At 55.3% G+C, this 57,671-nt stretch carries 49 protein-coding genes, 6 tRNA genes and 1 other RNA gene (2 of these 56 running past the window's edge); 27 read left to right on the top strand and 29 right to left on the bottom strand.

Annotated features, from left to right (window positions below):
• The 6 genes from lysS to aqpZ all read right to left on the bottom strand — a co-directional run.
• A protein-coding gene (gene lysS, locus WFN61_RS10415) for a lysine--tRNA ligase (protein WP_337038659.1) crosses the window boundary here: on the bottom strand, window positions 1-1,503 show its 5' portion. The gene continues 15 nt to the left of window position 1, outside the view; the window shows 1,503 of its 1,518 coding nt (coding positions 1-1,503); it begins with the start codon at window positions 1,501-1,503; its stop codon lies beyond the left edge, outside the window.
• 17 nt (window positions 1,504-1,520) lie between these two features.
• A complete protein-coding gene (locus WFN61_RS10410) occupies window positions 1,521-2,990 on the bottom strand; it encodes a POT-type proton-dependent oligopeptide transporter (RefSeq protein WP_337038658.1) in 1,470 nt (489 codons plus the stop codon).
• 86 nt (window positions 2,991-3,076) lie between these two features.
• Window positions 3,077-5,218, bottom strand: coding sequence for a lysine decarboxylase CadA (gene cadA, locus WFN61_RS10405; protein WP_144818240.1), 2,142 nt, complete (start codon window positions 5,216-5,218; stop codon window positions 3,077-3,079).
• Between the two features lie 78 nt (window positions 5,219-5,296).
• Window positions 5,297-6,634 carry a cadaverine/lysine antiporter gene (gene cadB, locus WFN61_RS10400; protein WP_144818239.1) on the bottom strand — a complete coding sequence of 446 codons (1,338 nt, stop codon included), beginning with the start codon at window positions 6,632-6,634 and terminating at the stop codon, window positions 5,297-5,299.
• A 336-nt stretch (window positions 6,635-6,970) separates the two neighbouring features.
• On the bottom strand, window positions 6,971-8,467 hold the full coding sequence (cadC, locus tag WFN61_RS10395) for a lysine decarboxylation/transport transcriptional activator CadC (protein ID WP_144818238.1): 1,497 nt from the start codon (window positions 8,465-8,467) through the stop codon (window positions 6,971-6,973).
• A gap of 220 nt (window positions 8,468-8,687) precedes the next feature.
• Window positions 8,688-9,416 (bottom strand): aquaporin Z, encoded by a 729-nt coding sequence (gene aqpZ / locus WFN61_RS10390; RefSeq protein WP_144818237.1) that lies wholly within the window; start codon window positions 9,414-9,416, stop codon window positions 8,688-8,690.
• Window positions 9,417-10,018: 602 nt separating this feature from the next.
• Between aqpZ and WFN61_RS10385 the strand changes: the two genes are divergently transcribed.
• Entirely contained in the window at window positions 10,019-10,429 is a 411-nt protein-coding gene (locus WFN61_RS10385; protein ID WP_144818236.1) for a Spy/CpxP family protein refolding chaperone, read from the top strand.
• Window positions 10,430-10,839: 410 nt separating this feature from the next.
• The gene (ypdK, locus tag WFN61_RS10380) at window positions 10,840-10,911 is read left to right on the top strand and encodes a membrane protein YpdK (protein WP_099458783.1); all 72 of its coding nucleotides are present in this window, start codon (window positions 10,840-10,842) and stop codon (window positions 10,909-10,911) included.
• A 78-nt stretch (window positions 10,912-10,989) separates the two neighbouring features.
• On the opposite strand, the gene alaC is transcribed toward ypdK, so the two are convergent.
• Window positions 10,990-12,228 carry an alanine transaminase gene (gene alaC / locus WFN61_RS10375; RefSeq protein ID WP_144818235.1) on the bottom strand — a complete coding sequence of 413 codons (1,239 nt, stop codon included), beginning with the start codon at window positions 12,226-12,228 and terminating at the stop codon, window positions 10,990-10,992.
• A 391-nt stretch (window positions 12,229-12,619) separates the two neighbouring features.
• Here alaC and WFN61_RS10370 point away from each other — a divergent pair, with 391 nt between their 5' ends.
• The gene (locus WFN61_RS10370; protein WP_144818234.1) at window positions 12,620-14,317 is read left to right on the top strand and encodes a sensor histidine kinase; all 1,698 of its coding nucleotides are present in this window, start codon (window positions 12,620-12,622) and stop codon (window positions 14,315-14,317) included.
• 14 nt (window positions 14,318-14,331) lie between these two features.
• A complete protein-coding gene (locus tag WFN61_RS10365; RefSeq protein WP_144818233.1) occupies window positions 14,332-15,063 on the top strand; it encodes a LytR/AlgR family response regulator transcription factor in 732 nt (243 codons plus the stop codon).
• Here the strand turns inward: WFN61_RS10365 and glk are convergent, their stop codons facing one another.
• Complete coding sequence (gene glk, locus WFN61_RS10360; protein ID WP_042389469.1) at window positions 15,064-16,029, bottom strand: glucokinase; 966 nt, start codon at window positions 16,027-16,029, stop codon at window positions 15,064-15,066. It abuts the gene before it with no gap.
• A 204-nt stretch (window positions 16,030-16,233) separates the two neighbouring features.
• Here glk and WFN61_RS10355 point away from each other — a divergent pair, with 204 nt between their 5' ends.
• The 3 genes from WFN61_RS10355 (at window position 16,234) to WFN61_RS10345 (ending at window position 19,000) form a co-directional block, all read left to right on the top strand.
• Window positions 16,234-17,469, top strand: a complete 1,236-nt coding sequence (locus WFN61_RS10355) for an ion channel protein (protein ID WP_337038657.1) — start codon at window positions 16,234-16,236, stop codon at window positions 17,467-17,469.
• Window positions 17,470-17,539: 70 nt separating this feature from the next.
• Complete coding sequence (mgrA, locus tag WFN61_RS10350; protein ID WP_337038656.1) at window positions 17,540-18,538, top strand: L-glyceraldehyde 3-phosphate reductase; 999 nt, start codon at window positions 17,540-17,542, stop codon at window positions 18,536-18,538.
• 120 nt (window positions 18,539-18,658) lie between these two features.
• Window positions 18,659-19,000 carry a DUF2502 domain-containing protein gene (locus WFN61_RS10345; protein ID WP_144818230.1) on the top strand — a complete coding sequence of 114 codons (342 nt, stop codon included), beginning with the start codon at window positions 18,659-18,661 and terminating at the stop codon, window positions 18,998-19,000.
• Window positions 19,001-19,062: 62 nt separating this feature from the next.
• Here the strand turns inward: WFN61_RS10345 and WFN61_RS10340 are convergent, their stop codons facing one another.
• A complete protein-coding gene (locus tag WFN61_RS10340) occupies window positions 19,063-20,301 on the bottom strand; it encodes an Nramp family divalent metal transporter (RefSeq protein ID WP_144818229.1) in 1,239 nt (412 codons plus the stop codon).
• A gap of 342 nt (window positions 20,302-20,643) precedes the next feature.
• Here WFN61_RS10340 and WFN61_RS10335 point away from each other — a divergent pair, with 342 nt between their 5' ends.
• Complete coding sequence (locus WFN61_RS10335) at window positions 20,644-21,831, top strand: NupC/NupG family nucleoside CNT transporter (RefSeq protein WP_042389457.1); 1,188 nt, start codon at window positions 20,644-20,646, stop codon at window positions 21,829-21,831.
• Between the two features lie 51 nt (window positions 21,832-21,882).
• Here the strand turns inward: WFN61_RS10335 and WFN61_RS10330 are convergent, their stop codons facing one another.
• From WFN61_RS10330 to WFN61_RS10320, 3 genes are all read right to left on the bottom strand, one after another.
• On the bottom strand, window positions 21,883-24,066 hold the full coding sequence (locus WFN61_RS10330; RefSeq protein WP_144818228.1) for an EAL domain-containing protein: 2,184 nt from the start codon (window positions 24,064-24,066) through the stop codon (window positions 21,883-21,885).
• A 221-nt stretch (window positions 24,067-24,287) separates the two neighbouring features.
• A tRNA-Ala gene (locus tag WFN61_RS10325) sits at window positions 24,288-24,363 on the bottom strand.
• A 40-nt stretch (window positions 24,364-24,403) separates the two neighbouring features.
• Window positions 24,404-24,479 (bottom strand) — tRNA-Ala (locus tag WFN61_RS10320).
• Window positions 24,480-24,698: 219 nt separating this feature from the next.
• Here WFN61_RS10320 and WFN61_RS10315 point away from each other — a divergent pair.
• Window positions 24,699-25,061, top strand: coding sequence for a YfeC-like transcriptional regulator (locus WFN61_RS10315; protein WP_312275286.1), 363 nt, complete (start codon window positions 24,699-24,701; stop codon window positions 25,059-25,061).
• A gap of 1 nt (window position 25,062) precedes the next feature.
• A complete protein-coding gene (locus WFN61_RS10310; RefSeq protein WP_337038655.1) occupies window positions 25,063-25,455 on the top strand; it encodes a YfeC-like transcriptional regulator in 393 nt (130 codons plus the stop codon).
• Window positions 25,456-25,506: 51 nt separating this feature from the next.
• On the opposite strand, the gene gltX is transcribed toward WFN61_RS10310, so the two are convergent.
• Entirely contained in the window at window positions 25,507-26,922 is a 1,416-nt protein-coding gene (gene gltX / locus WFN61_RS10305) for a glutamate--tRNA ligase (RefSeq protein ID WP_312275287.1), read from the bottom strand.
• 257 nt (window positions 26,923-27,179) lie between these two features.
• Between gltX and WFN61_RS10300 the strand changes: the two genes are divergently transcribed.
• From WFN61_RS10300 to WFN61_RS10270, 7 genes are all read left to right on the top strand, one after another.
• Window positions 27,180-27,255, top strand: a tRNA-Val gene (locus WFN61_RS10300).
• A gap of 41 nt (window positions 27,256-27,296) precedes the next feature.
• A tRNA-Val gene (locus WFN61_RS10295) sits at window positions 27,297-27,372 on the top strand.
• A gap of 30 nt (window positions 27,373-27,402) precedes the next feature.
• Window positions 27,403-27,478: transfer RNA gene (locus WFN61_RS10290), tRNA-Val, on the top strand.
• A 4-nt stretch (window positions 27,479-27,482) separates the two neighbouring features.
• Window positions 27,483-27,558 (top strand) — tRNA-Lys (locus WFN61_RS10285).
• Window positions 27,559-27,653: 95 nt separating this feature from the next.
• A non-coding RNA gene (locus WFN61_RS10280) (RtT sRNA) lies at window positions 27,654-27,789 on the top strand.
• Between the two features lie 212 nt (window positions 27,790-28,001).
• Window positions 28,002-28,346 carry a FlxA-like family protein gene (locus WFN61_RS10275; protein ID WP_257758193.1) on the top strand — a complete coding sequence of 115 codons (345 nt, stop codon included), beginning with the start codon at window positions 28,002-28,004 and terminating at the stop codon, window positions 28,344-28,346.
• A 110-nt stretch (window positions 28,347-28,456) separates the two neighbouring features.
• Window positions 28,457-29,449 carry a bile acid:sodium symporter family protein gene (locus tag WFN61_RS10270; protein WP_144818223.1) on the top strand — a complete coding sequence of 331 codons (993 nt, stop codon included), beginning with the start codon at window positions 28,457-28,459 and terminating at the stop codon, window positions 29,447-29,449.
• On the opposite strand, the gene WFN61_RS10265 is transcribed toward WFN61_RS10270, so the two are convergent.
• The 3 genes from WFN61_RS10265 to zipA all read right to left on the bottom strand — a co-directional run bounded on the left by WFN61_RS10265 (window position 29,446) and on the right by zipA (window position 32,779).
• Entirely contained in the window at window positions 29,446-29,661 is a 216-nt protein-coding gene (locus tag WFN61_RS10265) for a DUF3820 family protein (RefSeq protein ID WP_144818222.1), read from the bottom strand. The genes WFN61_RS10270 and WFN61_RS10265 overlap by 4 nt on opposite strands.
• A gap of 1 nt (window position 29,662) precedes the next feature.
• A complete protein-coding gene (gene ligA / locus WFN61_RS10260; RefSeq protein WP_337038654.1) occupies window positions 29,663-31,681 on the bottom strand; it encodes an NAD-dependent DNA ligase LigA in 2,019 nt (672 codons plus the stop codon).
• A 72-nt stretch (window positions 31,682-31,753) separates the two neighbouring features.
• Window positions 31,754-32,779, bottom strand: coding sequence for a cell division protein ZipA (zipA, locus tag WFN61_RS10255; protein ID WP_337038653.1), 1,026 nt, complete (start codon window positions 32,777-32,779; stop codon window positions 31,754-31,756).
• 230 nt (window positions 32,780-33,009) lie between these two features.
• On the opposite strand from zipA, the gene cysZ reads away from it, so the two are divergent.
• The 5 genes from cysZ (at window position 33,010) to crr (ending at window position 37,854) form a co-directional block, all read left to right on the top strand.
• Window positions 33,010-33,771 carry a sulfate transporter CysZ gene (gene cysZ, locus WFN61_RS10250; protein WP_222888451.1) on the top strand — a complete coding sequence of 254 codons (762 nt, stop codon included), beginning with the start codon at window positions 33,010-33,012 and terminating at the stop codon, window positions 33,769-33,771.
• A 152-nt stretch (window positions 33,772-33,923) separates the two neighbouring features.
• Window positions 33,924-34,895, top strand: a complete 972-nt coding sequence (gene cysK, locus WFN61_RS10245; protein WP_042389425.1) for a cysteine synthase A — start codon at window positions 33,924-33,926, stop codon at window positions 34,893-34,895.
• A gap of 379 nt (window positions 34,896-35,274) precedes the next feature.
• Window positions 35,275-35,532, top strand: coding sequence for a phosphocarrier protein Hpr (gene ptsH / locus WFN61_RS10240; protein ID WP_002913505.1), 258 nt, complete (start codon window positions 35,275-35,277; stop codon window positions 35,530-35,532).
• A 44-nt stretch (window positions 35,533-35,576) separates the two neighbouring features.
• Window positions 35,577-37,304 carry a phosphoenolpyruvate-protein phosphotransferase PtsI gene (gene ptsI, locus WFN61_RS10235; protein ID WP_144818218.1) on the top strand — a complete coding sequence of 576 codons (1,728 nt, stop codon included), beginning with the start codon at window positions 35,577-35,579 and terminating at the stop codon, window positions 37,302-37,304.
• A gap of 40 nt (window positions 37,305-37,344) precedes the next feature.
• Entirely contained in the window at window positions 37,345-37,854 is a 510-nt protein-coding gene (crr, locus tag WFN61_RS10230; RefSeq protein WP_042389417.1) for a PTS glucose transporter subunit IIA, read from the top strand.
• A gap of 63 nt (window positions 37,855-37,917) precedes the next feature.
• On the opposite strand, the gene pdxK is transcribed toward crr, so the two are convergent.
• From pdxK to WFN61_RS10180, 10 genes are all read right to left on the bottom strand, one after another.
• Entirely contained in the window at window positions 37,918-38,754 is an 837-nt protein-coding gene (gene pdxK, locus WFN61_RS10225) for a pyridoxine/pyridoxal/pyridoxamine kinase (protein ID WP_144818217.1), read from the bottom strand.
• A gap of 5 nt (window positions 38,755-38,759) precedes the next feature.
• Complete coding sequence (cysM, locus tag WFN61_RS10220) at window positions 38,760-39,671, bottom strand: cysteine synthase CysM (protein WP_337038652.1); 912 nt, start codon at window positions 39,669-39,671, stop codon at window positions 38,760-38,762.
• 113 nt (window positions 39,672-39,784) lie between these two features.
• On the bottom strand, window positions 39,785-40,879 hold the full coding sequence (gene cysA, locus WFN61_RS10215; RefSeq protein WP_042389407.1) for a sulfate/thiosulfate ABC transporter ATP-binding protein CysA: 1,095 nt from the start codon (window positions 40,877-40,879) through the stop codon (window positions 39,785-39,787).
• Window positions 40,869-41,741 carry a sulfate/thiosulfate ABC transporter permease CysW gene (gene cysW / locus WFN61_RS10210; protein WP_238085364.1) on the bottom strand — a complete coding sequence of 291 codons (873 nt, stop codon included), beginning with the start codon at window positions 41,739-41,741 and terminating at the stop codon, window positions 40,869-40,871. Before cysW ends, cysA begins: the two co-directional genes overlap by 11 nt.
• Complete coding sequence (gene cysT / locus WFN61_RS10205; RefSeq protein ID WP_042389399.1) at window positions 41,741-42,574, bottom strand: sulfate/thiosulfate ABC transporter permease CysT; 834 nt, start codon at window positions 42,572-42,574, stop codon at window positions 41,741-41,743. Before cysT ends, cysW begins: the two co-directional genes overlap by 1 nt.
• Window positions 42,574-43,590 carry a sulfate ABC transporter substrate-binding protein gene (locus WFN61_RS10200; protein WP_144818214.1) on the bottom strand — a complete coding sequence of 339 codons (1,017 nt, stop codon included), beginning with the start codon at window positions 43,588-43,590 and terminating at the stop codon, window positions 42,574-42,576. Before WFN61_RS10200 ends, cysT begins: the two co-directional genes overlap by 1 nt.
• A gap of 448 nt (window positions 43,591-44,038) precedes the next feature.
• Window positions 44,039-45,394: an OprD family outer membrane porin gene (locus tag WFN61_RS10195; RefSeq protein ID WP_312235289.1), complete on the bottom strand. Its 1,356-nt coding sequence runs from the start codon at window positions 45,392-45,394 to the stop codon at window positions 44,039-44,041.
• A gap of 197 nt (window positions 45,395-45,591) precedes the next feature.
• Window positions 45,592-46,491, bottom strand: a complete 900-nt coding sequence (locus tag WFN61_RS10190) for a Dyp-type peroxidase (RefSeq protein ID WP_312235288.1) — start codon at window positions 46,489-46,491, stop codon at window positions 45,592-45,594.
• Between the two features lie 91 nt (window positions 46,492-46,582).
• The gene (locus tag WFN61_RS10185; protein ID WP_144818211.1) at window positions 46,583-47,161 is read right to left on the bottom strand and encodes an RpoE-regulated lipoprotein; all 579 of its coding nucleotides are present in this window, start codon (window positions 47,159-47,161) and stop codon (window positions 46,583-46,585) included.
• A 33-nt stretch (window positions 47,162-47,194) separates the two neighbouring features.
• A complete protein-coding gene (locus WFN61_RS10180) occupies window positions 47,195-47,620 on the bottom strand; it encodes a GNAT family acetyltransferase (protein ID WP_144818210.1) in 426 nt (141 codons plus the stop codon).
• A gap of 209 nt (window positions 47,621-47,829) precedes the next feature.
• Here WFN61_RS10180 and amiA point away from each other — a divergent pair, with 209 nt between their 5' ends.
• Both amiA and hemF read left to right on the top strand, forming a co-directional pair.
• Window positions 47,830-48,702: an N-acetylmuramoyl-L-alanine amidase AmiA gene (gene amiA / locus WFN61_RS10175; RefSeq protein WP_144818209.1), complete on the top strand. Its 873-nt coding sequence runs from the start codon at window positions 47,830-47,832 to the stop codon at window positions 48,700-48,702.
• Window positions 48,702-49,604 (top strand): oxygen-dependent coproporphyrinogen oxidase, encoded by a 903-nt coding sequence (gene hemF / locus WFN61_RS10170; RefSeq protein WP_312178023.1) that lies wholly within the window; start codon window positions 48,702-48,704, stop codon window positions 49,602-49,604. The genes amiA and hemF overlap by 1 nt, the downstream gene beginning before the upstream one ends.
• 5 nt (window positions 49,605-49,609) lie before the next feature.
• Here the strand turns inward: hemF and maeB are convergent, their stop codons facing one another.
• Window positions 49,610-51,889 (bottom strand): NADP-dependent oxaloacetate-decarboxylating malate dehydrogenase, encoded by a 2,280-nt coding sequence (gene maeB, locus WFN61_RS10165; protein WP_257758202.1) that lies wholly within the window; start codon window positions 51,887-51,889, stop codon window positions 49,610-49,612.
• A 281-nt stretch (window positions 51,890-52,170) separates the two neighbouring features.
• On the opposite strand from maeB, the gene tal reads away from it, so the two are divergent.
• Together tal and tkt are read left to right on the top strand one after the other, a co-directional pair.
• On the top strand, window positions 52,171-53,121 hold the full coding sequence (gene tal, locus WFN61_RS10160; protein ID WP_144818206.1) for a transaldolase: 951 nt from the start codon (window positions 52,171-52,173) through the stop codon (window positions 53,119-53,121).
• A gap of 20 nt (window positions 53,122-53,141) precedes the next feature.
• On the top strand, window positions 53,142-55,136 hold the full coding sequence (tkt, locus tag WFN61_RS10155) for a transketolase (RefSeq protein WP_337038651.1): 1,995 nt from the start codon (window positions 53,142-53,144) through the stop codon (window positions 55,134-55,136).
• On the opposite strand, the gene WFN61_RS10150 is transcribed toward tkt, so the two are convergent.
• Window positions 55,126-56,169 (bottom strand): DUF1176 domain-containing protein, encoded by a 1,044-nt coding sequence (locus WFN61_RS10150; protein ID WP_144818204.1) that lies wholly within the window; start codon window positions 56,167-56,169, stop codon window positions 55,126-55,128. The genes tkt and WFN61_RS10150 overlap by 11 nt on opposite strands.
• A 128-nt stretch (window positions 56,170-56,297) precedes the next feature.
• Window positions 56,298-56,873: a GDP-mannose pyrophosphatase NudK gene (nudK, locus tag WFN61_RS10145; protein ID WP_337038650.1), complete on the bottom strand. Its 576-nt coding sequence runs from the start codon at window positions 56,871-56,873 to the stop codon at window positions 56,298-56,300.
• 204 nt (window positions 56,874-57,077) lie between these two features.
• Between nudK and acrD the strand changes: the two genes are divergently transcribed.
• On the top strand, window positions 57,078-57,671 hold the beginning of the coding sequence (gene acrD / locus WFN61_RS10140; protein WP_144818202.1) for a multidrug efflux RND transporter permease AcrD. 2,523 nt of this gene lie beyond the right edge of the window; 594 of the gene's 3,117 nt are visible here — the first part of the coding sequence; it begins with the start codon at window positions 57,078-57,080; its stop codon lies off the right edge, out of view.

Raw genomic sequence — 57,671 nt, 5'->3', positions numbered from 1 at the left:
CATTGCCGGGAACAGGATCACGTCGCGGATGGTGTGGCTGTTGGTGAACAGCATCACCATACGGTCGATACCAATGCCCAGACCTGCGGTCGGCGGCAGGCCGTGCTCCAGCGCGGTCACGTAGTCTTCGTCAAAGAACATCGCTTCGTCGTCACCGGCGGCTTTCGCATCCACCTGGTCCTGGAAACGCTGGGCCTGGTCCTCCGCGTCGTTCAGCTCGCTGAAGCCGTTACCGATCTCACGTCCGCCGATAAAGAACTCAAAGCGGTCGGTGATCTCCGGGTTCTCGTCATTACGACGCGCCAGCGGAGAGACTTCGGCCGGGTACTCGGTGATAAAGGTCGGCTGGATCAGATGCGCTTCGGCCACTTCATCAAAGATTTCAGTGACGATACGGCCCAGTCCCCAGCTCTTCTCAACGTGAATACCAATCGACTCGGCCAGCGCTTTCGCCGCGTCGAAGTTGTCCAGATCCGCCATATTGGTCTCCGGACGATACTTCTTGATCGCCTCGCGCATGGTCAGCTTCTCGAATGGCTTACCAAAGTCGAAGGTTTCATCGCCGTAAGGCACCTCGGTGGTACCCAGAATGTCCTGCGCCAGAGTACGGAACAGGGATTCGGTCAGCTCGATCAGATCTTTATAGTCCGCGTAGGCCATATAGAGTTCCATCATGGTGAACTCAGGGTTATGACGAACAGAGATGCCTTCATTACGGAAGTTACGGTTGATCTCAAACACGCGATCAAAACCACCGACCACCAGACGCTTGAGGTACAGCTCCGGGGCGATACGCAGGTACATGTCCAGATCCAGCGCGTTATGATGGGTGATGAACGGACGCGCGGAGGCACCGCCCGGGATCGCCTGCATCATCGGGGTTTCCACTTCCATAAAGTCGCGGTTAACCATGAACTGGCGAATACCGGCCATGATCTGGGAGCGAATTTTAAAGGTCTTGCGGGACTCATCGTTGGAGATGAGATCCAGGTAGCGCTGACGGTAACGCGCCTCCTGATCCTGCAGGCCGTGGAACTTGTCCGGCAGCGGGCGCAGGGCCTTGGTCAGCAGACGCAGCTCGGTGCAGTGGATGGAGAGCTCGCCGGTCTTGGTTTTGAACAGCTTACCTTTCGCGCCGAGGATATCGCCCAGGTCCCACTTCTTGAACTGCTCGTTGTAGATGCCTTCCGGCAGGTCGTCACGGGAGACGTAGAGCTGAATACGGCCGCCAACGTCCTGCAGGGTGATGAAGGATGCCTTGCCCATGATACGGCGGGTCATCATACGACCGGCCACGCTCACGTCGACGTTCAGCGCTTCCAGCTCGTCGTTCTCTTTCGTGTCGAACCCGGCGTGCAGCGCATCGGAGGTGTGGTCGCGGCGGAAGTCGTTCGGGAACGCAACGCCCTGCTCACGCAGCTGCGCCAGCTTCTCGCGGCGGGTTTTTAGTTCACTGTTAAGATCGATTGCCTCATCGGCTTCTTGTACCAGTTGTTCGGACATGCTGTCTCCTTATAGAGTTAATCACGACTGGGATGCTGTACGCAGGGGGCCGGAGACATGAAAATCAACCTTGCACCGGCAAGCAGCGCGACAATCAGCGCTACGCAGCCGAAGGTCCACAGTCCCATCTGCGAAAAAAAGTGTTGGTAAGCCGCAAGCGCGGCGGTGCCGGTCTGCGGCTCAGCGGTCTGCTGTGCCACCACCCCCGCTAACCAGTTAGCAACAGCACCGGTTGCCAGCATATAGATGCCGGTCAGAACCCCGGCCACGCCAGGCATGTTGAAACGTGTAATTTGCGCCATTGCTACCGGGTCGATAAACAGCTCGGCAAAACCCATCATTGCCAGACCGGTAATCATCAGACCCATAGAGGCCTGCCCATCCTGCTGTCCACCGTGGGCGTTAATTGCCAGCAGCATAAAACCCCCGGCCATCAGCCCGAGGCCAAACGCAAACTTCAGCCACATACGCAGTGCAGAATGGACGCTGCCTCCGGGGCCTGCCAGCCATGCCAGCACTACACCCGCAGCCATCACGGCAACGGCATTAACCGACTGGAACAGCGCGGTTGGGATCTCTGCGTGCAAAATGTGGCGATTAACAAAGCGATCGATGAACAGGCTAATAGAGCTGCCGCCCTGCTGCGCCAGGACCCAGAACAGCGTGCCGGTTAGCATCAGCAGGATAATCTGCCACAGCGCACGACGGTGCTCTGGAAACTTCACCATAATGCGCGCCACAATACGGGCAGCGATGACGCAGACGATCGCGAGCAGGTAGCCAGCCCAGTTATTTTTCAGCAGCAGAGAGAAGAAGAACGGAGCCACGCACAGGAGCAGCACCATCCATGCCCAGGCGGGAAGCATAAGCGTCGTCGCGCTGAGAGCGGGTTTGTTAACCCGACGAGCATGACGAAAATGGCGGTGGCCGCTTAAAAAGATTGCCAGGCCGATGAACATGCCGATTCCCGCAAGCGCGAAACCTGCATGCCAGCCGTACCAGTGTGCCACCAGCCCACAGGCTATCGGCGAGGCTATCGAGCCGACGTTGCCAGCCGCATAAAGCAACGCAAACCCACCGTCCCGGCGCGTATCCTCTGACGTATACATTTCGCCAAGCAGGCAGCTAACGTTGGATTTAAACAGGCCGTAGCCGCAGATAATAATGGCCAGCGCGAGATAGAGACTCCTTGTGGAATCTGAACCCAGGCCCAGTACGATGTGGCCGAGGGTCATCAGCAGTGCGCCAGCAACGACCGCCGCGCGGTTGCCAAGCAGGCGGTCGGCAAGCCAGCCGCCGAGAATGGGGGTTATGTAAACTAAAGAGGCGTAGGCGCTGAACAGGCTGATAGCATGCCTGTCATCGAAGCCAAGCTGATGGGTAAGATAGAGGATGAGTAAGGCACGCATGCCGTAAAAGCTGAAGTATTCCCAGATTTGGATCGCGACGATGTAGTAAATCGCACGCGGCTGTGAGGGTGTTTTCATAGGGTCTCCATTAGCGCTGGTTTATGCCCGGCGGCGCTACGCTTACCCGGCCTACGATCCCGCAGGCCAGGTAGACGTTTTATTGTTTATTTATCGTTTTTCAGCACCTTAACGGTGTAGCGACCATCCTTCTGGCGATAGGCACCGTGAATATCGGTTTCAAAGCCCGGATAGTGCGCGCCGATTTCACACAGCATTTGCAGGAACTCCAGCACCGGACGGCTCTCTTCGGTGATCATCTCGCCAGGCATCACCAGCGGCACACCCGGCGGGTACGGGAGGATCATGTTGGCATTAACACGCCCCACCATCTCTTCGAGGTAAATCTCCTCGGTCTGACCGTGCAGCTCTTTCTGGAACGCGGCAAACGGGGTCATTACCATTGACGGCAGCACTTCAAATGCGCGGAACATCAGATCCGGCAGGTCATGCTTCTCAACCAGCTTGTGGATATTCTCCGCCAGCTCCTGAATACGCATGTTTTCATAGAACTCCGGATCCTCACGGTACAGCGACGGCAGCAGGTTTTTGACCCGCAGGTTCAGGTCGAAGCCGCGTTTGAAATCGGTCAGGGCGCGCAGCAGGCTCAGCGCTTTGGTTTTATCGATACCGATGCTGAACAGGAACAGCAGGTTGTAAGGCCCGGTTTTCTCTACCACGATGCCGCGCTCGTCCAGGTACTTCGCCACGATGCTGGCCGGGATCCCAAACTCATCCATCGCGCCGTCTTTGGTCATCCCCGGCGTCAGAATAGTGACCTTGATGGGATCAAGGTACATATGCTCGTTATCGATGTTTTTGAAACCGTGCCAGCTGCTGTCAGAGCGCAGCGGCCAGCATTCGGGTTCATCAATATGCTCCGGCTGCCAGACATCGAAGAACCATCCTTCAGACTCCCCTTTCAGGCGCTTGATCTCTTTACGGAACTTGATGGCACGCTGGATAGAGCCGTCGATCAGGCGCTTACCGGCATTGCCTTTCATCATCGCAGCCGCGGTTTCGGTAGAAGCCACGATGCCGTAGTGCGGCGAGGTGGTGGTGTGCATCATAAAGGCTTCGTTAAAGGTCTCTTCATTAACGTCACCCTTTACGTGGATCATTGATGCCTGGGAGAAGGCCGCCAGCAGCTTGTGCGTTGACTGGGTTTCATAGATCACTTTCCCTTCCACCCGACCGCCGCTCATACCACACTTGCCAGCATAGATAGGCGAGAAGTTGGTATAAGGTACCCAGGCAGAGTCAAAGTGAATTGACTTCACGTCCAGGGTTTTCTTGATGTAATCCGTGTTGTAGAGCAGACCATCGTAGGTAGAGTTGGTGATTACCGCATGTACCGGCCAGGTTGCATTGCGGGTCTCTTTGACGCGCTTAGCGATAGTGGCATGCTGGAACTCACTCTGCGGGATCCCACCGAGAATACCGTAGGCGTTACGGGTCGGACGGAAATAGATCGGCGTAATGTCGCTCATCATCATCAGATGCGTCAGCGATTTGTGGCAGTTACGGTCAATCAGTACGGTACTGCCCGCTGGCGCAGAGTACATGCCGACGATTTTATTGGCGGTCGAGGTACCGTTAGTCACCATATAGCTGCGCTCGGCGTTAAATACGCGTGCGATATACTCTTCCGCTTCTTTATGCGGACCGCTGTGGTCCAGCAGGGAGCCCAGCTCGGAGACCGAAATCGACACATCGGATTTCATGGTGTTCGGACCGAAGAAGTCATAAAAGAGGCTGCCGACCGGGCTTTTCTGGAAAGCCGTGCCCCCCATGTGACCTGGGGTACAGAAGGTGTATTTGCCTTCACGGACATATTTAAACAGCGCTTTGGTTAACGGCGGCAGGATGGCATCGATGTACTCATCGGTGTTCTGCTTGATTTTATGAGCAATGTCTTCAGCAGCGCCCAGCGCATACTCAAAGAAACGTACCTGCATGCGTAGATCGTTGAGGCTGACATCCAGGGTGGAATAGGTATTAGCAAACGCGTACAGCGGCATGTACTCGTTCATTTTGCTGATCTCTTCGCACAGCTCGAGATTGTATTTATCCCAGTCGAAGATAACGCCACACAGACGGGCATTGTTTTCAATTAGCTTCAGCAGATCGTCGCGATCGTTAGGGTAAACAACGCGAAAATCGAGGCGTTCAAGTGCACGATGGAGTTCACGGATGGGCTCTTCTTTGAAGTAAACGCCCATATGATTCATGATAGCAATAACGTTCATAATCTAATCTCCGGGTAGAGCAAGCCCCTCCCGCCGTAGGTGACAGGTGAAAGAAGGGCTACAGGAAAGGGTTAAGGTTTACAGCGCGCTAGCGGTCTCTCTTTCGGCAGCGTCGTTGTTAAGCTGGCGCTGATGCATTTTGCGACCGTAGAACATCAGGATGATCAGGCTAACGATGAAGGTACCGGCCAGTTCAAAGGAGCTGGCACCCATCAGAGCGATAAAGCAGAATCCACAGCCCAGCACGGAGCAGATCAGGCTCACAAAGTTACGGACGTTGATGCCTTCGAAGCGGATCAGATCCACACAGGAGTAGAAGTAAGGCAGCATGGTCAGCAGTACTGCGATACCGGTCAGCTCACCAAACAGGTCGGATGCTTTACCCCCCGCGGAGTTCATCATGGTGATCACCACCATCAGAACGGTCATTTTGACTGCGGCCAGTAGCAGGCCCTTTTTCGGAATGCCGTTGCTATCCATCTCGCCGTAGACTTTCGGGAAGTTACCATCGTTAGCGGCACGGACACCGGCCTGGCCGACCAGCATCATCCAGGAGCCCAGCGACGTCAGGCAGGCAAACGCGGTAAATGCGGAGACAATTGGCGCAGCCCAGCCACCAAGAATGGTGGAAGCACTGACGGCGAACGGCGCACCGGAGGAAGCCATCTGTGCTGCGGGATACATACCGGCGATAACCTGCGTGGCGGCAATATAGACAATCCCGGCCAGCGCTGTGCCCAGCATGGTCGCCAGCGGGACGGTACGTTTCGGATCCTTCACCATGCCGGTGCTGACCGCTGCGGACTCGACGCCCACAAAGGCCCACAGGCAGAGCAGGATACTTTTAATTACCGCGTGGCTGTCTGTGGTGGTGGAGGTGTTCCAGTTTGCCTGGTAGGTTGCCATATCAAACCAGTGCCAGCCTACAACCGCTGTCATCACCACGGGAATAAGGACCAGTACCAGACCGATAGTGGTCAGTCGGCTGACCCAGGTGCCGCCGAGCATATTGACGAAGGTAAAGAGCCACACAATGGCAATACAGGCGATGCCGGCAGGAACAGGGTTATTTAATACCGGGAAAAACGTAGAAAGATAAGAGACGGCGGTAATCCCGATAGCCAGGTTACCAATCCAGTTTGCATGATAGTAAAGGACGCCGGTCTGGAAACCAAAAGCTGGAGAAATCTCTCCTGCATAAGCGATAGGTCCGCCCTGCTGAGGGTTTTTGGTTGCCAGTCGCGCATAGACATAGGCCAGCGACATGGCACCAATAATAGAGATGACCCAACCCCAGATTGAAATAGCACCAATGCTGGCGAGGTTCGCAGGTAATAGGGCGATACCGCTCCCCATCATATTCCCGGCAACTACACCGGTACAGGCAAACAGCCCGATCTTTTTGGCAGTACTCATGTTTCGTTGTCTCCTGAGAGTTATTTGGAGGTACGGATCATGAGTTAAAACGCGTTATTGATCCGACCAACTGCCAACGAGGTTACGGATCTGCACTAACAAAGTCCTAAGGATAAAGTGAAATAAAAACAAACTGCAAAAAAGTGACACCCTGACCTTTCTGCGTTAAATATCAGGATAACATTTAAAGGTCAGGGAAAGATAAACATCATTAAATTACAGTGGGTTACAAAGATAAAATCGTACTAAGTAAGTTCTCATTCAAGATATAAGAAGACATTTAAATAACAAAACAAACCATTATTTAAACATTCATTTAACCTTATAATAAGTTATTTATTCTTGTGAGAGAAAATTATCGAGATAGGGAACCACACGATTTACCGATGTCTGGAATACGCTGTTTTCAATCCAGTAGAGCGTGTTCTCACCCGGGCGTAAATTAAAGGCGGTAATATAGGCATCTGCCGCCAGGCGGTTCTGCCCTTTCATTTCATAAACCTTGCCCAACAGCACATAGCTCATCCATGACATCTCAAGTTCGATAGAGGTATTAATATTTCTATAGGCTTCATCAACGTTGCCCTTACTGAGCATATTGACAGCGTTAACCTGATAGAGAATGGCCATCTCTTTCATGCCAGGCGCATCGCTGACCTGCGTAATTTCGTTATTCAGCACGGCGAGCTGCTTATCTTTCAGAGGCTGCTGGGAGTGACGTAAGATATCTACCAGCGCTTTTTCCGCTCGTGCATAGGTAAAATCCGGAGACGCTTTAAGCACCTCGTCAAGCAGTTCGCTGGCTTTATCAAGGGAGTCGACATCGCCATTCATGAGCAGTTGATGAGCCTGGTAAAAAGTGACTAGAGATGAGCTTTGCGCCGGCTGATAGTGACTCAGCATCGCCTGAAGACGATCCGGCCACGGCTGGGTCAGCGCGTCAGACAGGCTATTCATCAGATCTTTTTGGATCGACAGCTGGTTGTCATTGGTAACGAAATAACGTTTATCCAACATGGTCGAACCATCCGCGTTATCTACCAGTTTAATTGACATGAAACACTGCTGAGCGCGGTAGTGGCGCTGATTGACAAACTCAATGGTCAGCGTTTTACCGGAGCTGCTGGGTTCACTAATGTTGTAGTTAGTTTTATCGTGCACCATAAAGGTTGAGAAGGTGTTCAGGGAGGTGGTGATCAGGCTGCCCAGTCCCACGGCGTAGGCGTGCTGTGCGTTGCGGTTGGTACAGCCGCTACCACTGACAAGATGGATGTCTATATCTCGTGGGTTTAGCAACAGGCGGGTTTTGGTGACCGGTGGATGGGCATCGATGGTCGCCAGCGCAACCAGTGCCACACATGAACCCAGCGCCAACAGAAATAACCCCCACACAATAAAAGCATTAAGCCGACTGCGTAGCGTAGTGCTTGCAGGCGGCGGCTCAGCCGTTGCTTCAGGCAGTGTACCTGACGCAGGGGGTAGCGTATCCCCTGCTTCTTGATCTTCTTCACTAAGCCATGTTACCGGCACCGTGAGCTTATAGCCCCGTTTTGGTACCGTGACGATATATTCAGGCGCGTTAGTATCGCCATCTTTTAATGACTTACGCAGCTCGGAGATGCTCTGGGTAACGACATGCCCAGTCACTACGCTGCGTGTCCAGACGTTATCAATCAGTTCATCTCGCGTCAGAACCTGTCCAGGATGACGAGCAAAGAAGACCAGAAGATCGATTAATCGCGGCTCAAGGGTAAGCTGACGTCCTTGCTGGCTGATTTGGTTAATAGAGGGTGTAACCATCCATTTACCTACATACACAACGGGCTGTTGCATATAAAAGTGCCCCAAAGCGAAAAGAGAAATGAGGGGCAGGATTATATCACGATTAAATTGATTATTAATGATGGCAATGGCCAACAGAAATGAGTCATACAGCGCGACGCGTAATATTTTATATCAGATTCATCTCTATTAGACAGAATGCCATTCTCCCTTGCCGGACGATAAGTAGCCATTCGTACCACCTGACAGGGCGATACGAATGGCACTATAGCTACTCTTTTGCTGTCTGCGCCTGCTTCGGCAGGGAGACGGTATCGCTAAGCAGCACCCGATAGATCAGCCCGCCGATCAGGCCACCGACGAGCGGTGTTACCCAGAATAACCACAGTTGCTGCAGTGCCCACGTTCCCTGGAAGATTGCTACGGCAGTGCTGCGTGCAGGGTTAACAGAGGTGTTGGTAACAGGAATAGTGATAAGGTGGATAAGCGTCAGCGCCAGGCCAATCGCCAGCGGCGCAAACCCCGCTGACGCATACCTGTCCGTTGCGCCGAGAATAACCAGCAGGAAAAACGCCGTCAGTACAACTTCGGCTACGGCGCAGGCAGTTAAGGAGAAACCACCCGGCGAGTGGTCGCCAAAGCCATTGGAAGCAAAGCCGCCAAGGGTCGCATCAAAGCCGGTTTTACCGCTGGCGATAAAATAGAGCACCGCCGCCCCGGCGATACCGCCAATAACCTGCGCCACAATATAGGGGATAACGTTACGGGCAGGAATACGACCGGCAACCCACAGTCCCAGCGTAACCGCCGGATTAAAGTGGGCTCCGGAGATATGGCCAACCGCGTATGCCATCGTCAGTACGGTCAGGCCAAACGCCAGCGCCACGCCGACAAACCCAATTCCAAGCGCTGGAAACGCCGCCGCCAGCACGGCGCTGCCACAGCCGCCCAGCACCAGCCAGAACGTGCCGAAAAATTCAGCCGATAATATTCTAAACATAAAAACCACCTTGACAGAGTGTTAAGTAACTTCCTGCAAGCGCAGGCGTAAATAGTCATTCCTTTAATAACAAACGAGTAGCTTGCCAGGCCTGACTGTTGTCGGCCAATATTGAAGCAATTAGCCGCATCCTCAACAAATAAAAAGAAAGAAGGGTCCCGTACGGAAGTATAATTTCCGGGGAAGAGTATTCCCCTCATACAAAGCTATCAATCTGAAAAAATGTAATAAACCGTAATTCATTAACGCAGCACCCCCACAAGGCGCGCCAGGACTGGCTTTATCTGCTTTCAATAAAAAGATTCATCTCAAATAAAAGTAATTACCTATGTAATTCATTCACTCTATAAATACAAAAGAATTATCAATTGATATATTAGATAATTGATAGCGGATCACAGAAATTCGCATAACCCACTATTATTTTCACTCCGTTACCATTAGAAAACAAATTCGCGTGGCTATCTGCTTTTAAGTGCGTATTCTATTTTTAGCCAGACGAGAAGTATTATCGTGCTTCACGCCGGTGCACCGTTACAGCAGACAGTGACGACAGGAAGTGCGCGTCAGTCTGTTTTCATCTTTGCTTGTTGGATTAAAATATGAACAAAATTTTGCGTTCCGCTTTACTGGTGTCTGCTCTGGCGCTCTCTTCAGGTGCGGCTTTTGCAGCAAATGTCTCTACGGCACCGGCCCCGTCTCAGGATCCTATTGTGCAGCACCTGAAGCTGAGCCAGGATCAGGTAACAAAAATTCAGCAGTTGCACCAGCAGCTCAAAACCAATATTCAGCAAATTAAAATCACCGGCGCGAAAGATGGCGCGATCATCGATATGATCCGTTCCGGCAAATGGAGTGATAACACGGTAAAAACGCAGCTTACCGCGTTCGGCAATGCCGAACAGCAGGCGCGTTACTACAAGGTGAAGTACTACTTCGATCTTAACCAGGTTCTGACCCCGGCACAGCGCCAGCAGGTGCAGGACGATCTGGCTAAAGCGGCAATGGAATAACCTTTTGCCCGCCCTCCCGGCGGGCTTCTTTCTTCCTGCAAACAGGCTATAAAAAGCGATCTGCCGCACACTTTTTCGTCATATATTCCTTAGGAATCAAGCGTCAAAAAGTCGTCTGCCGTCAGGTTAATCTCGTCGCTGAATGGCAAATAATTGCAGTCAGGAATTAAAGTGTCGCTGTTCAACGACACCGCTAAGTCATTAAAAGTATTTAAAAAAAAGCCTCTTGCACCCTGTAAAAATTAAGCGTACATTAGCGCCGTCTGGCGTAAGGTACGCCCGAAATTTCGGGGTGATGCCGCCATCTTAAGCGAGAAAATTCTCAATTTCGCTTTGGGGTAGCCTCATCTCTCTATAATCAGTCCTGATGTTCATTAATGCGTACCCTGACGTATGCGGAGTGATGAAACGTGAAATATTTTTTTATGGGCATTTCAGTGATGGTCATCGTTTGGGCCGGCACCTTCGCCCTGATGATCTGAGCAGCTGTCACGCATAAAAAAACAGGAGCCATTTGGCTCCTGTTTCTCTTCTATCTACCGTTTATCTCTCGTACAGCGCTACTCGCCCTCTTCCGCAGGGGTTTTTGCGGTCACGGGAAGCAGGCCATCGGCGCGGAACATCGCTTTGATTCCGCGCACCGCCTGACGAATGCGGTCCCGGTTCTCAATCAGTGCAAAACGCACGTGGGTATCGCCATATTCGCCAAATCCAACCCCTGGCGACACGCACACTTTCGCGTCGTTGAGCAGCTTCTTAGCGAACTCCAGCGAGCCCATCTCCGCGTAGGCATCCGGGATCTTTGCCCACACGTACATAGAAGCTTTGGGCATCTCTACCATCCAGCCCGCCTCGTGCAAACCTTTAACCAGCACGTCGCGACGACGCTTGTACTGGTCGGCAATATCACGCACGCACTGCTGATCGCCTTCAAGGGCAGCAATAGCCGCCACCTGTAGTGGCGTAAAGGTTCCGTAGTCGTGGTAGCTTTTAATTCGCGCCAGGGCGTTCACCAGCTCGGCGTTGCCGACCATAAAGCCGATCCGCCAGCCTGCCATGTTGTAACTTTTTGACAGGGTAAAGAACTCTACCGCTACGTCGCGCGCGCCGGGTACCTGCATGATGGACGGCGCTTTCCAGCCGTCGTAAACGATATCAGCATAGGCGAGATCGTGTACCACCAGCACGTCATAGCGTTTTGCCAGGGCAACCACCTTCTCAAAGAACTCCAGCTCTACGCACTGCGCCGTTGGGTTAGACGGGAAGCCGAGGATCATCATTTTTGGCTTCGGATAGCTCTCGCGAATAGCGCGCTCCAGCTCGTTAAAGAAGTCGACGCCCTCGACCAGCGGCACGGAGCGGACCTGTGCCCCGGCAATCACCGCGCCATAGATATGGATCGGATAGCTGGGATTCGGCACCAGCACGGTGTCGCCGTGATCCAGGGTGGCCAGCATCAGATGCGCCAGCCCCTCTTTTGAACCAATGGTCACGATGGCTTCGTTTTCCGGATCGATCTCAACCTGGTAGCGCTCCTGGTACCAGCGGGAGATGGCCCGCCGCAGGCGTGGAATACCGCGTGACGTTGAGTAACCGTGGGTATCCGGGCGCTGGGCCACGGTGCAGAGCTTTTCAACGATGTGCGGCGGAGTAGCACCGTCAGGGTTACCCATGCTGAAGTCAATAATATCTTCGCCGCGCCGACGCGCAGCCATCTTCAGTTCAGCAGTGATGTTAAAAACGTAAGGGGGGAGACGATCGATACGCGTAAAGCGGCGTTTAGGACTGAATTCAGCCATAGATTCCTCGGATAACGTGAGCGCCCGGACCGTCCGAGCGACGTTGCCACCTGTCGTAGTGGCATGACATTGAAAATAGCCTGAAAAATTTCCTGCTGTCGAGAAAAAAAGCAAAAATTGTTTGGCGAAGAAAAAGCGGAACCATCGGCTAAACAAAAAATGGCGCTGCGGTTAATTTAAACATTAAATGCAATACCATTTAACATGATGATATCAATGAAGTTACCGTAATATTACTCTGCACGCCTGGGTTTGCCAGCCAACCGCCTGCCTTTATCAATCCCCTTTTCTGTAAAGGGTTTTTCCCTATTTACCCTTTAGGGAAGTTAACTGGTCTTCTGTCGCTAATTTTTTTATCATCGCTTTTTCATGTCATTCACAAGAGCTACCCGTGCACGAAATTTTCACTATGCTGCTGGCGGTTTTCGATCGTGCGGCGTTAATGCTTATTTGCCTCTTCTTTCTTATTCGCATCCGCCTGTTCCGCGAGCTGCTGCATAAAACGGCCCACTCCCCTAAAGAGCTGCTGGCCGTGACCGCTATCTTCTCGATGTTTGCCCTGTTTAGCACCTGGTCAGGTGTGCAGGTCGAGGGCTCGCTGGTTAACGTGCGGATTATTGCGGTGATGTCGGGTGGGATCCTGTTCGGGCCCTGGGTCGGCATTATTACCGGCATGATTGCCGGTACCCATCGCTACCTGATCGATATCGGTGGCGTTACCGCCGTCCCCTGCTTTATTACCAGCATCGTGGCGGGCATTCTCTCGGGTTGGATCAACGTCAAAACGCCGAAGGCGCAGCGCTGGCGGGTGGGAATTATCGCGGGCATGCTGTGCGAAACACTGACGATGATTTTGGTCGTTCTCTGGGCACCCACTACCGCGCTGGGGCTGGATATCGTGTCAAAAATCGGCGTGCCGATGATTTTAGGCACGGTGTGCATCGGTTTTATCGTGCTGCTGGTGCAGAGCGTTGAGGGTGAGAAGGAGGCCAGCGCGGCGCGCCAGGCGAAGCTGGCCCTCGATATCGCCAATAAAACGCTGCCTCTGTTCCGCCACGTGAACAGCGAGTCGCTGCGCCAGGTATGCGACATTATCCGCCGCGATATTCACGCCGATGCGGTTGCCATCACCAACATCGATCACGTCCTTGCCTACGTGGGCGTCGGTGAAAACAACTACCGCGATAGCGATGATATTATCAGCCCCACAACCCGCCGGGCGATCGACAACGGCGAAATCGTCATTAAAAACAATGACGAGGCGCACCGCACGCCGGAGATCCACTCTATGCTGGTGATCCCGCTATGGGAGAAAGGGGTGGTCACCGGCACGCTCAAGATCTACTACTGCCACGCCCACCAGATCACCTCGTCCCTACAGGAGATGGCGGTGGGCCTGTCACAGATCATCTCCACCCAGCTGGAGGTCTCCCGCGCCGAACAGCTGCGGGAGATGGCCAATAAAGCAGAGCTGCGGGCGCTACAGAGCAAGATTAACCCGCACTTCCTGTTTAACGCGCTGAACGCCATCTCCTCGTCGATTCGCATGAATCCGGATACCGCCCGGCAGCTGATCATCAACCTGTCGCGCTACCTGCGCTATAACATCGAGCTGAATGACGACGAGCAGATCGACATTAAAAAAGAGCTGTACCAAATTAAAGATTACATTGCCATTGAGCAGGCGCGTTTCGGCGACAAGCTGACGGTGATTTATGATATTGATGAAGAGGTTACCTGCGTGATCCCCAGCCTGCTGATCCAGCCGCTGGTTGAGAACGCTATCGTCCACGGGATCCAGCCGTGTAAAGGCAAAGGTGTGGTGAACATCAGCGTGGAAGAGTGTGGCAACCGGGTGCGCATTGCCGTGCGCGACACCGGCCACGGTATCGATCCCAAAGTGATTGAGCGCGTTGAAGCCAATGAGATGCCCGGAAATAAAATCGGCCTGCTGAATGTGCATCATCGCGTGAAGCTGCTCTACGGTGAAGGTCTGCACATTCGCCGCCTTGAGCCGGGGACGGAGATTGCCTTTTACGTGCCGCATCAGCACACCCCGGTTCCCGGACCGGTTACGCTGCTGCGTTAAACAGGAGAGTGACAGTGAAAGTTATCATCGTTGAAGATGAGATCCTTGCCCAGCAGGAGCTGAGCTGGCTTATCAAAGCGCACAGCCAGATGGAGATTGTCGCCACCTTCGATGACGGTCTGGACGTGCTGAAGTACCTTCAGCACAACAAGGTGGATGCCCTGTTTCTCGATATTAATATTCCGTCCCTGGACGGCGTGCTGCTGGCGCAGAACATCAGCCAGTTCGCGCATAAGCCTTTTATTGTGTTTATTACCGCGTGGAAAGAGCATGCGGTCGAGGCGTTTGAGCTGGAAGCGTTTGACTACATTCTGAAGCCCTATCAGGAGTCGCGGATCATCACCATGCTGCAAAAGCTGGAGGCGGCCTGGCAGCAGCAATCCGGCACCAGCGGCGGCACGGTCGCCACCCGCGAGAACGACACCATCAATCTTGTTAAGGACGAGCGTATTATCGTGACCAGCATTCACGATATCTACTATGCCGAAGCCCATGAGAAGATGACGTTTGTCTACACCCGGCGTGAATCCTACGTTATGCCGATGAATATCACCGAATTTTGCAGCAAGCTACCAGCGGCGCACTTCTTCCGCTGCCATCGCTCTTACTGCGTCAACCTGAACAAGATCCGCGAGATCGAACCCTGGTTTAACAACACCTATATTCTACGGCTGAGGGATCTCGATTTTCAGGTTCCCGTCAGCCGCAGCAAGGTTAAAGAGTTCAGGCAGCTAATGCACCTGTGATCAGAGGATGTAGCCCAGGGTCTGGCGCATATGCGCCCCTGCGCCCAGCAGGCCTGGGTTGTCATGCACGATCAGGTACACCGGAATGTCCTGCACATAGGCTTTAAAGCGCCCTTTATCCTCAAAGCCGCCGCGGAAACCGGACGCCTTAAAGAAGTCGAGGAAGCGCGGCACGATACCGCCCGCGATATAGACCCCGCCGAAGGTGCCCAGCGTCAGCGCCAGGTTGCCACCAAAGCGGCCCATCACCACGCAGAACAGCGACAGCGCCCGGCGGCAGTCGGTACAGCTGTCCGCTAATGCACGCTCGGTGACATCTTTCGGCTGGAGGTTTTCCGGCAGGCGGCCATCCGATTTCACAATCGCCCGGTAAAGATTAACCAGCCCAGGACCTGACAGCACGCGCTCGGCAGAGACATGCCCCACTTCAGCACGCAGCTCCTCCAGGATAATGGCCTCCTCTTCGCTGTTTGGCGCGAAGTCAACGTGGCCGCCCTCACCCGGCAGGCTCACCCAGCGCTTATCGACATGCACAAGATGCGCAACGCCAAGGCCGGTACCGGCCCCGTAGACGGCAATCGGTTTACCTTCGACCGGCTCTCCGCCGCCAAACTGGGTCAGATGCTCTCTGTCCAGCATAGGGATCGCCATCGATACGGCGGTAAAGTCGTTGATGATCTCCAGGTGAGCAAAGCCGAGGTTCTGCTTCATCTCAGCGATGGAGAAAGCCCATGTGTGGTTCGTCATGGCGACCCAGTCGCCGGTAATCGGGCAGGCGATGGCAATGGAGCCATCTTCAACACTGACGTTGTGTTCAGCAAGGTAGACGCGAACCACGGCTTCCAGGCTTGGATAATCCAGCCCGGAATAGGTCTTAGCCTGGGAAATTTCGCCGTTGGCGACATCGCATAGCGCTAAACGCGCATTGGTGCCGCCTACGTCTCCTACTAAAGCATACTTTGTCATTCTTTTACGGCTCCGCTAAAGTCAGAATAAATCTTTGGCACACTGTAAATTCAAGGCGCTGTAACAACAACGACCATAGCACGAGTGCTGAGGGATTATAGAGCTTCATCACAGAATAACTTTACTCTTTCCGCATCATTTGTGTCGACGCCGCCAGGCGAGCCGTGCAATGGTGCACCTAAGTGAAAGTAGAAGGAAATCATCATGCTCCATCCGCGAGCCAGAACCATGCTGTTGCTGTCGCTTCCCGCGTTGATTATTGGCATTGCGTCGAGTGTTGTACTGGTGGCGGTGATGAAAGTCGCCTCCGTGCTGCAATCTATTCTCTGGTCCAGCCTGCCGATATCGCTGGGCGTCCCCCTGGATTCCCCCTTCTGGACGCTGCTGATGCTGACCCTCACCGGCGTGGCCGTCGGGCTGGTGCTGCGCTACAGCCCGGGTCACGGTGGACCGGATCCGGCCACCGAGCCGCTGATTGGTGCGCCGGTAGCCACCTCTACCCTCCCCGGCCTGCTCTGTGCGCTGATTATTGGCCTGGCGGGCGGCGTCAGCCTTGGCCCTGAGCATCCTATTATGGTAATCAATATTGCCCTTGCGGTTGCCGTAGGCGCGCGGCTCTTTCCGCGGGTGACGGCGCTTGACTGGACGGTGCTGGCCTCTGCCGGCACCATAGGCGCGCTGTTTGGCACGCCGGTTGCCGCCGCGCTGATCTTCTCCCAGACCCTGGGCGGTAACAGCGACGTCCCGCTGTGGGATCGGCTCTTCGCTCCGCTGATGTCCGCTGCCGCAGGCGCGCTAACCACCAGCCTCTTTTTCCACCCGCACTTCTCGCTGCCGATTGCCCACTACGGGCAGATGCAGCTGATGGATATCTTTAGCGGCGCGGTAGTGGCCGCCATCGCTATTGCGTTGGGGATGATTGCGGTGTGGTGCCTGCCACGCCTGCACCAGCTGATGCACCGGCTGGGCCATCCGGTGTTGATCCTCGGCATCGGCGGCTTTCTGCTGGGTATTCTCGGCATCATCGGTGGGCATATCACGCTGTTCAAGGGGCTGAGCGAGATGCAGCAGTTGGCCTTTAGCCAGACCTTTACCGTCAGCGACTACCTGCTGTTTGCGGTGGTGAAGCTTGCTGCGCTGGTGATTGCTGCCGCCTGCGGCTTTCGCGGCGGGCGCATCTTCCCGGCCGTATTCGTGGCGGTGGCGTTAGGGCTGATGCTGCACGAGCACGTCGAGGCCGTTCCGGCAGCGATTACCGTATCGTGCGCCATTCTTGGCCTGGTGCTGGTGGTGACCCGCGACGGCTGGCTGAGCCTGTTTATGGCGGCGGCGGTGGTGCCGGATACTACCCTCCTGCCGCTGCTGTGTATTGTGATGCTTCCCGCGTGGCTGCTGCTGGCGGGAAAACCGCTGATGATTGCGCCACGTCGCAAAGATTAACGCCCGCGCGGGTTTCATCGGCTCGTCCGGTGTAATGTTGCGCTATTTACAGAACAGAGAGGGTAACTGCATGGTTTATCAGGCCAATCCTGAGCGCTATCAGGGAATGGAGTATCGCCGCTGCGGCGATAGCGGCATCAGGCTACCGGCAATATCGCTGGGGCTGTGGCATAACTTTGGTGACGCGACGCGGGTTGATACCAGCCGCCAGCTGCTACGTCACGCCTTCGATCTGGGTATCACCCATTTCGACCTCGCCAATAACTACGGTCCGCCGCCGGGATCTGCCGAAAGCAACTTTGGCCGCATCCTGCAAGAGGACTTTTTACCGTACCGCGACGAGCTGATTATCTCTTCCAAAGCCGGTTACACCATGTGGGACGGCCCTTACGGTGACTGGGGTTCACGCAAGTATCTTATTGCCAGCCTCGATCAGAGCCTGCGCCGGATGGGGCTTGAGTATGTCGATATCTTCTATCATCACCGCCCGGATCCGCATACGCCGCTGAAGGAGACCATGCGCGCGCTGGACCATATTGTGCGCCAGAGGAAAGCGCTCTACGTTGGGCTGTCGAACTACCCGGCCGATCTGGCCCGCGAGGCTATCGCCATCCTCGACGATTTGGGCACGCCCTGCCTGATCCATCAGCCGAAATATTCACTGTTTGAGCGCTGGGTAGAGGATGAGCTCCTGGATCTGCTGGCGGAAAAAGGCGTCGGCAGCATCGCCTTCTCGCCGCTGGCAGGCGGTCAGCTCACGGACCGTTACCTCAACGGCATTCCGGAAGATTCACGGGCCGCCAGCGGGAGCCGCTTCCTCAGCCCGGATCAGCTTACCGAGGAGAAGCTGGAGAAGGTGCGTAAGCTTAATGCGTTGGCGCAGGCGCGTGGACAGAAGCTCTCCCAGATGGCGCTGGCATGGGTGCTGCGCGGGGACAGAGTGACCTCGGTGTTAATTGGCGCAAGTAAAATTGCCCAGTTAGACGACGCTGCGGGCATGCTGGCTAACCGCCACTTTACCGAGCAGGAGTGTGCCGCCATTGATGCAATTCTGAACGACGCAGGTTAATCTTTTTTTAACAAAAAGTGCTGCCATCCACGAATTAGGAGTTTAGGCGATGCTACGGGACTTTACGTCTCGTAATATTTTCTTACAGGCCATCGTGGCCCGCTCGTGGAGGAAATTTTTATGTTCAGGTCACTTATTCTGGCAGCACTGTTAATGGCTACTACAGCCCCGCTGGTCGCCCACGCCGGTGAGATCACGCTGTTGCCGTCTATAAAATTACAGATTGGCGACCGGGACGATCGGGGCCACTACTGGGATGGCCGAGACTGGCGCGACCGGGACTACTGGAATCGCCACTATCAGTGGCGCGATAACCGCTGGCGTCCGCACGATCGCGGTTACCATCGCGGCTGGGACAACCGAAAAGCGTATGAGCGTGGCTATCGCGAAGGCTGGGAAGATCGTAGCGATCGTCGTGGTCCGGGGCGCGGTCATGGCCATGGTCACGGCCACCACCATTGATAAAAGCGTAATCCTTGCCCAAGCCGGGTCAGGCGCAGCCGCCACCCGGCGTTACCCTCACACTACAGCCCCAGCGCCATACCTATCAGCAGCCACAGGTTAAGCCCTACCACCAGAGCCACAATCACCCAGCCGAGACGTTTTACCAGTTTGGTATTGACCAGCTCCCCCATCAGCTTGCCGTCGCTGGTAAAGATCAGCAGAGGTACCAGCGCCAGCGCGATACCAAAGCTCAGCAGAACCTGACTCATCACCAGAATACGCGTCGGATCCAGCCCCATCAGAATCACGATAAACGAAGGCAGCATGGTGATAGACCGACGTAGCCACAGCGGAATACTGAAGCGAACAAACCCCTGCATCACCACCTGACCGGCCAGGGTGCCCACTACCGTGGAAGAGAGCCCTGCCGCCACCAGGCTCAGGCCAAAGATGGTGGCTGCCGCATGGCTTAGCAGCGGTTCGAGAGTAAGATAGGCCTGATCCAGGTCGGCAACCCCGGTATGGCCGCTAAAGTGAAACGCGGCGGCGGCGGTGGCCATCATCGCCAGGTTAACGAAGCCCGCGATGGTCATTGCAATCGCTACGTCCCACTTCGTTGCCGAGTAGCGCTCTTTGCGCGATCCGTCATGCAGGTTCTGGGTCAGAGAGGAGTGCAGATAGATGACGTGGGGCATAATGGTTGCCCCCAGCACGCCCGCCGCCAAAAACACCGCTTCGGTAGTCGGCAGGCTCGGGATCAGCATCCCTTTACCCAGATCCACCAGCTTAGGCTGGGAGAAGATCAGCTCTACCACGTAGGCCACAGCGACAAAGAGCAGCAAACCGCCGATCACCTTCTCCAGCGGTTTATCGCCGCGCCGCTGCAGCATCAGAATCAAGAAGGTGGCAATGCCGGTGAGCACCGCCCCCTGCAGCAGCGAGACGCCGAGAATGAGCTTAAAGCCAATCGCCGCCCCGATAAACTCCGCCAGGTCGGTGGCCATGGCGATGATTTCTGCCTGCACCCAATAGAACCACACCACAGGACGCGGATAGCGATCGCGAATATGCTCGGCAAGGTTTTTGCTCGTGGCAATCCCCAGTTTGGCGGAGAGCACCTGGATCAGCATCGCCATCAGGTTAGCCCAGACCACCACCCACAGCAGCTTGTAGCCGAAGCTGGCCCCGGCCTGAATATTGGTAGCAAAATTGCCGGGATCGATATAGCCAATAGCCGCCACAAAGGCGGGTCCCATTAATGCGAACCGAAGCTTCCGCGCTGTACGTCCGCTGCTACTCTCAACGCTGCTATCGTTCATTTTTGCCTCTAATATAGCCTTTGCTATGTTTCATGCTAGCAAAATGCGAATGATTATCAAGTTGGTTTGGGTGGATTTCTTTGATAGATAAAACCGATTAACGGAGTGAAGATCAGGAAAAGAGCGAAATTGCGTGGGGAGGTTGTCCCATTTGTTACAGTTTAGCAGCGTAAAAGGGTTTTACACTTCTTTTATTAACATAACAAAATTGTATCTTTGATCACTATTTTTGAGTCTCGTCACAGGACATTACGATAGTGTGTATTTGATCTCGTTTTATTTACTCTTGTTTCATAGAATGTGCACGAAAACTAAACCTGCCTCATGTTTGGAGCAAAAAGTATGTCCCGCGTTCTTCACTTTGTTTTGGCGCTTGCCGTTGTGGCGCTGCTTGCCTTACTGGTCAGCAGCGATCGCAAGAAAATTCGTATTCGTTTCGTTGTTCAGCTTTTGGTTATTGAAGTGTTACTCGCCTGGTTCTTCCTGAACTCCGACATTGGTCAGGGCTTCGTGCGTGGCTTCTCCGAGATGTTTGAAAAGCTGCTCGGCTTTGCCAACGAAGGGACAAACTTTGTCTTTGGCAAAATGAACGATGAAGGTCTGGCGTTCTTCTTCCTGAAGGTACTCTGCCCTATCGTCTTTATCTCGGCGCTGATCGGTATCCTGCAGCACATTCGCGTTCTGCCGATTGTCATTCGCGCTATTGGTACCGTGCTGTCAAAAGTTAACGGCATGGGCAAACTGGAGTCCTTTAACGCGGTAAGCTCGCTGATTCTGGGGCAGTCAGAAAACTTTATCGCCTATAAAGATATCCTCGGCAAAATGTCGCGCAACCGCATGTACACCATGGCAGCCACGGCGATGTCTACCGTCTCCATGTCGATCGTTGGCGCGTACATGACCATGCTGGATCCAAAGTACGTCGTTGCGGCGCTGGTTCTCAACATGTTCAGCACCTTTATCGTTCTGTCGCTGATCAACCCTTACCGCGTGGATGAGAGCGAAGAGAACCTGCAGATGGCGAATCTGCATGAAGGCCAGAGCTTCTTTGAGATGCTGGGTGAGTATATCCTGGCAGGCTTCAAAGTGGCGATTATCGTTGCCGCTATGCTGATCGGCTTTATCGCCCTGATCTCCGGCCTGAACGCCCTGTTCGCCGCCGTACTGGGTATCTCCTTCCAGGGCATTCTGGGCTACATCTTCTACCCGGTTGCATGGGTAATGGGCGTACCGGCCGGCGAAGCGCTGCAGGTAGGCAGTATTATGGCAACCAAACTGGTCTCTAACGAATTCGTTGCCATGATGGACCTGCAGAAGATCGCCAGCACCCTGTCGCCACGTGCGGAAGGGATCCTCTCCGTGTTCCTCGTCTCCTTTGCTAACTTCTCCTCTATCGGCATCATTGCCGGCGCCATTAAAGGCCTGAACGAAGAGCAAGGCAACGTGGTATCACGCTTTGGTCTGAAGCTGGTCTACGGCTCTACGCTGGTCAGCGTACTGTCTGCGTCTATCGCTGCGCTCGTGCTGTAAGTTTACGTTGTACCTATAAAAAACCGGGGCCCTGCCCCGGTTTTTTTATCTCTAGTCTGCCAGCTTCTCGGGTTTACCAAGCAGATACCCCTGTAGGTAGTCCACCCCCAGCGAGAGCAGCAGGTCACGCTGCTCCTCGGTCTCCACATACTCTGCCACCACGGTCAGGGATTTGGCCTTCGCCATAAAGCAGATCGATTTCACAATCATCGCGTCCAGCGAGTCGGTGAGGATATCTTTCACGAAGCTGCCGTCAATCTTTACGATGTCAGCATGCAGACGCTTCAGACGCTCGAAGTTAGCGTAGCCGGTACCAAAATCATCGATCGCAATCTTAAAGCCGTAGTTTTGCAGACGCTGAATGTTATGCATGCTGGTTTCAGAATTAGAGAAAGCCTGCTCTTCTGTTATCTCAATGATCACGCACTGAGGGGCAACGTCATAGCTTTTAAACAGGGTCATAATCTGCGTGGCCGACTCTTCTTGCATCAGGGTCAGCGGCATCAGGTTGACGGAGAAACGCGCCTGAGTACCGGGAACCGGGTGCGCACGTAGCCAGCGCAGCAGGGTCTCCAGTACCTGCATATCGAAGCGAATGCTCAGGTTAAACTGGGCGATCACCGGCAGAAAGCGGTCAGGCGTCAGAACTTCACCTTCAACTGCAAGACGGGTCAGCACCTCATGGTATCCCACGCCATCGGCATTCTGGATTGGCTGGGCATAGAGCAACAGTCCATCCTGCTCCAGGGCGCGCTTTACGCGGTTAAGCAGCAGCACACGCTCGGTAGTGTGGCCGCATACGGTCTCAAGGCTCTGGGTTAGCGCTAGCACATGCGAGCTTGCACAGGCCTGCTCGGAAAGCCAGCTCAGCTGCCCCAGCATTTGGTGAAACATCTCCCCTGCGCCTTCAATAATGCCCCACGAGGCCCCAAACTCGATATCCATTGCGGTGTGGTGCCAGAAAATTTTCCGCCCGCTGAGGTAGTCCACCATGTGCTGAAGCCGCGCCGTGGGATCGGCACCGTTGAGCAGCAGCAGGAGTTCGCTTCCCGGCAGCTGATAGACCTTCTCATTGCGCATCAGCAGCGGCTGTAGCTCACGGGTGATGCTGCGCTTACACTGCACGCGCATCATCATGCCGTAGTGGCGACTGAGAAACTCCAGGTTGCTGATGTGCAGGCAACAGACGACCCGATGCGTATGCTTCTCTAACTGCTGTTCAAGGGCGCGTAAATTCGGCAGACCGGTAAGGGGATCGGTTAGCGCCTGCGCCTTCCATGCCCGCTTAAGCCACTCGCTGCGCCGGTAAATAGAGGCCATGTAGAGAATGCAGATGGTAAAGGAGATCAGCACCGACAGCACGAAGGCCATAGAATATTCAGTGTAAACACCCTGCAAGAAGTTTTGATTGTTAGCAAGGAGCATCAGGGCGGTAATTGCCCAGCTCATACCGATTAACGGCGGGCTTAACTTACCGATCCCTAAGGTAAATAAGATAAAGATGATCGGTACCAGGTACCCGGCTATATAGTCAGACTGATACGGTGAACAGACGACAATAAGAAATAGCGCTAATGTGAGCAGCCAGCCTAAAGTAAAATTTCTTCTTCGTGGTGACAAAAAAGGTCTGATGCTTTTTCGCCACAGCGTCCGGCCATAGCGGGGATTCACCATCATGCGCAACGGATAATAAAACATCATGGTAAAAATCAGCGCCGCGCACATCAAACTCTGTATATCAATGATGCTGTAAATAACCGAGCCGGTATCAAAGAACCGGGCCATCGGCGTTGGAAATGTCACCCTGGCACCCGCAACGTACATGGTTGCCTTAATAGCGGCAGGCGCTACGAAGGCCAGCCAGACGGTGCGCACCCCCATATCCCGGTTTGGCAAGCCGTGTCGCCAGCGCGTGCCCAGCTGCCAGCGCACAATGGTGCATGACAGCAGGAGGGGAAAGAAGAAGCAGAAAAGGAAAACACCGGTTTGCAACAATGTTAAATCCAGCAGCTGCTCATAAACCAGGGCAAATCCCACCACCAGCGGAAAGATGGCCCGGCGACCAAAAAGCAGGATCATTGCCAGCGAGACGCTGAACGGTAGCCATGCCAGAAAGATTTCACTCGCATCTACCTGGGCGCGCGGAGAAATAAGACGTGAAAAAGGGACAATTGCTATACACATTATTAACGCAATTAAAAACACTTTCACATGACTGTATATTTTCATTTTCATTTGAGTTAATAAATGTGCTCTGGGCATGCATTTTCGCTGGGCAGAAATAATAGGTTTATTCACAAGGTGAATCAAGTTAGCAAGCTGATAGTGAATTGGTGCTTAACAATAGTTAAGGAATGGGAGAATTTCCTGGAAACGCTATAAAAATTTTACTGAATGTTCGTGAAAGAGGAGTGACAGATATAAAAAAACCCTCGCAAATGCGAGGGTCTGAATTTTGGTGGAGCTAAGCGGGATCGAACCGCTGACCTCTTGCATGCCATGCAAGCGCTCTCCCAGCTGAGCTATAGCCCCACAGTCTTCTTTACGCACCAAATCTGTTGGGTTCAGAATTTGGTGGAGCTAAGCGGGATCGAACCGCTGACCTCTTGCATGCCATGCAAGCGCTCTCCCAGCTGAGCTATAGCCCCGTTGCGTAAAGCTGTCGTGTTGACGGGCGGCATAATATGAATTCCTTTGTCAGGTGTCAACGGCAAAATCTCACTCTGTCTCTCAACCGCTGAAAAAGCAAACAAATGAACGACATTGCGCGCCTGCTCGCAGCCAGGAGTTAAACCTGTCACATTTTCGCGTAAAATGGTGCTATAAAATGAACCCCTAATTACCCCTACTGCTCGTCAGGAAATCGTATGATCAAGGAACGAATGACGCCGGAAGAGTTAGCCAGACTGACAGGCTATAGCCGCCAAACCATTAACAAGTGGGTACGCAAAGAGGGCTGGGTAACGTCACCTAAGCCAGGCGTTCAGGGTGGCAAGGCGCGCGTGGTGCATATCAATGAACAGGTGCGTGAGTTTATCCGCAACGCTCGCCGGGCTGCCGATGCGACGCTCTACGCTGATGCCAGCCTGGATAGCTCACTCGACGTGCTGCTGGTGACGCTGGCGAAAGAGATGACGCCTTCAGAACAGAAACAGCTGACCTCTCTGTTAATGCGCGAGGGGATCAGCGGCCTGCTCCAACGGCTGGGTATTCGCGGTAGGGATAAGTAAGATGAAGCTACCTGACAAAATGACGCCTGAAGAGATGGCGGACTACCTTGGCGTGGCCAGACAAACCGTTAACCGTTGGATCCGTGAACAGGGTTGGACAACCGAGACGCTAACCGGTGTGAAAGGCGGCCGGGCACGGCTGATCCATATTGATGAGCGCGTGCTGGCCTATATGCGCAAAACGCCGGTGGTTCGTCACCGCCAGTCGGCCTGGTCAATGGCGGAACCCGCCGCAGACTATGGCACGCTGTTTCAAACCGCCTCGCTACGCCAGATTAATACCGTTCTGCAGAATATGACGCCCGCAGAGCAGGAGCGCCTGGAGCGCTTTTTGGCACGCGAAGGCCTGCGCGGGTTTTTAACCCGGCTGGGCATCGCCGACGCTGAGGCATAAAAAAACGGCAGGTTAACCCTGCCGTTTTTGTTGAGTGCGGTTACCGCCTGCTTACTGCTGGCTTTCGCGCTCTGCAATAAAGCCCAGCGCGCGGTTAATACGCTCAACGCTGCGGGTTTTACCAATCGCATGTACGGTAACGTCCAGCGCAGGCGACTGCCCTGCCCCGGTCACGGCCACGCGCAGCGGCATCCCGACTTTACCCATTCCCACTTCCAGCTCATCGGCGGTCGCCTGAATCGCATGGTGGATATTTTCCGCCGTCCAGTCGGTCAGAGCGGCCAGCTTGTCGCGCACCACTTCCAGCGGCTGACGCGCAACCGGACGCAGGTGCTTCTTGGCAGCGTCGGCGTCAAACTCAGCAAACTCCTCATAGAAGTAGCGGCAGCTCTCGGCAATCTCTTTCAGCGTTTTGCAGCGCTCGCCCAGCAGTCCGATCAGCTCTGACAGCTGCGGGCCGGTGCGGGTGTCGATATTTGCCTGCTCAATATGCCACTGCAGGTGGGTGGCAACGTACTCCGGAGCCAGGGTGTTGATATAGTGGTGGTTCAGCCACAGCAGCTTGTCGGTGTTAAAGGCGCTGGCCGATTTGCTTACCGCACCCAGCGAGAAGAGGTTGATCATCTCTTCGCGGCTGAAGATCTCCTGATCGCCGCTGGACCAGCCCAGACGCACCAGGTAGTTAAGCAGCGCTTCTGGCAGATAGCCGTCATCACGATACTGCATAACGCTCACCGCGCCGTGGCGCTTGGAGAGCTTTTTGCCGTCGTCGCCGTTGATCATGGAGACGTGAGCATAGACCGGCACCGGGGCATTCAGCGCTTTCAGAATGTTGATCTGGCGCGGGGTGTTGTTGATGTGGTCTTCACCGCGGATCACGTGAGTGATCTGCATATCCCAGTCGTCAACCACTACACAGAAGTTATAGGTTGGCGAACCGTCGGTGCGGCGGATGATCAGATCGTCCAGCTCCTGGTTGCTGAATTCGATCGGGCCACGGATCTGGTCATCAAAGATCACTGAGCCATCCTGCGGGTTCGCAAAGCGTACGACGCAAGGTTCATCGGCAGCGTGTTCGCTGTGGTCATGGCGGCAGCGACCGTCATAGCGCGGCTTCTCGCCGTTGGCCATCTGCTCTTCACGCAGCGCCTCCAGACGCTCTTTAGAGCAGTAGCAACGGTAGGCGGTGCCCACTTTCAGCATGTCGTCAATAACTGCATTGTAGCGGTCGAAACGTTTGGTCTGGAAATAGGGGCCTTCATCCCACTCCAGATTCAGCCAGTTCATGCCATCCATAATGGCTTCGATAGCCTCTGGCGTAGAGCGTTCGAGATCGGTGTCTTCAATACGCAGCACAAACTCACCGTTCTGGTGACGTGCGAAAAGCCAGGAATAGAGAGCGGTACGCGCCCCACCGACGTGCAGATAGCCGGTCGGGCTTGGCGCGAAGCGAGTTTTGATTTTCATGAAATGGCCTTACGTTGATAACGATGCCGACAGCCGGCAAGTCCTGGAAAACAGAATGGGCAATATTCTATCACCCTGCGCTGATTCCTCAATGTTGTTACTACTCTGGGTGAGTCAAAGCCGTTTTTTGTTTAGAAATCATGCGTACGCAGCGATTTATGCGCCGCTTTGTCTAAATTTACGACGAACAAACAAAATCTTGAGAAAAGGCGTTGACTCATTTTCAACTCTCCCTATAATGCGACTCCACACAGCGGGGGTGATTAGCTCAGTTGGTAGAGCATCTCCTTTACACGGAGGGGGTCGGCGGTTCGAGCCCGTCATCACCCACCATCATTAAGATGATGACCGCAGTGTAGATAAGCAGTGAGATTGGGCGATTAGCTCAGTTGGTAGAGCATCTCCTTTACACGGAGGGGGTCGGCGGTTCGAGCCCGTCATCGCCCACCAATCTCAACTTATCAACAGCAGTTCCGAAATGGGCGATTAGCTCAGTTGGTAGAGCATCTCCTTTACACGGAGGGGGTCGGCGGTTCGAGCCCGTCATCGCCCACCATTTCGGGTCGTTAGCTCAGTTGGTAGAGCAGTTGACTTTTAATCAATTGGTCGCAGGTTCGAATCCTGCACGACCCACCAATGTAAAAAAGCGCCCTAAAGGCGCTTTTTTGCTATCTGCCGTTTTCAAAAGATTCGACAAAATTGTCCGGAACAATTTTGAGCAACGCATAGCGTTGACCCAAAGGGCGAGTCTCAGGATGAGACGAGTATACCTGCGGCAGGTTCGTGTCGAGCGCAGTGAGACAACGGAGCCGTTTACGGCGACGGCCCGAAGGGCGAGCGAAGCGAGTCATCCTGCACGACCCACCAATGTAAAAAAGCGCCCTAAAGGCGCTTTTTTGCTTTCTGCCGTCCGTGATTTAACGCCGGGCGGCACTGCGTTTGCCCGGCCTACGGTGAGCGCAGTGCGGTTTGTAGGTCGGGTCAGCGAAGCGCCACCCGACATGCCGATGTCGACTTTCTCTCTCAAGCTCTCTAAAAAAATGCCGATATAACAAGTTTATGGCAAGAGAGGTTTTATAATGACAACAATTTCAACAACTACGCCGTCAGTCCAGTCCGGCAGTTCCGGACGCTCTTCCAGCAGCGCCAGCAGCGATATCGCCTCCCAGATCCAGAGCCTGACCCTGCAGGTCACCAAACTCACCAAACAGCTGAAAGAGATCGCGAGCGGCAGCGGCACCACGGAAGAGAAGAAAAAGCAGCAGGAGCTGATTCAGGATCAGATCAAGATGCTGCAGGCACAGATCGCACAGCTTCAGCGCCGTCAGGCAGAAGAGGCGCAGAAAAATCAGGAGCAGAAACAGGCTAAAGCCGAAGGCGTCAATTCCCCCTCCGCCGAAAATAAGATTGATATCTATATCTAATCGCTCAGAGAGGCATTAAGCCTCTCTCATTTCTCAACAAACGCGATAAATCACTTTTCATTAACATCCAGATAAAAGCAAAATGGTGGCACTGTCTTTCAGGAGTCATTATGAAATTTTTACGCGTCCTCGATCCGTTTACGCTCACGCTTATTGCCGTTGTTTTAGTGGCCTCTTTTTTTCCAGCCCGCGGCGGCTTCGTCCCCTTCTTTGAAGGACTCACCACCGCCGCTATCGCCCTGCTCTTCTTTATGCACGGCGCCAAACTCTCCCGCGAGGCCATTATTGCCGGCGGCAGCCACTGGCGACTGCACCTCTGGGTGATGTGCAGCACCTTTATCCTCTTCCCGGTGCTGGGCGTGCTGTTTGCCTGGTGGGCACCGGTCAACGTCAGCCCAGAGCTCTATACCGGTTTTCTCTACCTCTGCATTCTGCCAGCCACCGTACAGTCCGCGATCGCTTTTACCTCGCTGGCCGGTGGTAACGTAGCGGCTGCGGTGTGCTCCGCCTCAGCCTCCAGCCTGCTGGGCATCTTCCTCTCGCCGCTGCTGGTGGGTCTGGTGATGGATATGCACGGCGCACAGGGCAGCCTTGAGCAGGTAGGGAAAATCATGCTGCAGCTGCTGCTGCCGTTTGTGCTCGGCCACCTGTCACGTCCGTGGACCGCCGCATTTGTGGCGCGTAATAAAAAGTGGATCGCTAAAACCGACCAGACCTCAATTCTACTGGTGGTCTACTCTGCCTTCAGCGAGGCGGTGGTGAACGGTATCTGGCATAAGGTTGGAATGGGATCGCTGCTGTTTATCGTGATTGTCAGCCTGGTCCTGCTGGCGATTGTGATGGGGGTAAATATCCTCGTGGCACGCCTCTGCGGCTTTAACAAAGCCGATGAAATTACCATCGTCTTCTGCGGCTCAAAAAAGAGCCTGGCCAACGGTATCCCGATGGCCAATATACTTTTCCCGACGTCCGTCATTGGCATGATGGTGCTGCCGCTGATGATCTTCCACCAGATCCAACTGATGGTCTGTGCCGTGCTGGCGCGCCGCTATAAGCGTCAGGCGGAGGCGCAGCAGGCCCATCAGGCTGCTGATAACAGCTAAGAACGCCGGAGGGGCTGCACAAGATGCGTCAGCCCCTCGGTTTTAATCAGCAACGTAAAGGCCATCAATTGCCCAAGATGCCCGGGCGGAAATGTCTCCTTGCGGGCAAACCAGAGCAGATACTCCTCCGGAAGATCGATCAGCATCCGGCCCTTATATTTACCAAAGGGCATCTCAGTGTTAGCAATCTCTACCAGTTGGGCCTTATCCATCTCAGGCTCCCATCAGGCGCAGCATCTCGTCTTCGTCGATCACCGCAATCCCCAGCTCCTGCGCTTTAGCCAGCTTAGAGCCCGCCGCCTCACCGGCAATCACCAGATCGGTCTTTTTCGATACGCTGCCCGCAACCTTCGCCCCCAGCTCCACCAGCCGCGCCTTCGCGTCATCCCGGGACATCTGGCTCAGGCTACCGGTTAGCACCACCGTTTTACCGGCAAACGGGCTGTCGATCTCTTCCGCATTAACCACCAGCGGCTTCGGCCAGTGAATGCCCACCCCTTCGACCAGATCGCGGATCACCTCGCGGTTGCTCTCTTCTGCCAGGAAGTTAAACACGTGGGTAGCAACCACAATGCCGACGTCCGGCACCTTCTGCAGATCCTCAATCGATGCTGCCTCCAGCGCCTCAAGAGTACCAAAGTGCGCGGCGAGGCCTGCCGCCGTGGCTTCCCCTACCTCGCGAATGCCCAGTGCATAGAGGAAGCGGGCAAAGGTGGTCTCTTTCGCCTTCTCCAGCGCGTTGACCACGTTCTGCGCCGACTTCGGCCCCATGCGATCCAGCCCCGTGAGCTTACCCGCCGTCAGGCGGAACAGGTCGGCGGGCGTATGCACATACTCCTTCTCCACCAGCTGGTCGATAATCTTATCGCCCATGCCGTCAACGTCCATCGCCCGACGGGAGACAAAGTGTTTCAGCGACTCTTTACGCTGCGCGCCGCAGATCAGGCCCCCGGTACAGCGGGCTACCGCCTCGCCCTCAACGCGCTCAACGTCAGAGCCGCAGACCGGGCAGTGCGTCGGGAATGCAACGTCACGGGCATCTGCCGGACGCTCGGACTTAACGACGTTAACCACCTGCGGGATCACATCCCCTGCCCGGCGGATCACCACCCGATCGCCAATTTTAAGCCCCAGCCGGGCGATTTCGTCCGCATTGTGCAGAGTGGCGTTACTCACCAGTACACCTGCGACGTGCACCGGCTCAAGGCGCGCCACGGGCGTGATCGCCCCGGTGCGTCCCACCTGGAACTCCACGTCGCGCACAAAGGTCAACTGCTCCTGGGCGGGGAATTTAAACGCCACCGCCCAGCGTGGGGCTCGGGCAACAAACCCCAGCTGCTCCTGCAGATCGAGAGAATCGACCTTGATGACTACCCCGTCGATATCGAACCCCAGCGTTGGGCGATCCGCTTCTACCTGATGATAAAAGTCCAGCACGGCTTCCGGCGTATCACAGATGCGAATGCGATCGCTCACCGGCAGGCCCCAGGCCTTAAACTGCTGTAGGCGTCCCAAATGGCTGCGGGGCAAATCGCCGCCCTGTAGGATCCCGACGCCGTAGCAGAAGAAGGTCAGCGGTCGTTTGGCGGTCACGCGCGGGTCGAGCTGGCGCAGCGAGCCTGCCGCCGCGTTGCGCGGATTAGCGAATACCTTGCCGCCAGTACGCCGGGCTTCGTCGTTGATCTTCTCAAAACCGGCCTGAGGCAGAAAGACCTCGCCGCGCACTTCCAGCCGCGTCGGGATATTATCCCCGCGCAGCTTGAGCGGGATTGCCCGGATGGTGCGCACGTTGGTAGTGATATCCTCGCCGGTGGTGCCGTCCCCGCGCGTCGCGGCCTGGATCAGCACGCCGTTCTCATAGATGATACTCACCGCCAGCCCATCGAGCTTGAGCTCACAGCAGTAGCTCAGCGCATCGGTACTTTTCAGGCGATCCTGTACGCGCTTGTTGAACGCCAGAAAGCTCTCTTCGTCGAAGACGTTATCCAGCGACAGCATCGGGACTTCATGGCGTACCTGGGTAAAGGCGGTTAGCGGCGCAGCGCCAACCCGCTGGGTAGGAGAGTCCGGGGTAATAAGATCGGGATGCTCTGCCTCCAGGGCGCGTAGCTCGCGCAGCAGGCGGTCATATTCGGCATCCGGGACTTCAGGGGCATCCATCACGTGATAGAGATATTCATGATGGCGAAGCGTGGTTCGCAGTTCAGTTAGCTGTTGTTCGATTGAGTCCATATCGCACCATCAATAGAAAAAACCCCCGACAGGCGGGGGCTTATAAGAGAGATAACACTACTACCGCAGGCGTTACGCGTTCGCTTCTTTCACTTCGCGAATGCGGTCCTGGTACTCACGCAGTTTCTGCGGAGTCATCATTCGACGCTGATCGTCCAGTACGACGCCGCCAACTTCATCGGCAATGTACTGCGCAGACTGAAGCATCAGCTTAAAGTTCTGCATCTCATCGCCATAGGACGGCACCTGCATAAACATGGTAACGCCCGGCGTCGTAAAGTTGCCGGTCATCTCAGGGTCGAATGTACCCGGATTAACCATATTTGCCAGGCTGAACAGCGCCGGGCCACTGCCGTCGGGGCTCAGGTGGCGATGGAAAATGTTCATGTCACCAAAGGCAAAACCGGCCTGCTGAATGCTGGCCAGCAGCACTTCGCCACTCAGTTCGCTGCCGGGATGCGCGGCAACGTTCATGATAATCACAGTCTCTTTGCGCTGCGGCTTCTCTGCGACAGCTGGTGTTTCCTGCGGCGCAGGCTCCGGTGCTGGCTGCTGGGCTACCGGCTGCTGAGCTACTGGTTGCTGAGACAGAGGCTGCTGTACAGGCTGTTGCTGAACAGGTTGATGCTGTACCGGCTGCTGTTGAATCGGTTGCTGTTGCACAGGCGGGTGCTGAACAGGCTGCGTCGGTGCACTTCTCACCGGCTGAGGTTCAACGTACGGTGCAGCAGGCTGCTGAGGCGGAGCCTGGCGCAGCGGCTCATCCGGCTGCACAGGGGCGTGCTGGCGAGGTTGAGCAGACGCGTAAGGCGGCTGATACTGGTGCTGCGGCGTTCGCGGAACGTCATGCTCCTGACCCGCACCCGGGGCGTGGCCCGTTTTATGAACACGCACTTCACCCACGCCTTCATCGACGTTATCTTCGGTATCGTCGTCATACGACTCATCGTCGTCACGACGCGACTTCATGCGTTTCATTGGGCGATCGCGGAACATCGTCGAACGCTCTTTCCGGCTGGTCCAAAAACCGTGAACCAGTAAAGCGATTATGGCGATCGCGCCAACAATGATTAATATCAGACGCAAATCCTGCATCATTATATTCTCTGTTGTTCTAACACCTTGCCACCACGGCAAACATTTACTCACTAAGAGTATTTGCCGTTCACCGCAAGTGCAAGTGCACACGCAGCTTTCACCGCATAAAGATGTGTAAAATCGTGATTTTTGCTGTTTTTTCGAACATTTCCGAGCTGTGCAGCCTGCGCGATACGGATAATATAGCCATGCACCCCATTCGGGGGTGATTAAAGGAGTATAGCCTGACTATGGTTTCAACATCGGTCACCCCACCTCGCAGTGGCGTTTATTACTTTTCCCAGGGCTGGAAGCTCATCACCCTGCCCGGCATACGGCGCTTTGTGATTATGCCGCTGCTGGTCAATATTGTCCTGATTGGCTGTGCCTTTGCCTGGCTCTTTACCCAGCTCGATAGCTGGATCCCCGCGCTGATGAACCACGTACCGGACTGGCTGCAGTGGTTGAGCTATCTGCTCTGGCCCATCGCCGTGATCTCTGTGGTACTGGTCTTTGGCTACTTCTTCTCAACCATTGCCAACTGGATTGCCGCCCCGTTTAACGGCCTGCTGGCCGAGCAGCTTGAAGCCCGGCTGACCGGCGCGACGCCGCCGGATACGGGCATCACCGGTATCGTTAAAGATCTGCCGCGGATCATGAAGCGCGAGTGGCAGAAGCTGGCGTGGTATCTGCCGCGGGCAGCCGTTCTACTGCTGCTCTACTTTATTCCCGGTATTGGGCAGACGGTCGCCCCGGTGCTGTGGTTCCTGTTTAGCGCATGGATGCTGGCGATCCAGTATTGCGACTATCCATTTGATAACCACAAAGTGGCCTTTAAAACCATGCGCGGCGCCCTGCGGGCCCGAAAGGTGACCAACATGCAGTTTGGCGCGCTTACCAGCCTGTTTACCCTTATCCCGGTACTCAACCTGGTGATTATGCCGGTTGCCGTCTGCGGTGCCACCGCCATGTGGGTGGACTGCTATCGCTCGAAGCATGCCCTGTGGAAATGAAGGGTGGAAATGGATGGGCTATTCCGTTCTTATTCCATAGTTGTTGCTATTATTTCTCATCAGCATATAGATATGCGAAATCCGTACTTCCGCATATTCCTTAACCGCGTATGCTGATGTCGTTCCCAAATTCATACAGTTAAGGACGGGCTATGAGTAAGATTTTTGAAGACAACTCGTTGACTATCGGCCACACGCCGCTGGTCCGACTGAACCGCATCGGTAATGGACGCATCCTCGCTAAGGTCGAGTCCCGTAACCCAAGCTTCAGCGTAAAATGCCGTATTGGTGCCAATATGATTTGGGATGCCGAAAAACGCGGCGTGCTAAAAGCAGGCGTTGAGCTGGTTGAACCGACCAGCGGCAACACCGGTATCGCCCTGGCCTACGTGGCGGCCGCACGTGGCTACAAGCTGACCCTGACCATGCCGGAAACCATGAGTATTGAACGGCGTAAGCTGCTGAAAGCGTTGGGCGCGAACCTGGTGCTGACCGAAGGCGCGAAAGGCATGAAGGGTGCGATTCAGAAAGCGGAAGAGATCGTTGCCAGCGATCCGGCTAAGTATCTGCTGCTGCAGCAGTTCAGCAACCCGGCTAACCCGGAAATTCATGAAAAAACCACCGGCCCGGAGATCTGGGAAGATACCGATGGTCAGGTTGATGTGTTTATCTCTGGCGTCGGCACCGGCGGTACGCTGACCGGCGTGTCGCGCTACATTAAAAACACCAAAGGTAAAACCGACCTGATCACCGTGGCGGTAGAGCCGACGGACTCCCCGGTTATCGCCCAGGCGCTGGCAGGCGAAGAGCTGAAGCCTGGCCCGCACAAAATTCAGGGTATCGGCGCTGGCTTTATCCCTGGCAACCTCGATCTGAAGCTGATCGACAAAGTGGTGGCGATCACCAACGATGAGGCGATTAGCGTTGCCCGTCGCCTGATGGAAGAGGAAGGCATTCTGGCTGGGATCTCCTCCGGTGCCGCCGTTGCCGCTGCGCTGAAGTTGCAGGAAGATGAGGCCTTTACCAACAAGAACATTGTCGTTATTCTGCCTTCTTCAGGTGAGCGCTATTTGAGTACCGCCCTGTTTGCCGATCTCTTTACTGAAAAAGAGCTGCAGCAGTAGTCGCGGACAGCGAGAATCGCATAAAAAAGCACCTTTCGGGGTGCTTTTTTGTGGCCCACGTCAAACTTTCAACTCACCTGGCATTGATTCGCCCCGTTGGGTCTGGTATTTAACCAGCACATTTATTTTGAAGCGCGAAATTAATCGAATTGTGACTTTAAACTAGCTGAATCGATTTTAGGATTTGGTTGAAGTCTCGCTTTCGCGGCATAATGTTAATGACGAGTACTTGCCACGGTCAAAAGTGCCCGCAGCGGATTGCGCAGGCGAACTTTTGCCCCGCGTCCCGTTATGCCGGCGCTAACAATACAGGCTAAAGTTGTGCCGCCAGGCTAGACTTTAGATCCACAACACTAAACCTATAAGTTGGGGAAATATAATGTTCCAGCAAGAAGTTACCATCACCGCTCCGAACGGTCTGCATACCCGCCCTGCTGCTCAGTTTGTGAAAGAAGCGAAAGGCTTCACTTCAGAGATCACTGTGACCTCCAACGGCAAAAGCGCTAGCGCAAAAAGCCTGTTCAAACTCCAGACTCTGGGCCTGACCCAGGGTACCGTTGTAACGCTGTCCGCCGAAGGCGAAGACGAGCAGAAAGCCGTAGAGCATCTGGTAAAACTGATGGCTGAACTCGAGTAAGTTCCGGGTTCTTTTAAAAAATCAGTCACAAGTAAGGTAGGGTTATGATTTCAGGCATTTTAGCATCCCCGGGTATCGCTTTCGGCAAAGCACTGCTGCTGAAAGAAGACGAGATCGTCATCGACCGGAAAAAAATTTCTGCCGATAAGGTTGATCAGGAAGTTGAACGTTTTCTGAGCGGTCGTGCCAAGGCATCCGCACAGCTCGAAACGATCAAAACCAAAGCTGGTGAAACCTTCGGTGAAGAAAAAGAAGCCATCTTCGAAGGCCACATCATGTTGCTGGAAGATGAGGAGCTGGAGCAGGAAATCATAGCCCTGATTAAAGATAAAAACATGACGGCTGATGCAGCTGCGCATGAAGTTATCGAAGGTCAGGCAACTGCCCTGGAAGAGCTGGACGACGAGTACCTGAAAGAGCGTGCGGCTGACGTGCGCGACATCGGTAAACGCCTGCTGCGCAACATCCTCGGCCTGGCGATCATCGACCTGAGCGCTATTCAGGACGAAGTCATTCTGGTTGCGGCGGATTTGACTCCGTCAGAAACTGCACAGCTGAACCTGAACAAGGTGCTGGGCTTTATCACCGACGCGGGTGGACGCACCTCCCACACCTCTATCATGGCGCGCTCTCTTGAGCTGCCTGCCATCGTGGGTACCGGTAGCGTCACCTCCCAGGTGAAAAACGACGACTATCTGATCCTCGATGCGGTGAATAACAAAGTTTATGTTAATCCCACCAACGATGAGATCGAAAACCTGCGTAACGTGCAGGAGCAGGTTGCTTCCGAGAAAGCTGAACTGGCGAAGCTGAAAGATCTGCCGGCGATCACCCTTGACGGCCATCAGGTCGAAGTGTGCGCCAACATTGGTACCGTGCGTGACGTAGACGGCGCCGAGCGCAACGGCGCAGAAGGCGTAGGCCTCTACCGTACCGAATTCCTGTTCATGGACCGTGACGCGCTGCCTACTGAAGAAGAGCAGTTTGCTGCCTATAAAGCGGTGGCAGAAGCCTGCGGCTCTCAGGCAGTGATCGTCCGTACCATGGACATTGGCGGCGATAAAGAGCTGCCGTACATGAACTTCCCGAAAGAAGAGAACCCGTTCCTCGGCTGGCGTGCCGTGCGTATCGCTATGGATCGTAAAGAGATCCTCCGTGACCAGGTCCGCGCTATCCTGCGTGCCTCCGCGTTCGGCAAGCTGCGCATCATGTTCCCGATGATCATCTCTGTTGAAGAGGTGCGCGTGCTGAAAAAAGCGATCGAAACCTTCAAGCAGGAGCTGCGTGACGAAGGTAAAGCTTTTGACGAGAGCATTGAAGTGGGCGTCATGGTGGAAACCCCTGCCGCTGCCACTATCGCCCGTCACCTGGCGAAAGAGGTCGATTTCTTCAGTATCGGCACCAACGACTTAACCCAGTACACCCTGGCAGTTGACCGCGGTAATGATATGATCTCCCATCTGTATCAGCCGATGTCGCCGTCTGTATTGACCTTAATTAAGCAAGTTATTGATGCTTCTCATGCTGAAGGTAAATGGACCGGCATGTGTGGAGAGCTTGCAGGCGACGAACGTGCTACACTTCTGTTGCTGGGGATGGGGCTGGATGAATTCAGTATGAGTGCCATTTCTATCCCGCGCATTAAGAAGATTATTCGTAACACGAACTTCGAAGATGCGAAGGTTTTAGCAGAGCAGGCTCTTGCTCAACCGACAACGGACGAGTTAATGACGCTGGTTAACAAGTTCATTGAAGAAAAAACAATCTGCTAATCCACGAGATGCGGCCCAAATTACTGCTTAGGAGAAGATCATGGGTTTGTTCGATAAACTGAAATCTCTGGTTTCTGACGATAAGAAAGATACCGGAACCATTGAGATTATTGCTCCGCTGTCTGGCGAGATCGTCAATATCGAAGATGTGCCGGATGTGGTGTTTGCTGAAAAAATCGTTGGTGATGGCATCGCTATCAAACCAACCGGCAACAAAATGGTTGCGCCTGTTGATGGCACCATTGGCAAGATTTTTGAAACCAACCATGCCTTCTCTATCGAATCCGATAGCGGCATTGAGCTGTTCGTTCACTTCGGTATCGATACCGTTGAGCTGAAAGGCGAAGGTTTCAAACGTATCGCTGAAGAAGGCCAGCGCGTTAAGGTTGGCGATCCGGTCATCGAGTTCGATCTGCCGCTGCTGGAAGAGAAAGCCAAGTCTACCCTGACGCCGGTTGTTATCTCCAACATGGACGAGATCAAAGAGCTGAACAAGCTGTCCGGTAGCGTAACCGTGGGCGAGACCCCGGTGATCCGCATTAAGAAGTAATTCTTGCCGGAATGCAAAATGGCACCCACCCGGGTGCCATTTTTGTTTCTTATCTTGATAAAATCAGGCCGGTAATATTAATTCATCGTAACCTGCCTGCTGGGTATAGCGCATTACCGCTGTAACCCGATCGCCTGCACGACCCATCGCCTCTGCCACCCTCGTCCCCTGCACGATATGGCTCACCAGCTCAGAGCAGAAGAGATCGCCCGTACCTTTCAGATCGGTGGCTACCCGTGGGTGTGCACTGATGGTCACCCCCTCTTCAGTAACCAGCACAATATGGATCGCGTCCGGGTCGTCGGCAACGGGCGCGCTGGTAATGGCCACCCACTTGAGCGTCTCTGACAGCAGCCCTTTCGCCGCTGCAACGGCGCTTTCAGGATCCCGGCACGGCTGGCCGCTCAATATTTCCAGCTCATAGACGTTGGGGGTGATGCCCTGAGCCAGCGGCAGCAGATGCTGACGATAGGCCTCAGGGATGTCAGGATGCACGTAGGTGCCGCTGTCGATATCACCGATCACCGGGTCCACCAGAATCAGCAGATCCGGATGCGTCTCTTTTACCGTACGGAGCCACTGCGCCAGCAGCGCAATCTGGCTGGCGCTGCCCATATAGCCGGTGGTCACCGCCTTCAGCTCACGCAGAATATCCCGCTCCCCTAGCGCTTTCAGGTAGCCGCTGAACCACTCGTCGGGAATGACGCCGCCGTAGAAGGTATCGTAGTGCGGCGTATTGCTGAACAGCACCGTAGGTACCGCCGTGACGGTCAGCTGATGCTGACGAATATTGGGCACGGCGATGCTGTTGCCAACGCTGCCGTAGACCACCTGAGACTGCACCGCCACGATATCCGTCTGCTGAGCTCGGGTCTTATCCCGAAATAAGATCATCTCCATAATAGTTAAATCCCCGCCCCCTGGGCATAGCTCTCCTCACCAAATACGCCGGTTGACAGGTAGCGATCGCCACGGTCGCAGATAATCGCCACCACCACCGCCCCCGGATTTTCATTGGCCACGCGAATTGCACCCGCAACCGCGCCGCCGGAGCTCACGCCGCAGAAGATCCCCTCCCGCACCGCCAGCGCCCGCATGGTGTTCTCAGCGTCGCGCTGGTGAATATCCAGCACCTGATCCACCAGCGAGGCGTTGAAAATGCCCGGCATGTACTCCGCTGGCCAGCGGCGGATACCGGGAATGCTGCTCCCCTCTTCCGGCTGCAGGCCGACGATGGACACCGGTTTCGCCTGCTCGCGCAGAAAACGCGATACCCCGGTAATAGTGCCGGTCGTGCCCATACTGGAGACAAAATGGCTGATGCGGCCGCCGGTCTGCTGCCAGATCTCTGGCCCAGTGGTGGTGTAGTGGGCATAAGAATTATCGGGATTATTGAACTGGTCGAGAAGCTTACCCTCCCCGCGCTGGGCCATCGCCGCAGCCAGATCTCGCGCCCCCTCCATCCCCTGCTCACGGCTCACCAGAATCAACTCCGCGCCGTAGGCGTGCATCGCTGCACGTCGCTCCTGACTCATATTGTCCGGCATGAGCAGCTTCATGCGGTAGCCTTTGAGTGCGGCGATCATCGCCAGAGCGATACCGGTGTTGCCGCTGGTGGCCTCAATCAGTACGTCGCCGGGTTTTATCTCGCCCCGCTTCTCTGCCTGTACGATCATCGAGAGCGCGGCCCGGTCCTTTACCGAGCCGGCAGGATTATTTCCCTCCAGCTTAACCCAGATTTCACTGCCGTTGTCGGGGGTCATACGCTGAAGTTTTACCAGAGGGGTATTGCCGATGGTGTGTTCGAGTGTATTCACGATCGCTATCCAATAAAAAGCCCGGTAGCGCTATCGCTTACCGGGCCTACGGGGAGCTTTGTAGGCCGGGTAAGCGCAGCGCCACCCGGCAAAAACCACGTAACGTTAAACTATCAGGCAGAGTGCGCCAGAGCAAGATCCCCACGCTCGGCAAGACGCTCGGTGCCATGGTAGAGACGCGCATTTTGCAGGCCGATGAACAGACGCTCACCGCGCTGCGGCGCATCCTCTCCACGCAGCACCACCGACAGCGGTTCGTCATACCAGCCCTGAGGCTGCACCACCAGTTGGGTATAGTGCCCTTTCGGGCTGGCTTCAACGACAACCACCGGCAGCGGCGCGTCGAGGCTGGTACGGCGGCTGATATCCACCTCCCACGGACGCAGGAAGAGATCGACCTCGCCCTGGTGCGCTGGCGTGTAACCCAGCGGCCAGCGGTGTGCGCCGACGTGGAACTGACTGCCGCGCACCACGCCGTGCAGGCGGTTTACCTCACCCATAAATTCCAACACGAAGCGGGTCGCGGGCTCACGCCAAACCTGCTCGGGGACATCGACCTGCTCAATATTGCCCTGGCTCATGACCACCACGCGGTCGGCCACTTCCATCGCCTCCTCCTGATCGTGGGTCACGAAGACGCTGGTGAATTTAAGCTCTTCGTGCAGCTCACGCAGCCAACGACGCAGCTCTTTACGCACCTGAGCATCCAGCGCACCAAAAGGCTCATCCAGCAGCAGGATCTGCGGATCCGGGGCCAGGGCGCGTGCCAGCGCGACGCGCTGCTTCTGCCCGCCGGAGAGCTGAGCCGGATAGCGATCGGCGAGGTGCGCCAGCTGAACCATCTCCAGCAGTTTAGTCACCTTGGCTTTGATGGCCGCCGCGTTCGGCCTCTCGCGTCGCGGTAGCACCGTCAGGCCAAAGGCGATGTTGTCGAACACCGTCATATGGCGGAACAGCGCGTAGTGCTGAAACACAAAGCCGACCTTACGATCGCGGGCATGCAGACGGCCCACGTCAGTGCCGTGAAAACGGATATGTCCGCTGGTCTGGTGCTCAAGCCCGGCAATAATACGCAGCAGCGTGGTTTTGCCCGAGCCGGACGGCCCCAGCAGCGCTACCATCTGCCCGGAGGGGATATCCAGCGAGATATCATTCAGCACCTGGGTGCGACCAAAAGACTTCTTAATATTGGCAATCTCAATGCTCATGATTTCCCTCCTGTTGCGCGCGTTTCTCTTGATTATGTAAACGCCACTGCAACCCACTCTTTAAAAACAGGGTCAAAATAGCCATTAACGTCAGCAGGGCCGCGGCGGTAAAGGATCCCACCGTGTTGTAGTCCTGCTCAAGTAACTCAATCTGTAGCGGCAGCGACAGGGTTTCGCCGCGAATAGAGCCGGACACCACCGATACCGCACCAAACTCGCCGATGGCGCGGGCGTTGGTCAGCACCACGCCGTAGAGCAGCGCCCAGCGAATGTTCGGCAGCGTGACGCGACGGAACATCTGCCAGCCGGATGCACCCAACAAAATTGCGGCCTCGTCCTCGTGACTGCCCTGACTAAGCATCACCGGCACCAGCTCACGCACCACAAACGGACAGGTGACGAAAATGGTCACCAGCGCCATGCCGGGCCATGCGAACATAATCTGTAAGTTGTGCTCGTCGAGCCAGCCGCCAAGCGGGCCGTTGGAGCCATAAAACAGCAGGTAGACAAGGCCCGCCACCACCGGCGATACGGCAAACGGTATATCAAGCAGGGTCAACAGCAGCTGACGACCGGGGAAATTAAAGCGGGTCACCAGCCAGGCGAGCAGCGTTCCGAATACAAGGTTAACCGGGACGGTGATCAGGGCAATCAGCACCGTCAGCCAGATAGCGTGGAGCATATCCGGATTGGCGAGGTTCTCCAGCACCGGCATCAGCCCTTTACTAAAGGCCTGCACGAAAATGTAGACCATCGGCACCACCAGGATGAATGCCGAAATCAGCATCCCGGTACCGATCAGGAACCATTTACCCCAGTTAATCCGGGAACGATCGTGTTTCAATTGGGAGACTTCCGCCATTAGTGACCTACCACCCGTCGACCAAAGCGACTTTGCAGAGTATTAATTGAGAACAGCAGCAGCAGTGAGGCCGCGAGGATCACCGAGGCGATAGCGCTCGCCGCCGGGTAGTCAAACTCTTGCAGACGCACGAAGATCATCAGCGAGGTCACTTCGGTTTTCCAGGCGATGTTGCCAGCGATAAAGATCACCGCGCCGAACTCACCAAGGCTGCGGGTAAACGACAGCGCCACGCCCGCCAGCAGCGCTGGAGAAAGCTCTGGCATCACGACTTTACGGAAGCTTTGCAGCCGCGTTGCGCCCAGCGTCTGGGCCGCCTCTTCATACTCCGGCCCTAGCTCCTCCAGCACCGGCTGCACCGTCCGCACCACAAAGGGGATGCTGGTAAAGGCCATCGCCACGGCAATGCCGAGCCAGGTATAGGTGACTTTGATATCAAACTGCGCCAGCCACTGGCCGTAAAAGCCGTTGACGGAAAAGAGCGAGGCGAGAGTCAGGCCCGCCACCGCCGTCGGCAGGGCAAACGGCAGGTCCATCAGCGCATCCAGCAGGGTGCGCCCAGGGAAACGGTAGCGCGTCAGGATCCACGCCATCAGCAGGCCAAAGACGCCGTTGAAAATCGAGGCGACAAAGGCCGACAGCAGGGTGACCTTATAGGCGGCGACAACCTGCGGATTAGTCACCACCTCCCAGTACTGCGCCCAGCTCATCTCTGAGAGCTGCATAACCAGCGCGCTGAGAGGCAGGAGCAGGATCAGGCAAACGAACAGCAGGCTGGTTCCAAGGCTTAGGGTAAAGCCGGGCAGCACGCGTTTTGAAGCCACTGCAAACATTAGCTACGCCCCGCCGCCAGCAGCTTGTCCAGCTCGCCGCCGCTCGTAAAGTGGGTTTTCATCACCTCTGGCCAGGAGCCAAAGCGATCCTCCACCTTAAACAGCTCGGTCTGCGGAAACTTTTCCTTCAGCTTGTCCATCACGTCAGGGTTATTCACCCGGTAGTAGTAATCAGTAATGATGGTCTGCGCCTGCGGGCTATAGAGATAGTTCAGGTACGCTTTTGCCGCCTTCTCTGTGCCGTTGGCCTTCACGTTTTTATCAACCCACGCCACCGGGAACTCCGCCAGGATGTTGACCTTTGGCACCACAACCTCAAAGCCCTGAGCCTCATACTGCTTACGAATGGTGTTCACTTCGGATTCGAATGTGATGAGCACGTCGCCGAGGCCACGCTCAACGAAGGTGGTGGTGGCGCCACGGCCGCCGGTATCAAACACCTCAACGTTTTTCAGGAACTGAGTCATGAACTGTTCGGTTTTTGCTTTATCGCCGCCGTCGGCTTTATCCGCCGCGCCCCATGCTGCCAGATAGGTATAGCGGGCGTTGCCGGAGGTTTTCGGATTCGGGAAGATCAGCTTGACGTCAGAGCGCACCAGATCGCGCCAGTCGTGGATATTTTTCGGGTTGCCCTTGCGTACCAGGAACGCCATCGTAGAGTAGAACGGCGAACTGTTGTTCGGCAGGCGGCTCTGCCAGTCCGCTGGGATGAGCTTGCCTTTATCATGCAGGATCTGCACGTCAGTGATCTGGTTATAGGTCACCACGTCCGCCTTCAGCCCCTGCAAGATAGCCAGCGCCTGCTTGGAGGAGCCCGCGTGTGACTGTTTGATCGTCAGCGTGTCGCCGCCGTTCTCTTTCGCCCACTGCTGCTCAAACGGGGGATTAAGGGCGGCAAACAGCTCGCGAGAGACGTCATAGGAGCTGTTGAGCAACTCCGTCGCCTGCGCCTGCGCTACCAGCAACACTGAAGCGGCAAGCGTCAGATATCCTTTTTTCAGTAAGTTAACGGCCATTGCGCACCCTTATATCTGTGATGACTATCAAAAACACAGTTTATTTATAAGCAGTACGAAAGGAGTAACGGTTTTATATACCGTTTGGTGATTTGCAAGCAGAAAAGAGCATAAGCGGTGTCCGGGCTGACCAGGGTGATAGCCGGGCACCGCTTACAGCGCGGTATCATCTGGCGCGATAGAGATAGCGATGGCTCATGCCGTTCCGTTTAATCTCCCGGCAAACCATTTGCAATCTGACCAGAATGGTTAAGATAAACCCAACCTGCTTCCTGTTTAAATCGAGAAAGTCGCATACGTCGTTAACTGAGAAGAGGATCCGCGGATTCTCGTAAAATAGAAAATAGGCTTTTTTAATCAGGCCCAGATGTACCGTTTTTGCAAAATAGCTTTTGATATCCATAAGAAATATATTCAGCATGAATAAACTTATCGGTTGTTATGCTATTTAAAGCCTGAACCGATAAGTCACGCTCATTTCTCCGCAAAGAGAGTTAGCGCGTTGCGAATGTCCATCATAAAGTTTTGGCGTGGTGTAGTCTGACTCTTGCTCATGATGCCAGCCATAGCCACCATTTAAATAAACAGACCAGTTTTTAGCCGGATTCCAGTTGCTGTACATCCCCAACTGCCCCTGACGCAATGTTTCGCCTTCATACTCAAACTCACTGTAGTTCGTCCGCACGCCCACCGCGAGATCGGGGGTAAATTTATACTCAGCGGCTAACGCCAGCATGGTTTCACCGTCGCGGACGTAATCAATATCCGCATAGGCCGGGGAGTTAAAACGGCCACGGGCATTACCAATGACGTTACGGGTAAATTGGCCTACCCCGTTTGTTTTCTTGGCCTCGGTATAGGTTAAACCGCCCAATATTTTCCAGGGTGTTTGGGGAATACGCCATTCGACAGTGGCCGAGTAGTGCCAGGCTCGCTTATCAAAATCCTGTTTTCCCCTCGCAGTGCTGGAGGTGGTTCTTTTCGCATCGCTGCCATACTCCTGCTCATAAATTTGCGTCCCGAGGGTAATATCGGGAAACGCATCCCACCAGCCTTCAAAGCCCTGCTTGAAAAGCAGATCGTCGGCTACGCCGTAGAAGTAGTAGGCTTTCAGGGGCTTACTCTTGTAATTGATGCCACCGGTGATCACGTGATCGACATTGCGGCTCTCTCCGTTGCCATCACGGATATACATCCTGTCGATGTTCGGGCTATCACGCCGCATCACCTTCCCGTCGAGAAACAGCGTATCAACGCTGACATTATCGATAGCCGTATTAGCAAACCAGCCTGAGTGGGTGTTAAGGGACATGCGCTGTGAGTTAGAGAAGATGCCGGTATTCTTGATGGTAAACCAGCCGCCTTTGACGTTCACTTTAGCGCGAAGAATATCCATTTTCAGTTTTGCATAGCGCTGACCAATTTTGGTATAGCCTTTGGCTTCTCCGTCGTCGTTATAGAGAATGGCGCGGGAGGAGAAGTTATCACTGGCGCCTAATTTTGCGGCGCTGTAGTAGGACGCATCAAAACCGATAAAGTCCGCGAAATATCCTGAGGTATAGTCAACGGTCAGCCCCTGTGCCCAGGCCTGCTGTACAGAGGTGGCATAACGCTCTTGCTCATTATCGTAACGGTTTTCCGTCTTTAAATATTTCCACATATTCCTTGCAGAAAGCTCAAAGGAGGAGTCGGCAAAGAAAGGATCATCTGCAAGCGTTTTTTCCCAGTCGCTCGCATTGACTTCCGTTATAAAAAAACAGCATGGCGAGCACGCCATCAATAACAGTTTTTTCACTCTCATCATAAATCCTTTTAAACTTATTCTTGTAATGAATAATGTTTCCAGAAGTTATCAGGAAATAAAACCAATAATGCGGGCAGGGAAAGTAATATAATTTTCAAATTAAAAAATGGAGAGGAGTCACATTTGAATGTTCAGGTATCAATTACCACGGTAGAAGATCCTCTGCCATTATCAGAAAGGCAGAGGATAAAAGAAAACTACAGATTTAATAGACGTTCTAACGACGGGGCAAAATAGTAGCCGCCGGTGACCGGGCGGGTGAAGCGCAGCATAGCGTCGCGCTTGCCGTCGGTATCACCAAACATGCTCAGCAGCTGTTGCTCAATGTTGTACAGGCGGGCGCAGTAGGCGCAGAAATAGAGCCCGTGCTTACCGCTTGCCGTACCGTAAGGCAGGCTCTGACGCACGATTTTCAGCCCTTTACCGTTCTCTTTCAGATCGACGCGGCTCAGGTGCGAGGTCATCGGCCGGGCGTCGCCGTCGATCTCTTCATTGGCCTCTTTGGTGCGGCCAATCATCATCTCCTGATCCGGCACGCTCATTCGGTTAAGCTGCTTCAGGTTATGCTCCCAGCGCTGGACGAAAACGTAGCTGCCGCCCGCATCGATGCCCTCCTGAATCACGGCCACCTCGGTGCGTTTTTCGCTGCCCGCCGGGTTCTCCGTGCCGTCAACAAAGCCGCTCAGATCGCGATCCTCTACCCAGCGGAAGCCGTGGGTCTCCTCTTTAACCTCCAGCGCGTCACCAAACGCCGCCAGCGCCGCCTGGGCGACAGAGAAGTTAACGTCGTGACGCAGAGAGAGAATGTGGATCATCACATCGTACTGAGTGGCCGGAGCCAGCCCTTTGCCGTAGGGAACAAACTCTTTCAGCTCTTCGGCCCCTTCCCCACCGCTCAGTTCGGGCCAGACGCGATGACCAAAGGCCACTACCGCCCCGAGATTCGCCTCAGCAAAGGCGAGCTGGAAGTTAGCCAGCTTATCGGCAAAAATTTTACTGCCTTCGCGCAGGGCGTTAACGTCGCCCTTTACGTTCGCTTCGATCCAAATCGCCGCCCGGCAGTGTTCCGGCAAAATGCCGCTTTGAACCTGAGACATCGCTACTCCTCTAAAAAATATGCCGCGCAGCCGCGGCATCAATCGCGCTATTGTACGCGTTTTTTCAGAGAACCAGGATTGTTCCGATCAATTAACGGCGCCAAATAATCTTACTCAGGGTCCATTTTTTCAGCTCGTCGTCCGGCGGCATTAAGCCCTCCGGGCCGTTCCAACTGCCGGTAAAGACATAGCTGACGTGCTGGCTGCCCTGAGCCTTACACTCCACGCCGCCGCTGTCGTCGCCGGTGGCCTTGGTGCAGTTGCCGTAGGCTTTGTCATACAGTTCACTGAAGGGCATGCCGACTTTAGCTCCGGTGTCGCTCTCAATGCTGCTGTCGAGCACGTCGATGCGGCTCACTTTGCCGTTTTCACCGTTGACGATCAGCGCGACTTTATCCCCATCCAGCGCCTCATAAAAGCGGATAACGTTGCCGCCCTGATCGGAGCGCATCCCGCTGCGCAGGCGGTAGTCACCGTCCAACGCATCGGCGATAGACGCCTCATCCAGCGCGGTATCGGCCGTCAGGGCCCCCACGCCTTCGTCAGTGACCTCTGATGAGGAACCAAACCAGTTCCAGGGGTTGGCGGCTGACCAGTTCACCGACCCAAGAGTCGAACAGCCGGTCAGGGCCAGCGGCAGGACGCAGAGAAGCATACGCAGCGATTTCATGGCTTAAATCCTTTTGTCTTGGTTGACTAAAACTCAATACTCTTCATCTTCAATCAGGCGCTTACCGAGGTTAACGACGTCGGCATGCTCATAGCCCAAACGCTCGTACATTCCCAGCACGAGGTCGTTCTCTTCCCGCACCTGAATGTTGATCTTCGGGCAGCCACGGGCAATCAGCTTTTTCTCCAGGCGGTTAAGCAGCGCGTTGGCGATCCCCCGCCCCCGGAACTCCGGATGCACCCCGAGATAGTAGGCCGAGCCGCGATGGCCGTCGTAGCCTCCCATCACCGTACCGACGACTTCCCCGCCGACCTCGGCCACCAGGAACAGGCTAACGTCATGATTTAGCTTGCGTTCGATGTCCATCTCCGGATCGTTCCATGGTCGCAGCAGGTCGCAGCGCTCCCACAGGGTGATCACCTCTTCGAAGTCGGCCTGGCGAAAAACGCGTATCTCCATGGTATGTACCTGCCTTCAGGATCAAAAGGTTGATTATGGCGTGAAGTGCCAGTGAAGCCAATATGCGGCGAAATGACAACGAAAAAATGGCATAATGATGGATTGTCACGTATTGAAATGAAAAATAAAGCAATTCAAAACGTGACGTGTCGTAAGCTTGTAGGCGATACGCTACAACACCAGGGACGCAGGAATACATTTCGAGTCGTATGAGCACATTTAAACCATTAAAAGTACTTACATCGCGTCGTCAGGTTCTTAAAGCAGGTCTGGCGGCATTGACACTGACAGGCACGTCGCGGGCCATCGCTAAAGATGATTCATCGCTGAAAACCGGCAACGGGCACACTAAGCCGAAAGCCAAGAAGGCCGGGGCCAGACGCGTGGTCATGCTGGATCCTGGCCATGGCGGGATCGACACCGGAGCCATCGGTCATAACGGCTCGAAAGAGAAGCATGTGGTACTGGCGATCGCCAAGAACGTGCGAGCGATCCTGCGCAGCAAAGGCATCGATGCGCGGCTGACGCGAACCGGGGATACCTTTATCCCGCTCTACGACCGCGTGGAGATTGCCCACCAGCACGGCGCGGATCTCTTTATGTCTATTCATGCCGACGGCTTTACCAATCCCGATGCAGCAGGCGCGTCGGTATTTGCCCTCTCCAACCGGGGAGCGAGTAGCGCCATGGCAAAATACCTCTCCGATCGCGAGAACGCCGCCGACGACCTGGCCGGTAAAAAAGCGCGCGATAAAGATCACTATTTGCAGCAGGTGCTGTTTGACCTGGTGCAGACCGACACCATTAAGAACAGCCTGACCCTTGGCTCGCATATTCTCAAGCAGATCAAGCCGGTGCACCGCCTGCACAGCAAGCACACCGAGCAGGCGGCGTTTGTGGTGCTGAAGTCTCCCTCCGTCCCCTCGGTACTGGTCGAGACCTCCTTTATTACTAACCCTGCTGAAGAGCAGCTGCTGGGTACCAAGGCGTTTCGCCAGAAGATCGCCACGGCTATCGCCTCTGGCGTGCTGAGCTACTTTAGCTGGTTCGATAATCACAAAGCGCACTCGAAGAAACGTTGATGAGCAAACCTGACGCAAGTACCGTTAAAGCCTTTTTCCTTCAGCTGCAGGACCGGATCTGCCAGCAGCTCTCCGCCGTCGACGGCAGCGACTTCTTTGAAGATAACTGGCAGCGTGAGGCCGGCGGCGGCGGGCGCACCCGCGTTCTGCGCGACGGCGGCGTCTTCGAGCAGGCGGGAGTGAACTTCTCCCACGTGCACGGCGACGCCCTGCCCGCCTCGGCGACCGCGCACCGCCCCGAGCTGGCCGGACGCAGCTTTGAAGCCATGGGCGTTTCGCTGGTGGTCCATCCCCACAACCCCTACGTGCCGACCAGCCATGCCAACGTGCGCTTCTTCATTGCCGAGAAGCCGGGTGAGGAGCCGGTCTGGTGGTTTGGCGGCGGTTTCGACCTCACGCCCTACTACGGCTTTAGCGAGGACGCCGTGCACTGGCATCGCACCGCACGGGATCTCTGCCAGCCGTTCGGCGAAGAGGTCTATCCGCGCTACAAAAAGTGGTGCGATGACTACTTCTATCTGAAGCACCGCCACGAACAGCGCGGCATCGGCGGCCTCTTCTTTGACGATCTCAACACGCCAGACTTTGACCAGTGCTTTGCCTTTGCCCAGGCGGTGGGCGATGGGTATACCCAGGCTTACCTGCCGATTGTCCAGCGGCGGAAAGCGATGGCGTACGGCGATCGCGAGCGCAACTTCCAGCTCTATCGCCGGGGTCGCTACGTTGAATTTAACCTGGTGTGGGATCGCGGGACGCTGTTTGGCTTACAGACCGGCGGGCGCACGGAGTCGATTCTAATGTCGATGCCGCCGAAGGTGGCGTGGGAGTATAACTACCAGCCGCAGGAGGGCAGCCCGGAAGCCGCCCTCAGCGAGTTTATTAAAGTCAAAGAGTGGATTTAACGCTCTTATAGCGGCTGCGTCTGCGCCTCTACCACCGCCAGCGCCACCATGTTGACGATGCGGCGGACGGAGGCGATAGGCGTCAGCACGTGCACCGGTTTTGCCACGCCCATCAGCACCGGCCCGACGGTGACGCCCTCCGAGCTGGAGACGCGCAGTAAGTTGTAACTAATGCGCGCCGCCTCAACGTTAGGCATAATCAAGATATTAGCCGAGCCTTTCAGCGGGCTATCCGGCATCCGGTCCTGTCGGATGCTCTCAACCAGCGCGGCGTCGCCGTGCATCTCCCCGTCAACCATCAGATGCGGATCGCGTTCGCGCACTTTCGCCAGCGTCTCGCGCATTTTGCACGCCGCCGGTGAGTTCGACGAGCCGAAGTTCGAGTGCGACAGCAGAGCCACCCGCGGCTCAATGCCGAACCGGCGCACGGTCTGGGCCGCCATCAGAGTAATGTCCGCCAGCTGCTCCGGGGTCGGATCGTCGTTGACGTAGGTATCAGCAATAAAGGTGTTGCCGCTCGGCAGCAGCAGCGCATTCATCGCGCCCGCCGTATGCACTCCGTCACGATAGCCAAACAGCTGCTGAACCACGCTAAAATGCTCGTGATAGTCGCCGATGGTGCCGCAGATCATCGCATCCGCCTCGCCGCGCTGAACCATGATCGCCCCAATCACCGTGGTGTTGCTAATTACCGCCCGCTGGGCCTGCTCCTGGGTGATGCCGCTGCGCTTCATGATGCTGTAATACTCGCTCCAGTACTCTTTGAAGCGCGGGTCGGATTCGTTATTAACGATCTCGAAGTCAACGCCGGGACGGATCTGCAAGCCCAGCTTCTGGATACGCATCTCGATGACGCCGGGGCGACCCACCAGAATCGGCTTCGCCAGCCCGAGCGTGACCAGCTCCTGAGTTGCGTGCAGAACGCGTGCCTCCTCCCCTTCCGCCAGCACCACCCGCTTCGGATCGTTGCGTGCCTGAGAGAAGACCGGCTTCATGAACAGGTTGGTTTTGTAGACAAACTCGGTGAGCTTATCGACATAGGCGGTAAAGTCGGCGATGGGCCGCGTCGCTACGCCCGAGTCCATCGCCGCTTTCGCGACCGCCGGGGCGATCTTGACGATCAGGCGTGGATCGAAGGGTTTGGGGATCAGGTACTCAGGGCCGAAGCTCAAATCCTGATCGCCATAGGCCGAGGCCACCACTTCGCTCTGCTCAGCATGGGCCAGCTCGGCAATGGCGTGCACCGCCGCCAGCTTCATCTCTTCGTTGATCGCCGTAGCGCCCACATCGAGCGCGCCACGGAAGATGAACGGGAAGCAGAGCACGTTATTGACCTGGTTGGGGTAGTCAGAGCGCCCGGTACAGATGATGGCGTCCGCACGCACCGCTTTCGCCAGCGGGGGAAGGATCTCCGGCTCCGGGTTCGCCAGGGCGAGGATCAGCGGCTGACGCGCCATCTGCTTTACCATCTCCTGGGTCAGCACGTTGGGGCCCGAGCAGCCAAGGAAGATGTCCGCGTCCTGCATCACCTCTGCCAGCGTACGCTTGCCGTTATCCTCAATGGCGTAAGCGGCCTTGGTTTCGGCCATGGGTGTCTCACGGCCCTGGTAGATCACCCCTTTGGAGTCGCACACCACGATGTTGTGCTTCTGCATTCCCAGCGCCACCAGCAGGTTCATACAGGCGATGGCCGCCGCCCCTGCGCCGGAGACCACCATCCGCACGTCGGAGAGGTTCTTCTCCACCACCCGCAGACCGTTGAGAATAGCCGCGGTGCTGATGATCGCCGTGCCGTGCTGATCGTCATGGAATACCGGAATATTCATCCGCTCGCGCAGCTTCGCCTCAATATAGAAGCACTCGGGGGCTTTGATATCCTCAAGGTTGATGCCGCCAAAGGTCGGCTCAAGCGCCGCCACCACGTCGATAAACTTGTCCGGATCCAGCTCATCGACCTCGATATCAAAGACGTCGATGCCGGCAAATTTCTTAAACAGAACGCCTTTGCCCTCCATCACCGGTTTGCCCGCCAGCGCGCCGATATTGCCCAGCCCCAGCACCGCCGTGCCGTTGGAGACGACCCCCACGAGGTTGCCGCGTGCGGTGTATTTAAAAGCTGCGAGCGGATCTTTTTCAATCTCCAGACAGGGGGCGGCGACGCCCGGCGAATAGGCCAGCGCTAAATCGCGTTGCGTAGCGAGCGGCTTGGTTGGGGAGACCTGAATTTTACCGGGGATGGGGAACTCGTGAAAATCGAGGGCACTCTGTTTTAACTGGTCGTCCATTATGATGTTCCTTTCACGTATCGTTTGTAGGGTTGAAGCGTGATAGCGCTCCTGACGCGCCCCCTAGTATCGCCGTTGAGCGCGGCATAAACTTTGAACGCTGCCAAACTCTGACCACCCCGCCGCAAAATTTGTTATCAATTTATATCAACGGTGTTATGCCCTTACGCCAGCAAACCGGTGTCCGTCTGCTATGCTTTTTTGTTATGCATGTTCTATTTTCCACGAAGGTGTGAACCAACGCACTCACGTAAGCTTTTGCTTTTCAAGGAGTATTGTGTATGAACTATCTAGACGGCATCAAACAGTTCACCACCGTCGTAGCCGACAGCGGTGATATCGAATCCATTCGCCACTATCAACCGGAAGACGCCACCACTAACCCCTCCCTGCTGCTGAAAGCCGCAGCGCTGGAGCACTTCTCGCACCTGGTTGACGATGCGTTGGAGTACGGTAAAGCGCGCGGTCAGACACAGGAGCAGCAGGTTGCCGAAGCCAGTGACAAGCTGGCGGTGAATATTGGTGCGGAAATTCTGAAAAGCATTCCGGGCCGCGTCTCTACCGAAGTTGATGCGCGCCTCTCCTTTGATAAAGAGAAGAGCATCGCCAAGGCGCGCCGTATCGTACAGCTCTATGAGGAGCTGGGCATCGACAAGTCACGCATTCTGATCAAGCTGGCCTCCACCTGGGAAGGGATCCGCGCCGCAGAAGAGCTGGAGAGAGAAGGCATTAAGTGTAACCTGACCCTGCTCTTCTCCTTTGCCCAGGCACGAGCCTGCGCCGAAGCGGGCGTCTACCTGATCTCCCCGTTTGTAGGGCGTATCTACGACTGGTACCAGCAGCGCAAGCCGCAGGATCCCTACGTGGTTGAAGAGGATCCGGGCGTGAAATCGGTACGTAATATCTACGATTACTACAAGCGCAACCGCTATGAAACCATCGTGATGGGGGCAAGCTTCCGCCGGATCGAACAGATTGTCGCCCTGGCCGGCTGCGACCGCCTGACCATCTCTCCATCTCTGCTTCAGGAGTTACAGGACAAAGAGGGCACCATTGAGCGCAAGCTGGTTCCAACCTCACAGAGCTTCCCACGTCAGGAGCCGCTGACCGAAGCTGAATTCCGCTGGGAACATAACCAGGATCCGATGGCGGTAGAAAAACTCTCTGACGGTATCCGCCAGTTCGCCGTTGATCAGCGCAAACTCGAAGATCTGCTTGCCGCTAAACTTTAATTTTTGTCATGGAGTGAAATATGTCTCGTAAAGAGCTTGCCAACGCTATTCGCGCCCTGAGCATGGACGCGGTACAAAAAGCCAACTCCGGCCACCCTGGCGCGCCCATGGGCATGGCCGATATTGCTGAAGTGCTGTGGAACGATTTCCTCAAGCATAACCCGACCGATCCGACATGGTATGACCGCGACCGTTTTATTCTCTCTAACGGCCATGCCTCAATGTTGCTTTATAGCCTTCTGCACCTCTCCGGCTACGATCTGCCGATTGAGGAGTTGAAAAACTTCCGTCAGCTGCACTCGAAAACGCCGGGCCACCCGGAGATCGGCTATACGCCGGGCGTTGAGACCACCACCGGCCCGCTCGGCCAGGGGCTGGCTAACGCGGTGGGGCTGGCGATTGCCGAGCGCACGCTGGCAGCGCAGTTTAACCAGCCGGGACATGAGATCGTCGATCACTTCACCTATACCTTTATGGGCGACGGCTGCCTGATGGAGGGGATCTCCCACGAGGTCTGCTCTTTAGCGGGTACGCTGGGGCTGGGCAAGCTGATTGGCTTCTATGACCACAACGGCATCTCTATCGACGGTGAAACCGAAGGCTGGTTTACCGACGATACCGCTAAGCGCTTTGAAGCCTATCACTGGCACGTAGTGCATGAGATTGACGGTCACGATCCAGAGGCGATTAAAGCGGCCATCCTTGAAGCGCAGAGCGTGAAAGATAAACCGTCGCTGATCATCTGCCGTACGGTGATTGGCTTTGGCTCGCCGAACAAAGCGGGTAAAGAGGATTCCCACGGCGCGGCGCTGGGGGAAGAAGAAGTTGCCCTGACCCGCCAGAAGCTGGGCTGGAAGCATCCGGCCTTTGAGATCCCAAAAGAGATCTACAAGGCGTGGGATGGCCGCGAGCGCGGTGAGAAAGCCCAGCAGTCATGGAAAGAGAAGTTTGCCGCCTATGAGAAGGCACACCCCGAGCTGGCAGCAGAATTCTCCCGTCGTATGGGCGGTGGCCTGCCAGAGAATTGGGAGCAGCTGACCCAGGAGTACATCAATAAACTGCAGGCCGAGCCAGCGAAGGTGGCCACCCGTAAGGCCTCGCAAAACGCGCTCAACCAGTACGGCCCGGCGCTGCCGGAGCTGCTGGGGGGATCGGCAGACCTTGCGCCAAGTAACCTGACCATCTGGTCCGGATCGACGTCGCTGAAAGAGGACCCGGCCGGGAACTACATTCACTACGGCGTGCGCGAGTTCGGTATGACCGCCATTGCCAACGGTATCGCCCACCACGGCGGCTTTGTACCTTATACCGCCACCTTCCTGATGTTCGTCGAGTACGCGCGTAACGCTGCGCGCATGGCGGCGCTGATGAAGGCGCGTCAAATCATGGTTTACACCCATGACTCCATCGGTCTGGGGGAAGATGGCCCGACGCACCAGGCGGTTGAGCAGCTCGCCAGCCTGCGCCTGACGCCAAACTTCAGCACCTGGCGTCCCTGTGACCAGGTCGAAGCAGCCGTTGGCTGGAAACTGGCGATTGAGCGGCACAACGGCCCGACCGCGCTGATCCTCTCACGTCAGAACCTTACCCAGATGGAGCGTACCCCGGAGCAGGTGAAAGCCATCTCCCGCGGCGGCTATATTCTGAAGGACAGCGACGGTCAGCCGGATCTGCTCCTGATCGCGACCGGCTCTGAGGTTGAGATCACCATGAAGGCGGCGGAGCAGCTGAGCGCCGAGGGCCATAAGGTGCGGGTGGTTTCTCTGCCATCGACGGACATTTTTGATGCCCAGGATGATGCGTACCGTGAGTCGGTGCTGCCATCAGACGTCAGTGCCCGCGTGGCCGTTGAGGCCGGGATTGCCGACTACTGGTACAAATACGTTGGTCTGAAGGGGGCGATTGTTGGGATGACCGGCTACGGTGAGTCCGCTCCGGCCGATAAGCTGTTCCCGTTCTTTGGCTTTACCGTTGAGAACGTGGTCGCTAAAGCGAAAAAAGTGCTTAACGTGTGATCCACAGCGTGGGCCAGGCGTCTGGCCCATGCCAGCTATCACAGCTTGGCTCTTCTGCATAGCGCACCAGACGAAAGCGCTGGCCGTCAAAACGCCAGCGCGTCTGGATACCGCAATCCGCCAGCCCGCGACCTTTGGCAAGCGTTGTCAATTCGCGGGCTTTCTGATCGAATTCAGCATTCATTAACTCCATCTCATCGTTGCCGCTGCCGGGGGTAAAGGGCAGGCGCAGGCGCACCGCTTTGGTCGCGTAAGGCTTATGACGCGATACAAGCCAGGCGAGATCCACCGTATTGTAAGCTCCCGCCTCACAGCTAACGATCAGCAGCGCTTTATCGTCGGTAAGGGCTGTCACACGCACCTCTCGCCGCATCGGATCCAGCGAGCACTGGCTGCTGTTCATCCGCATGCTGCCGTAATCCAGCAGGGAATCCATCTCTTCACGGGTAAGCGGGGTCGGCGTTGGGTTTACTACCGCCACCCCTTTCAATGCCGGGGCAGGCGGCACGCTGAGAGAGGGATTATCGCCCTTTTTAATCCACGCGGTTTCGCTGCCGACGCGCTTTTGCTGCGCATCAATAAACAGCAGCGCCGCCTTGAGCCCGATCAGGGAGATGGTGCCCTGCCCCTCTTTCAGGGTTATCGCCTGCGCATTCTGAATGGTCTGTAGGAATACGCTGATGGTAGGCGCATGCTCGGTGATCAACCGCCACGGTGACATCGCCCAGTGCTGAGGCTCCAGCCGCAGCGGCATACCGTCAATCAGCAGGCGCGGCGCAACAGGCGGCTCTTTTGCCGACGGTGTCTGGCTGCCGCCAAGCTCGATACGCAGCTGCGCATCGGTCCGCGCTCCCGCGCTGCGCGTCAACGTCATGACGAGTCCATGGTGTTCGCCGGTATTGCGTGCTACGCAGAAATTTTGGTTATTACAGGTCACCTGCCAGTCGGAGAAATTCTGCTGGGCGGGTGCCGCCCACGCAAACGAGGCGACAAACAGATTAAGCAGTAGCAGCAGCAAAACGCGATAACGCATGAACGGTACAACCCCAAAAGTAGAAGCCTGGCAAATAAACAGCGTATCTTCGTCTTCTTGGGGTAGCGGACTCAATCGGATTTATCGGATAGATTTATTTTAAATACATGTTATTAACCCGATTAATATCAAGATATTAGACCAGATACCTGTAAATATTGCAGTAATATCACTGCCTTAGCGTCACGTATCTCGCCGCTGGCCACCGCCTCCAGCGCCTGGGTGAAAGGCATCTCAAGGACTTCAATATCCTCATCTTCCACGCCGCCGCCCGCATTAGCCTTCAGGCTGTCGCTATATTCGGCAATAAAGAAGTGAACAATTTCGGTGACGCCGCCAGGGGACATATACAGTTCGAACACCTTACGTACTTCACCGACCTCGTAACCCGTCTCCTCCATCGCCTCTTTACGCGCACACACTTCCGGCGCATCGTTGTCCAGCAGTCCAGCGCAGGGCTCAATCAAACGACCATCTTCGTTGCCGTTCACCCAGGTGGCAATACGGAACTGGCGAACCAGCACCACGCTACGTTTCTCCCGGTTATAGAGCAGAATGGTTGCCCCGTTACCGCGATCGTACACTTCGCGGCGGTGACGGATCACCTCTCCGTTGCGGCGGGTCAGATCGTAGGTGATATTGCGTAACACGAAGTAGTTTTCAGAGAGGATCTTATCTTTGATAACGTCTATTTTCAGCGACATACCAGTCCTATACGGTGAGTGTGAGCCTCTATTTTACGCGCTGAGGCCAGCCTTGTCGCGCCGGTTAATCGGTTCGTCCTGTGCAAACAACGTGATAATTTACACTTTCTCCTTTTTTTCTCCACGTTTAGTCAGGCAATTGCCGCTAAAGTGGGGTGAAGCAATGTAGAGTTATAAAGCAAAATAAAAGAGGTCTCCCTTCTGATGGCGAATTTCTTTATCGACCGCCCAATTTTCGCCTGGGTATTAGCTATCATTTTGTGCCTCACCGGCACGCTGGCAATTATTTCGCTGCCCGTTGAGCAGTATCCCGATCTGGCCCCGCCCAACGTGCGGATCGCGGCCAACTATCCCGGTGCCTCTGCACAGACGCTGGAAAACACCGTTACCCAGGTTATTGAGCAGAATATGACCGGGCTGGATAACCTGATGTATATGTCCTCGCAAAGCAGCGCCACCGGGCAGGCAACGGTGACCCTGAGCTTTGCGGCGGGTACCGATCCCGACGAGGCGGTTCAGCAGGTACAGAATCAGCTCCAGTCGGCAATGCGTAAGCTACCGCAGGCGGTGCAGAACCAGGGCGTAACGGTACGTAAAACCGGCGATACCAATATCTTAACCATCGCCTTCGTCTCAACGGACGGTTCGATGGATAAGCAGGATATTGCCGACTATGTCGCGAGTAACATTCAGGATCCCCTCAGCCGGGTTAACGGCGTGGGTGACATTGACGCCTACGGCTCGCCCTATTCGATGCGCATCTGGCTCGATCCGGCCCGTCTGAACAGCGTCCAGCTA

This window comes from Pseudescherichia sp. AS216, from assembly GCF_037152055.1.
Taxonomy (GTDB): domain Bacteria; phylum Pseudomonadota; class Gammaproteobacteria; order Enterobacterales; family Enterobacteriaceae; genus Pseudescherichia.
This window is presented reverse-complemented; position numbering and strand designations above follow the sequence as displayed.

What these genes read in the sequence shown, in the direction of transcription:
- tal (WP_144818206.1), top strand. Translation starts at nt 52,171, where the DNA reads ATGAACTATCTAGACGGCATCAAACAGTTCACCACCGTCGTAGCCGAC.
- cadA (WP_144818240.1), bottom strand. Translation starts at nt 5,218, where the DNA reads ATGAACGTTATTGCTATCATGAATCATATGGGCGTTTACTTCAAAGAA.
- WFN61_RS10310 (WP_337038655.1), top strand. Translation starts at nt 25,063, where the DNA reads ATGAAGCTACCTGACAAAATGACGCCTGAAGAGATGGCGGACTACCTT.
- WFN61_RS10150 (WP_144818204.1), bottom strand. Translation starts at nt 56,169, where the DNA reads ATGCGTTATCGCGTTTTGCTGCTGCTACTGCTTAATCTGTTTGTCGCC.
- cysW (WP_238085364.1), bottom strand. Translation starts at nt 41,741, where the DNA reads ATGGCGGAAGTCTCCCAATTGAAACACGATCGTTCCCGGATTAACTGG.
- cysA (WP_042389407.1), bottom strand. Translation starts at nt 40,879, where the DNA reads ATGAGCATTGAGATTGCCAATATTAAGAAGTCTTTTGGTCGCACCCAG.
- WFN61_RS10340 (WP_144818229.1), bottom strand. Translation starts at nt 20,301, where the DNA reads ATGAACGATAGCAGCGTTGAGAGTAGCAGCGGACGTACAGCGCGGAAG.
- ligA (WP_337038654.1), bottom strand. Translation starts at nt 31,681, where the DNA reads ATGGACTCAATCGAACAACAGCTAACTGAACTGCGAACCACGCTTCGC.
- ptsI (WP_144818218.1), top strand. Translation starts at nt 35,577, where the DNA reads ATGATTTCAGGCATTTTAGCATCCCCGGGTATCGCTTTCGGCAAAGCA.
- hemF (WP_312178023.1), top strand. Translation starts at nt 48,702, where the DNA reads ATGAGCAAACCTGACGCAAGTACCGTTAAAGCCTTTTTCCTTCAGCTG.
- WFN61_RS10185 (WP_144818211.1), bottom strand. Translation starts at nt 47,161, where the DNA reads ATGAAATCGCTGCGTATGCTTCTCTGCGTCCTGCCGCTGGCCCTGACC.
- crr (WP_042389417.1), top strand. Translation starts at nt 37,345, where the DNA reads ATGGGTTTGTTCGATAAACTGAAATCTCTGGTTTCTGACGATAAGAAA.
- mgrA (WP_337038656.1), top strand. Translation starts at nt 17,540, where the DNA reads ATGGTTTATCAGGCCAATCCTGAGCGCTATCAGGGAATGGAGTATCGC.
- pdxK (WP_144818217.1), bottom strand. Translation starts at nt 38,754, where the DNA reads ATGGAGATGATCTTATTTCGGGATAAGACCCGAGCTCAGCAGACGGAT.
- cysZ (WP_222888451.1), top strand. Translation starts at nt 33,010, where the DNA reads ATGGTTTCAACATCGGTCACCCCACCTCGCAGTGGCGTTTATTACTTT.
- zipA (WP_337038653.1), bottom strand. Translation starts at nt 32,779, where the DNA reads ATGATGCAGGATTTGCGTCTGATATTAATCATTGTTGGCGCGATCGCC.
- WFN61_RS10180 (WP_144818210.1), bottom strand. Translation starts at nt 47,620, where the DNA reads ATGGAGATACGCGTTTTTCGCCAGGCCGACTTCGAAGAGGTGATCACC.
- WFN61_RS10335 (WP_042389457.1), top strand. Translation starts at nt 20,644, where the DNA reads ATGTCCCGCGTTCTTCACTTTGTTTTGGCGCTTGCCGTTGTGGCGCTG.
- amiA (WP_144818209.1), top strand. Translation starts at nt 47,830, where the DNA reads ATGAGCACATTTAAACCATTAAAAGTACTTACATCGCGTCGTCAGGTT.
- gltX (WP_312275287.1), bottom strand. Translation starts at nt 26,922, where the DNA reads ATGAAAATCAAAACTCGCTTCGCGCCAAGCCCGACCGGCTATCTGCAC.
- ptsH (WP_002913505.1), top strand. Translation starts at nt 35,275, where the DNA reads ATGTTCCAGCAAGAAGTTACCATCACCGCTCCGAACGGTCTGCATACC.
- WFN61_RS10330 (WP_144818228.1), bottom strand. Translation starts at nt 24,066, where the DNA reads ATGAAAATGAAAATATACAGTCATGTGAAAGTGTTTTTAATTGCGTTA.
- WFN61_RS10195 (WP_312235289.1), bottom strand. Translation starts at nt 45,394, where the DNA reads ATGATGAGAGTGAAAAAACTGTTATTGATGGCGTGCTCGCCATGCTGT.
- tkt (WP_337038651.1), top strand. Translation starts at nt 53,142, where the DNA reads ATGTCTCGTAAAGAGCTTGCCAACGCTATTCGCGCCCTGAGCATGGAC.
- glk (WP_042389469.1), bottom strand. Translation starts at nt 16,029, where the DNA reads ATGACAAAGTATGCTTTAGTAGGAGACGTAGGCGGCACCAATGCGCGT.
- WFN61_RS10190 (WP_312235288.1), bottom strand. Translation starts at nt 46,491, where the DNA reads ATGTCTCAGGTTCAAAGCGGCATTTTGCCGGAACACTGCCGGGCGGCG.
- WFN61_RS10270 (WP_144818223.1), top strand. Translation starts at nt 28,457, where the DNA reads ATGAAATTTTTACGCGTCCTCGATCCGTTTACGCTCACGCTTATTGCC.
- nudK (WP_337038650.1), bottom strand. Translation starts at nt 56,873, where the DNA reads ATGTCGCTGAAAATAGACGTTATCAAAGATAAGATCCTCTCTGAAAAC.
- WFN61_RS10265 (WP_144818222.1), bottom strand. Translation starts at nt 29,661, where the DNA reads ATGGATAAGGCCCAACTGGTAGAGATTGCTAACACTGAGATGCCCTTT.
- cysT (WP_042389399.1), bottom strand. Translation starts at nt 42,574, where the DNA reads ATGTTTGCAGTGGCTTCAAAACGCGTGCTGCCCGGCTTTACCCTAAGC.
- WFN61_RS10315 (WP_312275286.1), top strand. Translation starts at nt 24,699, where the DNA reads ATGATCAAGGAACGAATGACGCCGGAAGAGTTAGCCAGACTGACAGGC.
- cysK (WP_042389425.1), top strand. Translation starts at nt 33,924, where the DNA reads ATGAGTAAGATTTTTGAAGACAACTCGTTGACTATCGGCCACACGCCG.
- maeB (WP_257758202.1), bottom strand. Translation starts at nt 51,889, where the DNA reads ATGGACGACCAGTTAAAACAGAGTGCCCTCGATTTTCACGAGTTCCCC.
- alaC (WP_144818235.1), bottom strand. Translation starts at nt 12,228, where the DNA reads ATGGCTGAATTCAGTCCTAAACGCCGCTTTACGCGTATCGATCGTCTC.
- aqpZ (WP_144818237.1), bottom strand. Translation starts at nt 9,416, where the DNA reads ATGTTTAGAATATTATCGGCTGAATTTTTCGGCACGTTCTGGCTGGTG.
- WFN61_RS10410 (WP_337038658.1), bottom strand. Translation starts at nt 2,990, where the DNA reads ATGAAAACACCCTCACAGCCGCGTGCGATTTACTACATCGTCGCGATC.
- WFN61_RS10200 (WP_144818214.1), bottom strand. Translation starts at nt 43,590, where the DNA reads ATGGCCGTTAACTTACTGAAAAAAGGATATCTGACGCTTGCCGCTTCA.
- WFN61_RS10275 (WP_257758193.1), top strand. Translation starts at nt 28,002, where the DNA reads ATGACAACAATTTCAACAACTACGCCGTCAGTCCAGTCCGGCAGTTCC.
- cadB (WP_144818239.1), bottom strand. Translation starts at nt 6,634, where the DNA reads ATGAGTACTGCCAAAAAGATCGGGCTGTTTGCCTGTACCGGTGTAGTT.
- WFN61_RS10385 (WP_144818236.1), top strand. Translation starts at nt 10,019, where the DNA reads ATGAACAAAATTTTGCGTTCCGCTTTACTGGTGTCTGCTCTGGCGCTC.
- WFN61_RS10355 (WP_337038657.1), top strand. Translation starts at nt 16,234, where the DNA reads ATGCTCCATCCGCGAGCCAGAACCATGCTGTTGCTGTCGCTTCCCGCG.
- WFN61_RS10345 (WP_144818230.1), top strand. Translation starts at nt 18,659, where the DNA reads ATGTTCAGGTCACTTATTCTGGCAGCACTGTTAATGGCTACTACAGCC.
- cadC (WP_144818238.1), bottom strand. Translation starts at nt 8,467, where the DNA reads ATGCAACAGCCCGTTGTGTATGTAGGTAAATGGATGGTTACACCCTCT.